Here is a 50,230-nt window from a genome sequence, read left to right as displayed (position 1 = left end):
GTGGGGTCGTGCACCGCCGTTTGACGACAGTCAAAGCGGCCGCTCACCAAGATTGCTCACTGTCGTCGGGTTAGGAACCTATACCGGTCGTTGACGCGTTGATGGACCAACGACCGCATTGGCCGAACTCCGGTCTCCCAATGCGCTTCGACGAGTGGCCGTTGCGCCCAGAAAACCGACCTAGATGTCGCACCGCGTCGGCGACCCGCAAAGGCTCGATCAGCGTCATTTACTTGGTTCGATCCACAATTGACATAAAACCTGATGGAGCTAACGTGCAGTCGGGCCCTATTTTTAGGTGAGTTTTGCCTGAAGACGGCATGCATGGTGCGCCGGCCGATCTCTAGAACCGATGCTGGATACCTAGTTGTATGCCTCTAGGGTTGGCACCGGGGTACGCAACCGGGATCCCCACCGGAGCACCGTTAATCGTGAAAGTTGCGTGATTGTGATTGTCCAAAAATGCTGCGCTTGCGTACAGGGTGGTACGCTTTGAGACGAAATACCAGTACATCAGCCCAACTTGGTCACCTCCATTGCCCATGCCAGACCTGTCGTGGGCGTGAGCGCCACCGAAGGAAAGCATTGTTGAAACGCTGAATTGATAGCTAGCTGATAGCGAATAAACGTCCCTATCAACTAGACCTGTGATTTTTGCGTTGTGATATGCAGCAAAAACTTTAAGCGGCCCGAATGCGTAGTTGGCTCCGGCGAACAGCGCGTTGAGGGTGGAACTACCTTTGAAGTTGGTAACCCGTTGATAACCTATTGCAGAATTTAACGGGCCGCGACTGTATTCAACGGCGAGGTTATAGGCGGCAATACCGTTGTCCGGTTTTGTACTTGAATCACGCAAACTTACCATGACCTGGCCGGATAGTCCGTGGAAGTCCGGACTCAGATACGTAATTGCATCATTTTGTCTTGGCGAGATACTTAAAAAACTGTCCAGGCCGGATGCCAACGTGTTGACGGTGAATGCATCAAGCACACCAGTCACCGTTACGTACACGGGCGAGTTCTGTAGTCCGACTCGTACCTCACCCCAAGGAGCAGCCATTCCGACCCAAGCCTGACGGCTGAATGCGAGCGCGGGATTAGATGCGGCGCCAGTGGTAGATGAAATCCCCTGTTCAAGGGTAAATTTTATTTTGTAACCAGCCCCGATGTCTTCCGTACCTTTCAAGCCATACCTAGACCCGTTCACTCCCCCGGAATCCATTCTTGCCGTCGCGCCATTTCCAACATTTGTGACTTCCAAGCTGGTATCGAGGATTCCATATAGAGTAAGGTCACTTTGTGCCCGAACCTGAGTAGAAGCTAGAGGCAGAGCAATCAACAAACCAGGTAAGTATCTCCTCACGGTCATCTCCTTAGTGTGTATTACTAATTATTTAATATTGTCTTAAAGTCGTAACGGACATCCAGCCACTGATGCAAGGGACAGGGCTAGGAAAGTTGTGACATCAATCGGTATCGTGATGCAGCGGAAGCATCGACCCACATGTTGTACGGCCGCACCGCTTGACAGCCATCCACGGCCATGAGCGCAAGACTAGCAACGCACAGCGACCCAAACGTACAGACAATTGCAAACGGATACGCAGAGGAGAAGCTCGTTTGGGTATTCACGTCTTATTATGGGAATAAAGTCTCACGAAGGCATATCGGTGGATACCCGCGGCTTGGCCGCATAGCCCTCGACATGTCTCCCACCGTCGAGAGTGACTACTTGAACGTCGCATAAAAAGGCAACGACGACTGCCCCGGAGACTCGACACGACTGCAATGTGATGATCACGTCGATCACTGCCGAGATGGGCTACGCCGGCTAGACGCGGCGCAACTGGATGCGTCAGGAAAAACGGAATCAGTGCCTACGGATCGAGGGCAACGCCTCGGAGCGGAACGCCTGAAAGGGCTGGAGCGAGGAAACCTTGAACTGCGCCAGGTCAATGCGATTCTGTGCAAGGCGTTGGTGTAGTTCGCACAGGCGAGGCTCGACCGTTATCACCGTTGATAGCGGCATACTTCGAACTGAGGTCGGTCGGAATGCGTGGACGCCGACGGGTTAAGCAGCGACCCGATTCAGATAGTATCGCTGCGTGAATGCTACAGGTGACCGGTAATTAAGACGAGCCTGCGTGCGTTGCCTGTTATAGCAGATCTCAATGTATTCGCTGATGGCTCGCCTGGCCTCTTCGCGTGTGGCAAAGCGTCGATGATAGACCAGCTCGCCTGTCGGAGTGCCCCAAAACGATTCGATCGGTGCGTTGTAAAAGCAGTTTTCTCGCCGGCTCATTGACGCCTGCACGCGGAACTTGTCGACGAGCTTCCGGTGCGCTTGAGCACAGTATTGAGATCCGCGATCCGTATGATGGATCAGACCAGGCGCTGGACGCTGTGATGCGACCGCACGGAACAGCGCTTGCATCACCAGATGCTTCGTCATGCGCTTGCTCATGGCGTAGCCGACCAGTTCGCCGCTGAACAAATCCGTCTCAGTCCGGCGACGTACAGCCAGCCATCGTCGGTCGCGATATGCGTGATATCGCCACACCGGGCCTAATTTGGCGCGGTTGCGCTGAAATCTTGGATCAGTAGGTTCGGTGCCACTGGCAGGTCGTGCTTCGAATTGGTCGTCGCCTTGAACTTGCGTTTCCGCCTGCAACGCAGACCAAGCTTTTGACGCGGCCTTTTTATACTATGAACGCCGAGCTGCACGCCATGCTCGCTGAGGTGCTTCTGCAAGCGTTCGGGCCCAAAGCTTTCACGCGTGCGCTGATGCGCAGCGAGCTCCTCGGCTTCCAGTCGGGCATCCTGCCGCGCGCGCAACGATGGCGAGCGCTTGCGCCACGCTTAATAGCCGCTCACGGAAACGCCCAGCAGCGGGCATATCGGCGGCACCGGATAGTCCTGTCGCATCTGCTCGATCACGCCGTACTTCACCGCGACTCCTTCGCAAAGTACGTCGGGGATTTTTTGCAAGTCGCGCTCCATCTTTACTTCGGCCAGTTCCCGCTTGACTCGCCCGAACTCAGCTTCGATCTCCGTCAACGGCTTTTGATGCTGACCCACACGCTCCAGCTTGCCGGTTTTCACAGGGCGCACCCAGTTTGCCACGGTCTTCATTGATATCGACAGCCGACGCGCAGCCCCGACACACCAACACCCACGGTCATCGCAAGCTTCACCGCCTCTTCACGGAATTGCTTCGTGTAGACAGCTTTGGGGATTCGGTTCATGTACGCCACCATTCCTAAATTTTGCGGAATCTTGGCTTCCACTTTTTCCGGCCGGCCTCACAGATTCGCGTTCAATTTGTGGTGTAACGCAATGGCGGCGAGCGACACCTCCGGCGCCTGGCAAGCCGCTACCACCTCGGCTTTGAACTCCACGCTATATCGCCGGCGTCGGCGCCGGCCAAGCAGCACTTCTTCTTCGATAGTATTCACGTGTCCACCTATTTAAGTGGACACGTTGTTTCCAAGTCGGTCAGCGCAATTCAAGACGGGATGGTCACGCGCTTACGAGAACTCGACGAACGCCAGTGTCGTAACGTTATGATTTCGTCCCTAATACCGCGACGCTAGGTGCCGCGATGTCAACCGACTCCACTTCATCAATTGAGTCGTCGGCAGCCGTAATCAACTTCGCATACCGGCGCCATGCGAGGCCAAGAATGATTGCGCCAGTCAACGCGGCTGTGGGTGTCACGATAGCCATCGCAATCCCGACTTTGGCGCGGTCATGAAATAGATGCTGTGTCAGCATCGCGACGATCAGCGGACCGAGGCCGGCCCCGAACATATTAGTGCAGAAAAGATACAGACCGGACAGACGCCCCCTCAAAGCAGGCGGAGTAAGCAACTGAAGTGAGGTGGCGCCCATGTTGAGTGCGACCGCTGCCGCAAAATACACCACGAAAATTCCCGCAAGGAAAATCCAGGGACTGGGTGAGAGAAAGGCGACGACGCCGAATGGAGAGGAGACGGATAAAGCTGATGCGGCGAGTATGTAATGGCTGCCCTTTATGCCGCGTGCCCACATGCGATCCGCGAGGCATCCACTGCCAAGAGTGGCGATAGCGCCACTTAGGCCGAGAGCAAGCGCGAGCGCTGGACCGATCTCACCCGGTCTCCAGCCGTAGCTCCGGCTCATGAATGCTGGTGCCCACGCCATCAGGGTGTATCCCATCAATGCATTCATAGAGAATCCCGCGAACTGGGCGGCCATGATGCCTCGACGCCGACGAAGCACGGTGAGTAGCGGAGTCGCAGCAGGCGGATGCCCGAAGGCCCGTTTTTTCCGAGTGGGTTCAGGCAATGTCAGCGCGAGCAGGCCGAAGACAAGTGGAGGACACCCCGCTATAACAAACGCTGCTTGCCACGGGTCAAGGTGGCCCAAGGGCGTTTCTATCCCACGAGAGCGAGCAAACAGCGCCAGTAGATAGCCACCGAGACCGAGAGAAATTGCGATACCAAACGTGGCGCCAAACGAAAAAACTCCCAGTGCAGTGGCTAGCCGCCGCCGTGGGAATGTGTCGCTCAGGAGAGCATATGCCGCCGGCATCAACGTTGCTTCGCCGATGCCAACACCCATGCGAGCGACGAAGAGCCATCCGAACGACGTGGTGAGGCCACAGCCGATGCAACTCAGGGCCCAGACAATTGTGCCGACGAAGATAATCAGCTTTCGTGGAAAGGTGTCGACGAACCATCCAAACGCTATTCCGCCAATGGCGTAAACCAGCGTGAACGAGAAGCCAATCAGGAGCCCGATCTGGACCTCGGTCAAGCCCAAGTCCTTCTCGAGGGGCTCCACCAAAAGCGAAATGATTTGTCGACCGAAGAAAGACAGGATGTATAGACATAGCAGCAGACCGACGGCATACCACGCACGTGCGCCTGCACGTGGCTCAGCGGATTGCTGTGTGTCGTTTAAGGAAGGGTGATGGGCCAAGGTAATGGACCTCGATCAGTTTGCAGGTTTGTGTTCTCATCTCGCGGCGCCGATATCGGCTAGTCGAGACTGTCTCCTATCCCACGTTGCGCTCGGTGCGCAATAAGGAAACCGAGTTCCGGAATGGGATTTGAGTACAATAAGCGTCGACTTCGATGTCGTCAAGGTAAAAGTGAGAACGTTCCGCACTTCGCTCCTTGGAGGCCGTCGATGGAGATCGGCGAAACGCATGGACAACCATGCAGCGCTAAAAAGTGGCTGATTCCCAGCGAATGAAACGAATACTTAGCGATTAAAACCGAGAGACGTTGAGCAAGTAATCGTCAGACGTGAGTGTGCCGCTGCAAACAACATGGGCGAATCCCTGCCCGAACCGACGACGCATTACGGGCAGTTCAGAGAAGGACGGCCTGGAGATGAATCGGACGTCCTCTTTTCATGCAACCGCACATACCCCGACACGGTCTTCGCCGTACCGCACCTATACATAGTCCTGCCTGCAATCGCATTGAGTGTTCGAATATTTTTATGGTGCTGTAGTACAACAACGGGTATCAATACCCAAAATGGGGGGATCGAATTGAGGGATGCGATCAACACCGCCTGAGGTCGCCCTTGATGTTGTGACATGAGGAGATGAGCATGGAGATAGCTGGACTCGCCGTGATAGTCACGGGCGGAGCTTCTGGTCTGGGTGGGGCAACCGCACGTCACTTGGCCGCGCTGGGGGCCAAGGTAACGATCTTCGATCTGAACGAAGAATCTGGCCGTGCACAGGCCCAAGCGATCGGAGGGCGGTTCGTAAAGGTAGATATTTCTCGAGAGGACAACGTTATAGCCGCTCTCGACGAGGCGGAGCGCTTTCACGGCGTTGCACGCGTATTCGTTGGCTGTGCCGGCGTGGCGCTTGGTGCAAAAACGGTAGGTCGCGATGCAGCGCCGCACAGTTTGCGTCAGTTCCGAGACACGATAGAGGTGAACCTGATCGGTAACTTCATTGTGAGTTCCCGATTCGCGGCACGGCTGAGCGAGATCGAGCCGCTTGCAGAAGAGCGCGGCGTGATCATCAATACAGCGAGCGTCGCTGCTTACGAAGGGCAGATCGGACAGGTCGCATACGCAGCGTCAAAAGGCGGCGTGGTCGCCATGACACTTCCGATGGCTCGAGACCTGGCGTCACTATCAATCCGGGTTGTGACGATTGCGCCGGGATTGTTCTGGACGCCGATGTTGGCTGCTTTGCCTCAAGAAGCTCAAGATTCACTCGGAAGTCAGGTCCCGTTTCCCGCGCGCTTAGGCAAACCGCAGGAGTATGCGCACCTAGTAGAAAGTATCGTGCGCAATCCAATGCTTAACGGCGAAACGATTCGACTGGATGGTGCGATCAGGATGGCGCCGCGATGAACGATTTTTCTACTACTCCAAATCTTGACCGAGGCCGTCGGCTAGCTGAGCTCGTCGAGATCTTTGTCCGCGAACACGTCGTGCCTTTTGAGCGTGATCCTCGCCAGGGTCCGCACGGTCCCAGTGACGACCTCGTACAGCAAATGAGGGACATGGCGCGCGCCGAAAGGCTGCTGACGCCCAATGTACTTCCTGATGGCAGTCATCTGACCCATGGAGAAACCGCTTTGGTTTTGCGTGCGGCGGGTTTATCACCCCTTGGACCGCTCGCGCTCAATGTCGCCGCACCCGACGAAGGGAACATGTACCTCTTGGGAAGAGTGGCGTCGCCCGCGCAAAAAGATCGATTTTTAACGCCGCTCATCGAAGGTCGGGTTCGATCCGCCTTTTTCATGACCGAGCCGGCCGAAGACAACGGTGCTGGCTCCGATCCGTCAATGATGCTGACTACCGCTCGACGGGATGGCGATTTTTGGGTGATCGACGGTCGCAAAGCATTTATCACGGGAGCTGACGGCGCCGGCATGGGCATCGTTATGGCTCGCTCCGAACAGGGCGCGACGATGTTCTTGGTTGCATTGCCGGATCCAGCGATTCGCATCGAGCGTGTTCTCGATACGCTTGACGATTCGATGCCTGGAGGTCACGCCATCGTGCGGATTGATGGTCTTCGTGTCCCGGAGAGCCAGATACTCGGAGCGAGTGGAGAAGGTTTCAAGTATGCCCAGATTCGGCTGGCACCTGCTCGACTCACTCACTGCATGCGTTGGCTTGGCGCGTGCATCCGGGCTCAAGAGATTGCAACCGCGTACGCAGTAAAGCGTCGTGCGTTTGGTCAACTACTCATTGAGCACGAGGGCGTAGGCTTCATGCTCGCGGAGAATCAAATTGACCTGAAGCAGGCCGAGTTGATGATCGACTGGTGCGCAGGGGTGCTGGACAGCGGCGCGAAGGGTATTGGCGAATCTTCCATGACTAAGGTTGCTGTATCCGAAGCACTATTCCGTGTCGCAGACCGTTGCGTTCAGGTAATGGGCGGGACAGGCTTGACGGGCGACACGATAGTCGAAAAAGTTTTCCGGGAGATACGCGCATTTCGAGTGTACGACGGGCCCACAGAAGTGCACAAATGGTCGCTCGCCAACAGGATCAGAAATAATGCTCTGGATAGGATGGCTCGATGAAAGAAGCTATTTCATTCAATGGGACTTCGGAGGTCCGAAGTGAACATCGCTTCGACATCGCCGGCCTGACGCAATGGATGTCTGAGAACGTTCGAGGATTTCGAGGACCAGTAACGGTCGAACAATTCAGGGGCGGACAGTCGAATCCCACCTACAAGGTGAACACGCCCGACAAGGCATACGTAGTGCGGCGCAAGCCACCGGGCGATCTTTTGCGCGGCGCGCACGCTGTGGAGCGCGAGGCGCGAGTGTTGCAGGCGCTTGAAAGGGTAGATTTCCCTGTCCCTCATCTGCACGGCATGTGCATGGACGATGCGGTGATTGGCACGTGGTTTTACGTGATGGACTTCGTACAGGGGCGAGTCCTCTGGGACGCGACGTTCCCGGATGTTATCCGTGACGAACGACCGCGCTACTTCTACGCGATCAACGAAACGCTCGCGAAGTTGCACAGCATCGACTACCGGTCGGTGGGCTTGACCGATTTCGGGCACCCCGGTAACTACTTCGAGCGGCAGATTGCGCGTTGGTCCAAACAATACACAGGTGACGTTGAGGCCGGTCGGGATCCGCATTTCGAGAAGTTGATGGAATGGCTACCCGCACACATTCCGGCTGGCGATGAAACTACTATCGTGCATGGTGACTTCCGCGTCGACAACATGATATTCCATCCTACGGAGCCCCGCGTTCTGGCCGTCCTGGACTGGGAATTGTCGACGTTAGGCCATCCACTTGCCGACTTTGCGTACAACGTGATGATGTACCGTATGCCACCGCTGATCATCGCGGGCCTTGAAGGCGCAAATCTAAGTGAGCTGAACATCCCAAGCGAAGATGAATACGTGGCTGCCTACTGTGCTCATACGGGACGTGACGGTATCGCGAACCTGAACTTCTACGTCGCCTTCAATATGTTTCGACTCGCAGCGATCTTTCATGGCATCAAAGCACGTTGGAAGCGTGGCTCGGCGGCTTCGCCCCATGCGAAGGAGTTGGTCGCCGCGTTGCCGCTTGTGGCACAGCGAGCCTGGGAACAGTCGCAAGGAGCACGCTCATGAACTCATCAGCTACTTTGCTCTTTGAGCGCGATGGGTCCATTGCGAAGTTGACACTGAACCGGCCCGACGTAGGCAATGCAATCGACCTCTCATTGGCGAAGGGGTTGATGAAGGCCGCTATCGATTGCGACGAAGATGATTCGATAGGCTGCGTCGTGCTCACGGGTGCAGGACGCTTCTTTTGTACAGGAGGCGATGTGGGAGGATTCGTGTCTGCGGGCGATGCGTTGCCTTCTTTGTTGAAAGAGCTGACTGCGTACTTGCATATGGCCATAGCGCGGCTCGCAAGGATGCAGAAGCCGTTGATTACCGCTATAAACGGTCCGGCGGCTGGCGCTGGGCTCAGCTTGGCGGTTCTCGGAGACATCGCTCTGTCCGCTAGTTCGGCGCACTTTACGCCGGCCTATACGGGCATTGGTCTTTCCCCGGATGGTGGTTCAACGTGGCTCCTTCCTCGTCTTGTCGGCCTGCGCCGGGCTCAAGAAATTATCTTGACGAACAAGCGGCTAGGTGCAGACGATGCGGCCGAGTTAGGTCTGGTTACACGCGCAGTGGATGACGAACTTCTGGCTGATGAGGTTAGGGCGATAGTTGCACAACTCGGGAAATCGACCACCGCCGCAATCGGAAGAACACGGAATCTGCTGCTTTCAAGTCTGGAGTCGAGTTTCGAGACGCAGATGGAAGACGAAGCGAGGGCGATCGCTGAACTCAGCCGAACGTCGCAAACTCGTGACCGTATCCAGGCATTTGTTTCTAAGCGCAACGCCAGTCCAAGTCATCGGGAAAGCACGGGTTGAACGCATACATTGTCGAGGCGGTCCGGACTGCCGGTGGTCGCCGCGCCGGCAAACTCGCCGATTGGCATCCGGCTGATATGGCAGGAGAAGTGCTGAATGCGCTGGTCGATCGTTGTGGAATTGATCCCGGCGCCATAGAAGACGTCATCTTTGGCTGCGTGAGCCAGGTTGGTGAGCAGAGCTTCCATATTGGGCGTAACGCCGTCTTGGCATCCAGGCTACCAGATAGCGTTCCGGCCGTTTCAATCGACCGGCAGTGCGGCTCATCCCAGCAGGCTCTCCATTTCGCAGCGCAGGCGGTCATGTCGGGCACACAAGACGTCGTGATTGCGGCTGGCGTCGAGAGCATGAGTCGCGTTCCAATGGGTACGCCGACAAGCCTCGCATTGAATGCAGGATTAGGTGGCCCCTGGACTGAACGAATCCGAAGACGCTACGGAGTGGATGGTTTTAGCCAGTTCACTGGAGCCCAATTAATTGCTGAGAAATACGGGTTTAGTCGTGAACAGCTCGACTGGTACGCCTTGAAGAGCCATCAGCGGGCCGCAGCTGCCACCAATGCAGGGGCCTTTCGAGCCGAGATTGTGCCACTTGAGGTGAATGGGGAGTCACACGTTGTCGACGAAGGTATCCGGTTCGATGCGACAGCAGAGTCGATTGGATCGGTAAAGCTATTGCGGGACGGCGGCGTATTAAGTGCAGCAAACGCAAGTCAGATCTGCGACGGTTCCGCCGGCGTTCTGGTGGCCAATGAGCATGGATTGAAGGCGCATGGACTGACGCCCCTTGCCAGGATTCACAATCTTACGGTTACTGCAGGGGACCCGATTGTCATGCTCGAAGAGCCAATTCCGGCCACGCGAAGAGCACTGAAGCGAGCAGGCCTATCAATCGATCAAATCGACCTCTACGAAGTCAATGAGGCGTTTGCGCCGATACCGCTCGCCTGGCTACAGGCCGTTGATGCGGATCCAGATCGCCTCAATGTGAATGGAGGGGGGATTGCCCTAGGGCATCCGCTCGGCGCCTCCGGGGCGAAGCTTACAGCAACGCTAGTACATGCGCTGCGAGCGCGTGGAAAGCGGTATGGCTTGCAGACAATGTGCGAAGGCGGCGGCATCGCGAATGTCACCATCATCGAAGCCATCTGATGCACGCTCAAGGCTTGCACCTCATCGCTAGTTGATCTAAAATGGTATTTAAATCCCATAAAGAAACACGACACCTATCTCAAGGCCGTGTATTGGAGAAGGCAACCAGACAACCCTTGCCAACTAGCGGACTCCGACGCAAAGGAAGTCTCATGCCGTCTGTCACCGATCAGGGCGTTAAGCGAAGCGACGCACTTTTCCTGCTGCGGTTTTCGTACGTCTTCTCATGGACCGGCAGATCATCGCGTTGATGGTCACCGACTGCGGCGCGGTTTGGGATTAGGCGATGTTCAGGTGGGCTTGCTCGAGGGTTCTGAAATAGGAGACAAACTCTTTAGCTCGTTGGTGAACTCGTGCAGTTTACGGGCACATTTCGTAAAGGCGTAGTTGAGCCGCAGGCTGAGGCGGCCGGTTCGCTGCAGCCTGGAAGGAGACGTCGATGAAAAGCGCAGAAATCTGTTTGCGGTCAGTTGTTGAGAAGTGGTTTGCAGCCGCACCCGTCCGGGTAACCCGATTCAAATGGAGCGGCGTAGGTCACAGCCGCTCTGTTCGAGTTGAGGCTCGCTCCTCAAGTAGGGCTCTTTCCATCTTCTTTTTCAAACACGAGGATGGTGCATGGCGAGTCTTTCCACCAGACGGGCGGCGTCCTGCCATGCGCTTTTACATGAATTTTGAATTACCCAAATCATAATCTCATTCGTGCAATTGATATCGATGATGACCGGGTCTTGAGATAAACAAAGTCAGTCTCCCGAGAAAGAGAGGTAACGGTTGGGCAAGCTGGTGACCCTCATGAAGATTCGAAAAGATACCTCCTTTACGGCACGCAGGATGTGCGAAGAGGAGCACGTCCCACTTGTCATGCAGCTCATGTCAATCATCAAGGACAACCGTCGTAGCGACCTCAGCGGATCAAGAGCGTAGATTCGAGGCGCCGTGGAGTTGCCCGATTTCAATGGCGTTACCGAGCTTTGGTTTGATAGCGAGCAGGAACTCGATGAGTTTCTCAGCCAGATGCTCAATGGGGTGCAGGGAGTTTCGCTTACGGGAAGACTCCAGCCGCTTTCTCGCCAAGGAAACCACTCGCATGTTTGCAGTTGATGAGGCGATCACGCTGTGTGTCGTTGATAAAGCCTAACGGTTCCAGCTGCATCGCTGCGAACCGCCAGCGCAATACATCTTACTTAGCTGCGGCCTCAAATCTTTGAAGAGATCGAACCATGACAGACGATAGCAGTACATTGCCCCTTGCGGTCATTACCGGCGGTGCCGGTCATATTGGACTCTCCTGTGCGCGGCGGTTTCGCGACCACCGAATTCTGGTTTCGGATCTTCGACCGGATGCGGTCAATTCGACAGTGAGTACGCTCCAGGCCGAAGGAGTGGATGCTGTTGCGATGCCCGCGGACATCACGCGTGAGGCAGACGCGCATGCTCTGGCGGCGGCCGCAAACGAAATGGGGGGATTTGCGGTACTGATTCATGCCGCTGGCGTCGCGCCACCTACGCCCCCCGAGATCATTTATGCAGTAAATCTGTATGGAACTATCAATATACTGGAAGCCTTCGAACCCCTGGTAAAACCCGGAGTGGTGGGGGTCTGTGTGGCCTCGGTGGCAGGACATAGAACGCTTGGGCATCGGTTCGACTCCTTATTGTTAGAACCCACACAGGGGCCGGCCGACCTGGCACGAGTCATCGAAGCCGAGGCTCCCACAGCGCCGAAACATCGCCTGGCCTATGCAACTTCCAAGCGTGGAACGATTCTGCAGGTGCAGCGTCGAGCTTACGCTTGGGGCCAGCGGCAGGGGAGATTGCTTTCAGTGTCTCCTGGTGTACTCGGCGACACAGCGATGGGGGCGCAAAGACAGGCCGGTCTTGACCATCGCGGGAACGATTTACCACTTGGAAGGCTCGGATCGTCGTCAGAGATTGCCGAGGTTATTAGATTCGTAACTTCTCCAGCCGCTAGTTTGATGACGGGTGTCGATATTTTGGTTGACGGCGGTTACCTTGCAACTGCAGATCACCAGTTCTCGGCCGATCGTCGTGAGAAGTGGCACGCCCTCGAATTTTAGAGGAAGCGGTGCCATCTGAGGTAACAGTGCGGGTGGTCCTTCGGGAGAAGGAAGGGCCCCTGGATAGTCCGCGTCGGATTGTCCTTGGCTACACGGCCTTGCATATCGGGCGGAGATATGGACTTGACCACTACAGGCATCAGCGAGGTGGCGACGGCATAAGCGCCGGCTCGATGGCACCCTCGCAAGGGAGCCATCGTGAAGTCGATGATCGTCGGTGTCACTGCGGCAGGCGGACTAGCTCTGTCGGCAAACTGTCGAGGATCCGGTCGCTAACAAAGTAGTCTGCGGTCAATGGTGCGAGTGGGTGCCGTGCGTAAGATGAGAAGTCGGTCACTCCCTCCTCGCGCAGCACCTGTTCATCCAAAAAGAAGTTGCCCGTCACTTCTGTTGCCTGCTTTGTAAGAATTGCGTACGCAGCATCGGCCATGATCTCGGGATTCCGACTGGAGTTGGCCATATCGCCGAGTTTGTTGCGGACGGCGGCTGTGTCGATAGTGGTAACGGGCCAGAGCGAGTTGACGGCGATGCCTAGTGACTTGAATTCACGTGCCTGTCCTAACGTGCAAAGGCTCATGCCGAATTTCGCAATACTGTAGGCGACATGTGGGCCGAACCACTTCGGATCGAGGTCCAGTGGAGGAGCGAGGTTCAATACATGTGGATTCGCTGCGCGGCTTAAATACGGTAGTGCCGTTCGAGTGCAGAGATAAGTGCCTCGGACGTTGATCTGCTGCATCAGGTCGTACCGTTTCATATCCGTCGACGGCGTGTCGGTGAGCGAAAGGGCGCTTGCATTGTTTACCAATATATCGATACCACCAAAACGCTGTACGGCCTCGTCAAATGCGCGGACAACGCTCCCTTCATCACGGACGTCCACGACAAGAGGAAGAGCCTTACCGCCGGCGCGCTCGATTTCTTCCGCGGCGGTATAAATCGTCCCAGGTAGGTTTGGGTGTGACTCGACAGTTTTGGCGGCGATAACGATGTTGGCGCCGTCTCGCGCCGCTCGGAGGGCGATTGCGAGACCAATACCGCGACTTGCACCAGTGATAAACAGAGTTTTCGATTGTAGGGTCATTGCCATGGCCAAGAAAAGAATGTTGGTTATGAGGCTGTCATATGTGGCCGGAACGTGACTCCGTTGTCCGGCGTTCAACATCAAGGATGTACATCTCCTTCATGGTGCGAATTTCCTTTGTGGGACTAAAGTACCATAAAAATGTGTAGGTGTCGATTTCATGGCGAGTAGAAACAAATAGCTCGTCAGAGTGCAATGCCTCAAAGGCCTAGAGGTCGGCGGCTGTTGCCGTCCAGGCGCGAACACATCGACGATGACCACCACGAAGCCTCGTTCCGTGCTTGACACGCGCTTTTTCTCAATGGTACAACAGTCCCATTATGAAAATTTGTCCCGAGGAAGGGGTTGGGTCCTGGGGCACGATAAACAGGAGCGAAAATGGGTTGTCCAGTGCATGGAAGGTTGAATGATGTTCCGGCGGACCGGGTTGTGTCCTTTAACTATCGGACTGGCGAAGCGATGGTCGCCGATCCGTGGACCGAGTTACACGACTTGGGAACCGGTCCGGGCTTTTTCTACTCGCCGGAGCTCGGCGGCCATTGGTGTGCCGCGAAGCGTGAGACTGTCATCGACATCCTGCGCAATTGCGAACTTTTCTCCAGCCGAAATATTCGGGTACCTCGTGTTGAACGTACGGTTCCGTCGATTCCGCACCACATGGACCCTCCTGAGCACGGTAAGTATCGGATTAGTGTCGTGGAACTTTTCGGCCATCGGATCCTGGACGAACTCACTCCAGCAATTCGCGCCACTGCCCGCGGGTTGGCGAACGAGTTGGCCACACGCAACGAAGCTGAGTTTGTACGCGACTTCGCCATGCGTATGCCGGTTGAGATTTTCATGCGAATGTGCGGTCTGCCGCTTGAACGACGCGACGAAATGATCGGCTGGGTGCAGAGCTATTTTCATGGCGCGTCGCAACAAGAATCTAACGACGCGCATGAGAAGTCGATTGCCTATCTCAGTGGTTGGCTCGATGAACAATTGGTAGATCCGGAAAAAAGCGGTGGTCACATCATGCCTTCGTTGCTGAGGACGCGAGTCGACGGAAGACCGCTTAGTCGCGAGGAGATGCTGTCGATCCTCATTACGCTTTTCAATGGAGGACTCGACACGGTGGCTGCTCAGATGACGCACATCATGCGTTATCTGGCCGAGCATGAGAATCAGCGTCAGAAGCTACTGAATAACCCCGACAAAATCCCTGACGCCGTCGAGGAGTTGCTCCGCCGTTTCAGCATCATAAGCATCGGTCGTGAAGTCACGCGTGACGCAACGTACGCAGGAGTAGAGCTTCGTAAAGGCGACATGGTGCTTTGCCTTATCTCTGCCGCAGGCTTGGACGAAGAGATATTCCCCCAGGCGCTTGAGGTTGATTTTGATCGCTCAAACCGGCGGCAGCATTGCGCGTTTGGTTCCGGACCGCACATGTGCGTTGGCGCTCCTCTTGCCCGGTTGGAGTTGCGCATCATGCTCGAAGAACTGCTCCCCAGATTACCAGAGCTGCGGGTAAGGCCTGGAGCATCGCTCTCCTACCACACGGGTGTAACGCTCGGTCTGGTTGAGTTGCCGTTGCAATGGGGTGAGTCAGTCAACGTCTCTTGAAGAGAGAACGCCATGTTGGAGACAAGTATCAACTCATTGCAGTCACCTGGCACGGTGATTATTGGTGCAGGCCATGCTGGGGGATCGGTCGCAGCGTTTCTACGCCAGAATGGTTTTGCCGGATCAATCACCTTGATTGGGGAGGAGCCGCTGGAGCCGTATCAGCGACCACCTCTCTCTAAGGCATGGCTCAAAGGCGAAGCAAACGAAGAAGGTCTTCGGTTGAGGCCCGCAGAGTTCTATCTCGAGAACTGCATACAGCTATACCTCAACACGCGTGTCGACGCCATCGACCGCTTGGCTCGGCTAGTATGTATGGCGGATGGCAAAACAGTGAATTACGACAATCTCATCCTGGCCACTGGAGCCCGAGCCCGTACTGCGCCTTTCGAAGGAACATCGCTGCCTGTCGTGCTTGAGCTACGCACTGCGGCCGATGCGGAAAAATTGAAGCTCGCACTTAAACCCGGCGCGCGAGTGGTGATTGTTGGTGGCGGGTATGTGGGTTTGGAGGTAGCTGCGTCGGCGCGTGCTCTCGGCGCCGAAGTCGTGGTAGTTGAGAGGGAGGCGCGTCCTTTGGCTCGGGTTGCTTGCTCGCAACTCTCGAGCTTCTTTCTTCGCTATCACAGTCAACGCGGCGTTACTTTTCGCTTGGGCCGGTCAGTTACATCCGTGCAGATGCTGGATGGAGCGGCAAGCGTGTGCTTGGACGACGGTGAGCAATTGCCGGCCGATCTGGTCCTCGTAGGAGTTGGTGCGGTTCCAAATGAGGAATTGGCGCGTCATGCTGGATTGCGATGCGATGACGGCGTGCTCGTCGATCTCTCAGCGCGCACAGACGATCCGAACATCTACGCAATTGGAGATTGCACGCGTAGACCGCTTCCACTGTACAACCGAAAGGTGCGTCTCGAGAGTGTGCCCAACGCGCTTGAACAGGCGAAGCAGGCGGCGGCCTCTATCTGCAACTTGCCGGCGCCAAAACCCGAGACTCCTTGGTTCTGGTCAGATCAGTTCGATGTGAAGTTGCAGATTGCCGGTTTGCCCATGGATGTTGCCGAGATAGTAATTCGGGGCGACCCCGACGAAGACAGGTTTGCGGTCTTTCACGTCAGCGCCGATCAACGCATCCAAGCGGTTGAAGCCGTAAACGCGGTGCCTGAATTCATGATGGGTCGTCAACTCATCGGTGCCAGGACCGAAATCAACATCGAGCGTCTGCGCAATCCAAATATTTCAATGAAGGAGGTCGCGATCTGATCGCGAAGAGTCTATGCCCCAGATCACTTTTATTACGGCTGATGGTACGCATCGAACCGTGGATGCTCGAAATGGCGACAGCGTGATGCAGACCGCCATCAAGAACGGGATACCTGGAATCGATGCGGATTGCGGTGGTGCATGTGCATGCGCAACGTGCCATGTCTATGTTGACGAGTCCTGGAAAGACAGGGTAAACAAGGTGGGCGACATGGAAGCCAGCATGCTGGATTTCGCGCAGGTTGTTCTCCCGAATTCCCGGCTTTCTTGCCAATTGCAGGTTGTTGAGGCGCTAGACGGTCTGGTCGTGGCCATTCCTGAGAGCCAACATTGACCAATGGACACAGATAACTCGGTTGAGTTAAATGATCCGGCTGGAACGGTCGCGCCACGGGAGGGTGTCGCAGGGGAGGATTGTCGGCACGAAGGTCTTCCCACCCCGCGGCGCCATCTTGCGCTAGCCGGGGTTTGGTTAGCCTTGATTGTCAGCATACTTGACAGCTCAATTGCTAACGTTGCGCTCCCGACGATTGCGCGTGATTTAGGGGCTTCGCCTGCTGATTCGATTGCGATCGTAAGCGCGTTTCAACTGGGTGTCGTGATCTCGCTGTTGCCGATGTCAGCGCTCGGGGAAATCATTACCTATCGTCGAGTCTTTATCGGCGGTCTGTGTATTTTTACGCTAGCCTCCCTGGGTTGCGTAACGTCGCACGATCTCACTGAACTGGTCGTCGCGCGGGCGATTCAGGGAATCGGCGGCGCGGGCATTATGAGTGTGAATGGTGCACTCGCTCGTTTTATGTATCCACCGCGGCTCCTCGGTGCGGCGCTCGGTGCGAACGCTTTAATCATCGCCGCGTTTGGCGCATTAGGGCCTACGATTGCCTCGGTCATGCTCGCGCTGGGTCCCTGGCAATGGCTATTCGCTATTAATCTTCCAGTTGGCGCACTGGCCTTAGCCTTGGCTTGGCGAACATTGCCAGAGAGCCCGAAGGCAGATAGGCAGCTGGATGTATTGAGCATTGTTTTGAACATCATCGCTTTTGCGATGATGTTGAGTGGGATCGATCTGGTCACGCGAAATCCTTCCGAGTTGCGGGGTGGCGCGGTCTTGATCGGTGGCGTCATTGTGGCGGTAGTGCTGGTGAATCGTTGTTTGTCTCAGAGTCGACCGCTTGTACCGATCGACCTTCTCAGGATACGCTTGGTACGTTTGGCTGCGCTAACGTCAGTGTCCACATTTACCGCACAGACGCTGACCCAGGTTGCTCTTCCTTTCTACCTTCAGGACGGTTTGCATTTCAATCTCGTGCAAATCGGTTTGCTTATGACGCCATGGCCTGCCGGCGTGGCGCTTGCCGCGCCCCTCGCTGGCAGGCTCGCGGATCGCGTGTCGGTCGAGGTGCTGATTGGGTGCGGCCTTTTCGTGATGGCAGCTGGGTTGAGCTCACTTCTGTGGCTTTCACCTGGAATGGAGTTGACCGCTATTGCCATTCGCATGGGCGTCTGCGGTATAGGCTTCGGCTTCTTCCAATCGCCGAACAATCGTACGCTATTGTCTTCCGCTCCAATGCACAGGAGTGGTGCGGCGGCTGGACTAATTGCGATTTCGCGTACCACGGGTCAGATCCTTGGCGCGATGCTGGTAGCGATATTTTTCCGATTGTTTGGTCACGTAGGCCAAGCCGCCATAGGTGTCTCAGCCATCATGGCAGTGCTAGCTGCTCTACTGGGTTTTGCACGCAAGTCCTCGGGGTCACGTACAGTCAACTGAGGGGCTTTCGCATCCTTCGATTTGCAGCTGCGCTTCACATCGACGTTCGGCTCCAGAAAGGCTCAACTCGGTTGTTCTGTCTCGCCATGGGGATGGTGTACCATTCAGCAGATATACGTTGAGGACTTCCTTGTCGGCGGGCCGTGCCCGATTGGAGAATCATGTCGAACCTTGTTGGTGGGAGAAGCAATCAGAAAATGCGCACGCATATGGCACTAGTCGAATGCGCCGCACAATTTGTACGTGAGGGCAAAACCTTCACCGTTGCCGAGGTGGCAGATAGCGCTAGAGTGGGTCGCACGACAGCGTATCGCTACTTTCCGTCCGTCGAGACGCTCGTGGTGCACGCCACGCTCTACGCGTCAACGGAGGTTGAGAAACGAAGTATTGACGCGGCGCTCGAGAGCAAGCAAACGGTCGAAGATCGTCTCCGCTCGGTGGTTGAGGCCAGTGACATTACGATTACCGACCACAATTACCTTTATCGCACGATGCTGAAGCTCTCGTTGAACAATGAGGGCTCAGATGACGAGTTGCTCCCGCATCGTAGAGGGGCACGGAAGGAAGTGCTTGAGTCGGCAATCGGTATGCTGCGTACTCAGCTTGGTACGAAGCGTTACGAGAAGTTAATCGGGGCGCTCAGCCTGTTTATCGGTATCGAGTCGGTCGTTGTATTGCATGACGTCTGCTTTCTCTCCACAGAAAAGGCTCGGGAAATCAAGATCTGGGGGGCTCTCGCCATTCTTAAGGCTGCGTTGGCCGAACTGGACCAAGCCGGTGGGTCAAAATCTGCCAAAAGCGAAGATGAACCCCGCGCCATCAAGCAAATCGTTCGGAAGCCGGCGCCTCGGAAGCCGGCTCAACGGTGATGAAATGCCGCATGAACGTCGTCAGTAATACGACACTACACCGCCCCCAAGCGGAATGACGAAACGCGATGTCGGGAAATCCTTGAACAGGACCGAGGACAGGCGCCCACGGACGCGGACGTATCCGCGTTCATTTTGTCCGCGCGCGTGTTATCGAAATACGCGCTGCGACTCGTGCTGATGTGCTATTCGTCGGAGTGTTGTACTCGGTGATCATTTCGTAGATCGGGTACCCGTCCAGCCATCACCGAGATCTTCATTGCCGGGAAAGCCGAGCTTGTTCGAACTGTAGTAGCCGTTCGAATTCATCGTGAACACGGTGCCGCCGTCGTTCGCCGCGTTGGTCTGATAACGGACCCCACCGTCCGCGCCTTCACCTCCCCCTCTCCCCTGTCAGTACCAAGTTGAGTTTGGTAGCACCGGTGTACGAGCGCCTCGGGCGCTCGGCTCTGGCACGCATAGACGCATTCCCGACAGTGAATCCAACGATTGCCGACAAAAGTTGCTTGACGCCTCACGGACAAGGTTATATTGTTTCTACATGGAACTTAAATCCCATAAAGGGTAACAGATTCCGAATGGTTTCCTGGTCCAATGAACGAATCGCAGCTTCGGAGCTATCGCATGATCATCGACAGTCACGCCCATGTTGTTATGACCGACGAACTGTATAGGTACATGAGCGAACTGGTAGCCAGCCGTGCCAATCCGGCCGCGCCGTTCTCCGGAATCAAGGAGGAGGCGCTGCATGCTGTTTCGAATCGACTGATCGAAATTATGGATGGCGTGGGAACTGACGTGCAGTTTCTCTCTCCGCGCCCGTACATGATGCTGCACTCGATCAAGCCGGCCAAAGTAACCGCGTTGTGGACTCGTGCAGTCAATGATGCCATCCATGCCCAATGCCAGTTGCACCCGGACCGTTTCAGGGCAGTCGCCGGCCTTCCGCAGTTTCGTGCGGAGAGCCCTGCAAACTGCTTGGCCGAGCTGGAGCGATGTGTGAAGGAGTTGGGCTTCGTCGGCTGCCTGTTGAATCCGGATCCCACGGAGGGTGAAGAAACAGCGCCGCCCGGCCTTGGCGATCGCTTCTGGTATCCCCTGTACGAAAAACTTGTCGAGCTCGATGTGCCGGCGCTCATTCACTCAGCGAGTTGCTGCAATCCGCGAGAATCCTACACGCTGAAATTCATCAACGAAGAGAGTATTTCGATCATCTCCTTGCTGGAGAGCCGCGTGTTCGAAGACTTCCCGACATTGAAGATTGTTGTCGCGCACGGCGGGGGGGCTATTCCGTATCAAATGGGGCGCTTTCGCGCATGGACCGAGCGACGGGGCGGTGAAACGTTCGACGAGAAGGTTCGCAAACTCTATTACGACACCTGCAACTATTCGCCCGAGGCGCTGGAATTTCAATTCCGGGTGCTTGGCGTAGACAACTGCCTTTTTGGCACGGAACGACCAGGGACGGGCACCATCGCGTGTAGGCATACGGGGCGCGACTTCGACGACCTAAAGCCTGCGATTGAAGCCATCCCATGGCTGACGGCTGAGGATAAGTACAAGATTTTCGAAGGGAACTGCCGAAAGGTTTACCCGCGCGCGTTCAAAGACTAGCGAGCGAACGATCTCGCAACCGGTCCCGCAGATCGGGCGGGACGGCTCGACTAACAATGGAGATACCCCATGCTGTCAAAGGCTGACAATGAATTGATGTGCCGTGTAGAGGGAGACCAGCCCATGGGCATCTTCCTGCGGCGGTTCTGGATGCCGGCATGTTTGCTGGATGAGATTCCGTCACCCGGCGAAGGGCCGGTTCGCGTCAATCTGGTGGGTGAGCGACTCGTGGCTTGGCGAAATGCCGAAGGCCGGGTAGGTTTGATGTCCGAGGTGTGTCCCCATCGCGGTGTATCGCTCATGCTAGCGCGTGATGAAGGTGACGGACTGCGCTGCATTTATCACGGCTGGAAGATTGATGTGGCCGGCCATGTATGTGAAATGCCTGGCGAGCCGAAAGATAGCCGGATGTGCGGACGGGTGAATAACACGACCTACCCGTGTGTCGAAGCGGGCGGACTGTTGTGGGCTTACTTGGGACCCGGAGAGCCACCCCCACTTCCACGCTTTCCATGGATGGACTTGCCGCCGACTCATTACGTTGTGAGAAAAACGCTCTATAACGTCAACTTTGTGCAGTCGCTCGAGGGTTCACTCGATTCGGCACACAGTGATTTTCTGCATAGCGCAGAGACAAGTGCGTCGGGCGATTACGATCAGGATCAAGTTCACAGCGATGGCCGACGTTCGCGGCCTTCAACCGATACTTCACCCGAGATCGACGTCAGAGAGACCGAGTTCGGCTTTATCTATGGCGCAATCCGCAAGGCAGTGGCCGATCCGGAGAAACTCGCATACGTGAGGGCTACGGCTTATGCCTTGCCGTTCTACAGCATGATCCCTCCCGTGTACATGCAAGCGTCAGTGCCGCTAGATAGCGAAAACACGGCAATGTACCTTGTCTGGTACGACAACGAGCATCCACTCTCGCCGGTCGAAGTGAAGGCGCATGAAACTTTCCTCGGCTTGCGGATGGGTGAGGATCTGCTGCCCGACTATCGCCGTCCAGGACGTGCCGACAACCGATGGTTCCAGGATCGCGAAGGCATCAAGGCGGGAAAGACCTACACCGGACTGTATGGCACGACCATGCAAGATATTGCTGTGCAGGAGTCGATGGGGCCCATCCAGGATCGCACCATCGAGCATCTGGGGATGACCGACAAGGCAATTGTTCACATGCGACGCATGCTCCTCGCAACAGCTCGTCAGATTAGAGACGGCAAGGAACCTGAAATTCCTGCACTTAATAGCGACTACAGCCAGGTACGAAGCGCTGCGGCGACGATCAATCGCGACGACGATTGGTGGGAAAAGCTTTACGGCGCCGCGGCAACGGCGTCACTGGGAAAGGCTGTTTGATGCGAGGCCTCGTTCACGTCGGAGACGGCAAGCTGGAGTTGCGCGATCTCCCAGTGGTATCAGCGGGTGAGAGTGGAGCGGTTCTCCGGGTGGAAGGGAGTGCTGTTTGTATCGGAGATGCCGAAACACTCCATGGATATGGTCCGGTGATGACTACGCCTTTGGTACTCGGGCACGAGATCGTGGGGCGCGTCGAGGATGTTGGGCCCACCGCCCCGCGTGCGCTACAGGAGTTGCTCGGTGCAAGGGTCATGATCGATGACGCACGGCCTTGCGGGAAGTGCGATTGGTGTTTGCGCGATCAAAAGCGATTCTGCAAATCACCGCGATATGGACACATTGTTCAAGACTCATCTTCCAGTAACTGGGGAGGATATGCGGAGACTGTGACGCTCGACGAACAATCAGTACTTGTCCCGATACCTGAAGATTTGCCCATCGAGCTCGCGACCTTCGCGTTTCCCGTAGCTTCGGGCGTTGAATGGCTCCACCTTGGCGCAGAGATCAAGGCAGGGGAATCAGTGGCGATCCTCGGCACGAGCCGGATGGGCGCGGCAACAGCTTTGGTGGCTCTACACGCGGGAGCGTCGAAAGTCGTTGTGTACGGCGATTCACGTGGTGTAGACGCGATCAAAACCTGTTGGGCAATGGGAGCCAACGTGCGCAGCTTTCCCGCTGCACCGAAAATCGAAGGACCCTACGACGTGATCGTGGTCGTGACAGAGGCTCCGGTGGAGTACGTTGCGGCTTCGGTTGAAATGGCTGGTCCACTTGGGCGAGTGATATTGGCATGCACTTCAACCAAACCGTCCGGGATGGAGCCGGAGACGATTCGTCGCAAGGGACTCACCCTTAAAGGCGGACGTGGTGCATCGGCTCAGTCTCTGAAAAAGGCGGTAGAGATTGTCTCGGCCGAGCGAAAGAGGCTTCGAGGGTTTGCAGGGGAGGTCCACGGATTTGAGGCTGCGGAAGCTGTTCTCAAAGGATTGCTCGATGGTGGTGTAGTTCGTGGAGCTCATGTCGTCATTCAGGATGCAGCCTCGTCAAGGAGCAACGTCGATGCGTAAGCGCCGTTTAGGACGTACCGGGTTTGAAGTTTCTGAGATTTCATTCGGCTGTGGCGGGACCGCGGGGCTCATGGTCCGCGGCAGCGAGCACGAACAGTGCGCTGTCATCGGCAACGCGCTGGAGCGAGGGATTAATATCTTCGACACGTCTCCGACGTACGGCGGCGGCCACTCGGAAGTTAATCTGGGAAAAACGCTCAAGACCCTCGGCGCATCGCCGATCATCAGTACCAAGATCGACATTGCCCCTGGCGACCTTGATGACCTGGAAGGTGCAATCGTCCGTTCCGTCCAGCGCAGCCAGGAACGGCTGAACCGAGAACGCCTGGACATCCTGTACCTGCATAGTCGTGTGGGACGTCAACGGGATCTGGCCGGTCGCGTTCTCTCCGTAGACGACATATTGCAGCCCGGCGGGGTAGCTGACGTCATGGAAGGATTGAAAAGCAGAGGCATCGTCGGTGCCATTGGTTTCACAGGTCTAGGTCATACCGACTCGATTCTTGACGTCATCGAAGCCGACCGCTTCGACCTTTTTCAAGCCTACTACAACCTCATCAACCCGAGCGCGGTCGTTCCGACCGTTGCAGCGTGGCGTGCTCAGGACTACGGAGAGATAATCTCGAAGGCGTCGAACCGCGATGTTGGCGTGGTCGGTATTCGCGTTCTCGCGGCGGGTGCGCTTAGCGAAAGCGGTGAGCTTCATCGTTTTGCGAAGTCCTATTCGTCACTGTCTCGAGCCGAAGTGGATGCGGACCGCGTGAAGGCGGATGCATTTCGCGCCTTCGTGCCAGAAGGCGCGTCAATGACCCGTCTCGCGCTGCGTTTCGCCTTGAGTGAACCTATGATCGACACAGTTCTGGTGGGTATCTCCGAGCGTTCACATCTCGACGAAGCAATCGCTGCCGCACAGGCGGGACCCCTGGAGCTCGAACGGCTCCAGCAGATCGCCGCCCGTTTTCGTGAACTATATGAAATGGCATGACTATGTCTGAGATCCGCCTCTCCGATGGAGTCTCGAGTGATGAAGGGTCAACCGACGATCGCCGGTGGGTCCGCCTCTACGCTCCCGGTATCGGCCCGCACGCCGCTATCGAGCCAGCATTGCCACTTGACGCTTTTGAGGTCAACGTGGCGACGCGCCCCGATGCGATTGCACTCTGGTATTTCGATACCGCGCTTAGCTTCCGTCAGCTCGGCCAAAAGGTCGACGCCCTGGTTACAGCGTGGGCCGACCGGGTAAAGAAGGGCGACCGGGTCGTAATCTTGAATCAAAACACTCCGGCAACGGTAATCGGAGTGCTGGCGGTCTGGCGTCTGGGTGCAATCGTTGTGCCGCTCAATCCCATGCTCAAACGGCGAGAACTGGTTCACTATCTGCACGACGCTGAACCGTGTGCTGCGATCGTCGGGGCAGAGCAGGCCATGGCACTTCATGGTGCGACTTTGGACTGGGGAGGAAGCCTTTCCGTCGCGGTCTCGTTTGCCAATGAGTTTCTTCGTGAGGGCGACACGCCCAACCTTCTCGGGAAAGTCAGTGAGGACATTGAGATGCCCGATGGATGGAGCCATCTGTCGACGCTTCTCGACAAGCCAGGCACATCGTCTGGATGGTCGATTGATCGGAGTGATATCGCCTTCCTGACATACACGTCAGGAACCACGGGTGAGCCCAAGGCTGCACTTATCTCTCACGCAAATGTGGCGTCCAGCGCGGAGGTCTATCGTCAATGGCTGGAACTTACCTCCGATGATGTCCTCTTTGCGGCCGCGCCTTTTTCGCACGTAACAGGGTTGGTCGCCCATATCGCGGCAGGGTTGGTCGCGGGAGCTGCCGTAGTCATGTGCTATCGGTTCGAAGCAGCCACCGTACTCGATTTGTTGGCGCGCCATCGCTGCACGACGACGGTGGCGGCCATTACTGCTTACATCGCGCTTCTTGACCAGCCCGCGTTCGACCCCTCGCGCCTATCCCATTTTCGCAAGTTGTTTAGCGGGGGCGCACCCGTGGCGCCGGCGACCGTCGAGCGATGGGAGGCAGCGACGGGCGTGTATATCCACAACGCCTATGGTCTGACGGAGACGACGTCGCCCTCGCACCTGGTGCCTTTGGGACGCCGAGCTCCGGTGGATGAATTGACTGGCTCGCTGTCGATAGGTGTACCAGTCCCCGGAACACGTTGCCGGATAGTCGATTTGCAGTCGCGTGCGACGTTGCCCTTCGGCGGAGACGTTGGCGAGGTGATGACCTTGGGTCCGCAGGTCGTCGCGGGGTATTGGCGGAAGCCGGACGCATCAGCGGCTGCATTTGAAGACGGCTGGTTGCGCACGGGGGACATCGGGCGTGCCGACACAGAAGGCTGGTTTTATGTCGTAGACCGGTCAAAGGACATGATCGTCGCATCCGGTTTCAAGGTGTGGCCACGCGAGGTCGAGGACGTGTTGCTGGAGCATCCAGCGATTAGCGAGGCCGCGGTGATAGGAGTGCCTGATAGTTACCGTGGCGAAGCACCGAAAGCGTTCGTCGTCTTGCGTCCATCGGCGACGATTACGCAAGAGGAGTTGACGCTGTTTTGCCGGGAGCGACTGGCGTCGTACAAGGTGCCGCGCCTGATCGAGGTCCTCGACGAGTTGCCTAAGAACAATTCGGGCAAGGTGCTACGACGTGTTCTGCGGGAGAAAGCGGTATGAGCAATGGCGCAGGCGTGCCATTTGATTTATCCGGACGGGTCGCCGTTGTGACCGGGGGATCGAGAGGACTGGGCGCAGCGGCAGCTGCCGCCTTGGCCAATGCAGGAGCTCATGTGGTGTTGGTAGCACGTAACCAACAATCGCTTGATGAACGGGCCGAAATTCTGGCAGGCGCTGGTGCGAAGGTTTCCTGCGTCGTCGGAGATTTGTCGCAACCGGGAACGGCGGACAAGGTGGTGGAAGCGACGATCAGATACGCCGGGAGCGTCGATATTCTCGTGAATTCTGCTGGCGCGATTGCTCGTGGAACGTTGCAGGCCACGTCGGATGCCGACTTCGAGCAGGTCATGCGTGCTAACGCATACGGCGTATGGTCGGTTTGTCGCGCCGCTGTTGCGCACATGAAACCCGGCAGTGCGATCGTAAATGTTGCATCCACTGCAGGGCTGATCGGAATGAGCGAGCGCTCGGCATATGCGGCCTCCAAGGGCGCAGTGGTGCAGATGACAAAAGCGCTTGCTGTCGAACTGGCGCCACGTGGTATTCGCGTCAATGCGGTTGCACCCGGTCCATTTGCTACAGACATGTCGCAACAGAGCCAGGTAAGCGAGCGCTGGCGCATGCTCATCCAGCACAGGGTGCCGCTCGGTCGCGCCGCCCATCCAGACGAGATAGGTCCGCCGATTCTATTTCTGGCGTCTCCGGGCGCGAGCTTCATAACCGGCGTGATTCTCCCGGTGGACGGCGGATGGACCGCGAGCTGACTTTCACGAGCACGCGTACACATTGATGCGCACAGCGCGCATCTTCAAACGAGGAATGAGGAGTTTTATGGCCGAGATCGTGCTGGGACTGGCTATGTCGCACAGTCCTCAAGTTAGCCAGGAGCCGGAGTGGTGGAGCGAGCAGGCGCGGATTGACCAGAATCGCACACCCTATGAAGAGCTCCTGAAGCGCAAGCCTGACTGGATTGCCCAGGAACTCAGTCCAGAGGTTTGGGAAAAAAAGCATAGCGCGGTCCAGAGCGCAATCGCCGATCTCGCTCAGACACTCAACGATGTCGCCCCCGACGTCGTCGTGTTGATCGGTGATGACCAGGAGGAACTATTTCTCGACGACTGCATGCCGACGTTCTCAGTCTTCTGGGGGGACAAGAGCTGGGACAGACCGGAATTTATCCATGGTGATATGAGCGTTCCTTCCAGAGCGTCAGTGCTGTGGGCATTTCATGGTGAGAGGCAGGAAGGCTATCCGGGTCATCCGGAGTTCGGTCGCCACATCATTGAAAATCTGATGGAGCAAAACTTTGATGTGGCTCAGTACTCACGCCAGCACGAACAACGCTCTCTGGGACATGCCTTTACGTTCGTGCGTCGCCGCATCATGCGCGAGGACAAGATCATCCCGATGATCCCCGTGCTTATCAACACCTATGTTCCTCCGAACCAACCCACTGCGGCGCGTTGCTACGCGTTTGGACAGGCAATCCGCAAGGCGATCGAATCGTGGCCCGGCGCGGAACGCGTAGCGGTGATTGCCTCTGGTGGGCTCAGTCACTTCGTTATCGACAGCGAGTTTGATCGCCAGATACTGGAGGGGCTCGCCAAGGGCGATGGCGAGGCGCTCTCCTCAGTCCCGAGAAGTAAGTTGCAGTCCGGATCTTCGGAGGTTCTGAACTGGATTGCGGCGGGCGGGGCGCTCGAGGGATTGCGCATGAAGCTCGTTGACTACATCCCCGGATATCGCTCGGAAGCTGGGACCGGCGTAGGCATGGCGTTCGCAAAATGGCTATGAACCCAGACCGACCACACCGCGAATCTTTTGATCTAGAAGGGATTTCGCATGCCGTGCCGATTCCTTTTGGCACCCGAGTCGGAGACATGCTGTTCTCCTCCGGAATCATGGGAGTAGACCCATCGACTGGTAGTCTGGCCGAGGGTCTCTCTGCGCAGGTCCGATTCGCTTTCGCAAACATGGAAAGGTTGTTGAAAGAGGCTGGAGGCGATTTGGGTGATGTCGGCCATGTCCGAGTGCTCGTTAGCGAGGAGGGATATCGCGCTGCTGTTAACGAAGAATGGCTGCGCGCTTTCCCTGATGCGCATGACCGTCCCGCTCGCCATACAGTCGTGTCCGCGCTCCGAGGCGGCATGCTTGTTCAACTCGAAATCATAGCCGTACTGAAATGACCAACGTGAACGATTCAACGATCCTGGAGCGGCTTGGCCGGCTCGACACCTGTGCCGTTTCTGACAGCCTGGACAAGCTCTCTCTCAAAGGCACAGTCACAGGACTCTCACCGCTATCGTGTCTGGCGAAAGTATACGGACGCGTTATGACCGTGAAACTGGTGAAGGCCGATGAGGTTTCGAGCAGAGGAACGCCCGCTCCGCACCTCGGTGCGCGGGCCATCGAAATGGCGCAGAAGGGAGACGTCATCGTAGTCGAACAGCGTACCGGAATCGTCGCTGGATCCTGGGGCGGAATTCTGTCGACTGGCGCAAAAGTTCGCGGGATCGCAGGTGTTATCTCTGACGGGCTAGTGCGTGACGTTGACGAGGCGCGTGGATTGGGATTCCCGATCTATGCGCGTGGCTCGACAGCCCTCACAGCGCGTGGCCGAGTTGCGGAACTAGAGACGGGCGGAACAGTTCAGATCGCGGACGCGACTGTGCAAACGGGCGATTACGTGATTGCAGATGGAACCGCCGTCGTGTTCGTTTCAGCCTCACGCATCGCCGCTGTCCTCGATACCGCGGAACAGATAGCAGCTCGCGAAAGCATCATGAGCAAGGCTTTGATGGAGGGGATGTCGATTACGCATGTCATGGGTGCCGACTACGAGGAGATGCTGAAGCGATGAATCAGGACCGAAATGTTGAACGTGCAGCCTCGCTCGACTGCGCAACTTTGAGCGATGCATTGGATCGCCTTGGAATCCACGGGCAATGTGCCTGGATCAAGGCTCGTGCTGACGAGTTCCGGTTGACGGGACGAGCCTTCACGCTTCTTTACGGGCCGGCCTCCAAGCCCGCTGGTACGGTAGGCGACTATATCGATGACGTTCCTCCCGGATCGGTTGTCGTCCTCGACAACGGGGGCCGTGAAGATGTAACAGTGTGGGGAGACATCTTGACGGAGATCGCTCATCGTAGAGGGATTGCCGGAACAGTCATAGACGGAATCTGTCGCGACGTCGCGCTCTGTCGCAAGCTCGGATACCCGGTGTTTTCTCGCGGACATTGGATGCGAACTGGCAAGGATCGTGTGCAGGTGGAGGCCACTGGAGTCGTGGTTTCAATTGGATCGGTTCGCGTCGCGCCAGGTGACCTCGTGCGCGGCGATGCGGACGGTGTAGTGGTCCTACCCAGCGCCCATGAGGACGCCATCCTTGATGCGGCTGAGGAGATTTCGCGTGCCGAAGACGCAATTCGCGCTCTCGCACGAGAGGGTACTCGGCTAGACGAGGCTCGCCGTCAGTTTGGGTACCACCGCCTTCAATCTTTGAAGGACTCAGCATGAGTGGCGAACACGATCCGTTCGCCGATACGTCAATCTCGGTGCGCAAAACGGTAGCGCTACCTGCAGACCAGATCAAACGAGCCGCCAGGCTCGGCTCGGCGACACTTCACGAAGCTGGAGGCCGGATCGGGGCGTTACCGTCGTCGATCAAGCCGACAGCCGCCAGTTTCAGGCTGGCAGGGCCGGCTTTTACTGTGCACTGCCCGCCGAACGACAATCTGTGGATTCATCGAGCCATCAAGGCGGCCAGCCCGGGCGATATCCTGGTCGTCTATGCAAGCGGCCACTATGAAGCAGGATATTGGGGCGAGGTCATGTCGACTGCAGGAATGGTCGCCCGACTGGGTGGCCTGGTCATAGATGCGGGCGTGAGAGATGGCGCTCTGCTTGAGGAAGTTGGGTTTCCTGTTTTCTCAAGAGGCTTATGCATCCGCGGTACCGGGAAAGATTTTGGTGCGACGGGATGGCTTAACAAGCCTGTGCTGATGGGTGACATCTTCGTGAGTCCTGGCGACCTGATCGTGGGTGACATTGACGGAGTGGTCTCTATCCCCAATGAGCGGATTGGTGAGGTGCTTCTCGCCGCCGAGAAACGTGAGGCGGCGGAGAGGGAAATTCTGACGAGGCTGCGCGCTGGAGAGTCGACCTTGCAAGTATTTGGTCTAGACCGTTGAGGAGGAGCGCGAAATGACGGTTAAACCGCTTCGTGTGGGCGTGACTGGTGCTAACTGAGCCCAGCGACGAAGGAGATTGGCATTGATGCCGTTGGCCATCGCGACGGAGGCCATCGAAACCCCAGGCTGTCTGCACGCCTCGACGGCCTGGGCCCTGAACTTCTCGCAGGGGAATCGCCCCCCGCGCCCTGGCGTTGCCTGATCCATAGTGCCTACGTACCTACCAATCACTGATGGATACGAGCATCCTGGGCTGTGCTCCGGGGATCAACATGACTTGCTTGGACGCTTACTTCGCTGCGGCATATCGCGCTAGACGTTCGACAAACGTAGCGATGTCGCCATCGCTGGCGTCACCTTTACCGGCGCGTCGTTCGAGGCGCGTAGAGCCGACGACGGTTGCGATCTCGACGGCCAGCAGTGAGGCCGCTTGCGAGCGTGAAGCCGCCCGCGACCACGGCTCTTCGCCATGGCTTCACGACACCCCCAGCAACGTCTTTGCCTCCAGGTACGATTCCAGACCAAGCACGCCGTACTCGCGCCCGACGCCCGACTGCTTAAATCCGCCGAACGGCGCCAAAGGATCGTGCTGTAGCGTGTTGATCATCACTCGACCGGCCTCCAGCCTTGTCGCCACAGCCTTTGCCCGTGCCGGATCGGACGACATGACGTAGGCGTGCAGGCCAAACACCGTATCGTTGGCCATGTCGATCGCTTCCTCCTCGCTGCCATATGTCAGGATGGATAGAACGGGGCCGAAGATTTCCTCACGTGCGATGATCATCTCGCTGCGCACATCGGCAAATACCGTCGGCTTGACGAAATAGCCTTGCTCTAGCCCCGCCGGACGCCCCTCGCCACCCGTGATAAGCGTTGCGCCCTCGGCGAGACCGAGCCTGATGTAGTTCTGAATGCGTTCGTACTGGTTGCGATTGGCCAGGGGGCCAATGACGGTCGTTGGGTCGGCCGGGGCGCCCACCTTCATCTGCGCCACCGTCTCTTTCACCACCATGATCGCTTCTGCCAAGCGCCGCTCAGGTACCAGCAATCGGCTCCCCGAGATGCATGCCTGCCCGTTGTTCATGAACGCCGCATTGAGCGCGAGCGGAACCGCCTTCGTCAGGTCCGCATCGTCAAGGATGATGGACGGGGATTTCCCGCCCAAGGCGAGGTGGACACGCTTCATGGTGTCGGTCGCCGCGCGCTGGATGATCTTGCCCACCGCAGTGGAGCCAGTAAAGGAAATCTTGGCGACATCCGGGTGCGTGCTCAATTCTGCGCCCACGACGTCGCCGCGTCCGGTGACGATATTGACGATGCCTGCCGGCAACCCTGCCGCATGAATTGCTTCCGTCACGATCCTGTTTTGTATCGGGCTCAGCTCGCTTGGCTTGATCACGGACGTGCAACCTGCGGCGATGGCCATCGCCAATTTGCTACAGATCGAACCGGCAGTGCTGTTCCACGGAGTGATGAGGGCAGCAACGCCCACAGGTTCCATCACTACGGTTGAGGTACCCATCACGCGGGTGAAGTCATAGGCCTCCAGCGTCACTGCGGCGTCAAGAAATGATTGCGCCGCGAAGTGGGAGATCCAGGTGGCCCGTGAAACAGGCGCGCCATATTCTTCAATCGTCGCATCGCGCAGTGCATCGCTGCATTCCAGGACGGCAGCGTGCAGCCGCTTCAGCATGGCGACGCGCTCGCCGACTGTTGTTTGCGCAAATGCCGGCAACGCCCTTTTTGCCGCAGCGATGGCGCGACGCGTGTCCTGGGCATCGGCGAGGGTCGCGCGTGCGAGAGGCCTTTCGGTGGTCGGGTTGATGATTTCAACGGTCTCGGTGCCGTGCGGTGTCACGAAGGTGCCGTCGATGTAGGTCTGGTGGATGGTTTGCATGATCGCTCCTGTGTTTCCCCGGACTATCGGGAGGTGGTGCACGCAGCATACGCCGGCCCAATTATTCTGATAAGATGGATAAAGTTTGATATCTTGGTTCGAAAATCGGGATAATGCAGAAATCTGGCTTAGTCGGCCTGGAGGCCGCACTTGCTGTTGCCCGCTGCCAGAGCTTTCGCCGCGCAGCGAATGAACTCGGCATCTCGACCACGGCCTTGAGCAACGCTGTTGCGGGACTGGAAACGCGACTCGGCGTTCGCCTGTTTCATCGGACCACCCGTAGTGTCTCGCTGACCGAGGCTGGCGAGCACTTCGTCGCCCGGATCGGGCCGGCCTTGTCGGAGATTCGCGGCGCCATGGAGGAAACTACCCTCCATCGCCTTTCGCCTATTGGCACGCTCCGCATCAACGCCTCGCTGGGCGCAGTCCGCATGGTGTTTGCGCCCATCGTACTGGTGTACCTGAGCCGCTACCCCGATATGAAGGTGGAGATCGTGACCGAGGGGCAAATGGTCGACATCGTGGCCGAGGGCTTCGATGCCGGGATTCGCCTGAGTGAGACGGTGCCGCAAAACATGGTCCGCATCCCGATCGACGGTGATCTCCGGATGGCGGTGGTGGGTTCGCCTGAGCACTTCTCACGGTTCCCGACCCCAACTTCACCGGCCGAGCTTGCCGGGCACCCCTGTGTACGGGCCAGGTTTCCCAGTGGTGCGCCGTCGCGCTGGGAGTTCTCCCGTCATGGCGAACCAATGAATATCGAAGTAAGCGGACCACTCACGCTCGACGACCCGGGCCTCATGCGTGAAGCCGCCTTGGCCGGTACGGGCCTGGCCTATCTGGCCGATTGGTATGTGCGTGACGACCTGGCGGCTGGACGGCTTGTGCGCGTGCTGCAGGACTGGATGCCCAGCTACCGTGGTCTGGCGCTCTACTATCCCCCTGGGCGGCAGCTACCAGCGGGACTCCGCGCTTTTGTTGATCTCATTCATGAACTTGGCCAACGATAGTGCGCTTGGCATTGTTCGCGTTCTTCCCGCCACCCGGCATGAAATGAAGTACGGCGACGCCCGGTCGGTCGCGGTAGGGACGGGAATTGCTCCTCGCTCCCCGCAGAAATCCGTACGTGCAGAATTACTCAACGCTTGATGTGTGGTAACGGCGAGGGTCATTGGAGATCGGCCGTCAACTTCTGCCCTTAACGCACGGACTATGCCTAATCGCGACAACTGGAATGCGCTCTTCGAGCGCTTGGGCTGTCACGCCTCCAGCGTGAACTTTCTATTCGATTCGGCATAGCGTGGGATTCGGCATAAACCTGCAGGGCCAACGGCATCGATCCGTACCGCTAACTGAACTGGCTGTTCCAGCGTCTCCCGCGTGCGAACACCGTAGATGACTACGACGCGCTGCGGTGATCCACTCTCCGACTTGCTGTGCGTGCAACAACGATTCGTCGGCCTGCTTACGTAGTCAGGATCTGATCGGAATCCGCCGAATCCGAAGACGAGGAACGAATAGTGCGTATACACGAGTGCCTACTTTGAAGTGTGAGGCATGTACGACGAAATCCGCCGTTTGAAATTGGATCGTGAGCCCTTTGGATCACTGAAGCGGGTCGAGAGTACGCATCCGCTGAGGATCCGGTCTTCGCCGGCGCGATGCTCCGAACGACAGGAAAGGAAAATTAAGCTGCCTCGTGAACCGCGACACCTGAACGTCAGCAATGGCCGAACTGCTGTCTGCGAGAGGTCAGCTTGAGTGACCGGACCACTCGGTTTACCGCCGTTGAATCCCTGACATCACGACCGGCGGCAATGGGCCAATCTGCGACCTTAATGGATGGGAGGAGGCAGGTCCGAGTCGTCAGGTCATCGCGGCAAAGCATGTCGTCGCATAATTGCCGCGATAACACCGGTTATCGCGGCTACCGGCGTCGTGTTTGACGAGGTCATCGACCGACATTGGCTCGTAGGGCCCGACGTTCGCACAGGGTTATCGCTCCTGTCGTCATCGGGACATCTTAGCTTTAGCTTCGGTTGAAATGTTCGGAGATAAAAAGCGTAGCCGCGTGCGTTGTTGCGGATGGGCGTGAATGCAGGTGGGCGGCCTGCGTCAAGGCTCGGGTGGCTGTCCTCGCCTTTGGCGGGTGCAAATCCATGCAATACGTGTCGGCTACATATCCAATTCGCAATGGTGCGTCCCTATTTGATGCGGCGCAGCATGATTTTGATGCATCCCTTTTTTGTCGTTGTTTCGTAAGCGTTATTGGTGGGCGATCCTGCAAACTTTGCGGAGCTGGAATCGATGCAGCCTCAGAGATCGCAATTGCTGCTGCGAACTTTGACCCTGTCTCATGCCTGAAACTTCAACAGTGGTACCGGCCTTCCAATCAAATTTCCCCGCAGACTTTGATGTTTCTCCATAGCGCCGCAGGTCGCCGGGAGAGACTTTGCATGTCACTAAGTCATTAACCGAATGGCATTCATGCTCCCGTGAAATTGCTGGGAAGCACCGAGAATCTTGCTCGGCGAGGCACCGGCCGTATTCAAGGAGCGACGAGCTTGTATGCAATTACCGGTGTGACAGGGCAGGTGGGTGGTGCGGACGCGCACGCAGCGGTGGCGGTGTTGAAAGAGGCACTGATGAAGGCGAGGCCGGAGCGCGTCGCGGCGCTCTCGTCGCTAGTGCGCTAGGCGCATATTCCTACCGATTGCCAACTCGTACCAATTTTGGTACGATCGAGGTATTCAATTGATGTCAATTTTTCCGCCCAGTCGCGATGTCAAAGACGGTTCAAGTTGTACTTGCTGTTAAATTTTTTCGAACGGATGCCGGTAACGAGCCAGTTCGGGAATGGCTTAAAAGCCTCGGCGCAGAGGATCGCAGGACCGTTGGCGAAGACATAAAAACCGTACAGATCGGCTGGCCTATTGGGACGCCGCTGGTGCGCAAGATGGGCAAGGATCTCTGGGAAATTCGTATTCACCTTCACCGGCGGATTGCCCGAGTGCTGTTCACTGTGGTGGGTGGCGATATTGCCTTGCTGCATGGATTCATCAAAAAAGTTTCAGGCTATGCCTCAGGAAGATCTGGATTTGGCAAAGGATCGATTGCGCCAGTTGAGGAACGTCAGGTAAATTTTAGGATGGATCATGGCCAAGGAATTGAACATGGCAAACAGGCATATCGGCAGTGATTTTGATGACTTCCTGGCCGAAGAGGCGATGCTGGAAGAAGCCACTGCTACGGCGATGAAGCGTGTCATTGCCTGGCAGATCGAGCAGGAAATGAAAGCTCAGCATCTGTCAAAGACGGCAATGGCAGCGAAGATGAAGACGAGTCGTGCGGCACTCAATCGATTGCTGGATGAAACTGATACGAGCCTGACGCTGACTACGTTGGCGAGTGCGGCCGCGGCGCTCGGGAAAAAATTTCGATTCGAACTTGCAGCTTAAACGAACGGCACTCGAGAGTGCCGTTCAGCTAGTTTCTTGATGTGCAAGGCGGCGCCGAGTGCTCGTTCCTCGATTCTCTTGAACTCGCCCGGGAGAAACTGATCCCTCACTGAATCGACTTCGTTACTTCGCTTTCCGACTACCTGTCAGATCAAGTCCAGGCTAATACAGTTGACATTCAGGGCGGAGTCTCCGCTGTTTCCCTTCTTTCTAACTAGCCACCTTCAGCAGGACTTTTCCGCCCTTCTCGGCATGGACGATCGCAGCACCGATTTCCTCGAGTCCATATTCCGCCGCGATGGGAATCGATATCTCGCCCGATGCCACCATCTCCGCCGCCGACACAATGGCACCGGCGATCTGATTGGCGAAGTGTGGGTTTCCTATCGAGAAACCACGAATAGTCAGGTCGTTGAAGATGACGTCGAAAGGGCTCGTCACCATCGACGAGAAGCTCTGGCCAGCGTAAGACACGAGCGTGCCTGCAGGTCCCAGCAACCTGACGAGACGCCCCGAAGATTCGCCGCCGATGGCATCCAGTGCGAGACGAATGCGTGCCGGCCGCTGTTTATCGGCAAACTGTTCGGGTGCACTGTCCACGTCCAGCAAAACGAGGTCACAACCCGCTTCCATTGCGGCGCTTACCGCTTCCGCACGACGGACGAGCCCGAGCACGTTGGCTCCCTTGCGCTTTGCGAATCCGACGAGCCAGCGGGAGATGGCCGAGTTTGCCGCGTTCAGCGCGATCCAGTCTCCACGCTTCAGATCGACATACGCATTGATGAGCAGATAGGCTGACGGTGCGTTAATGGCAAGCATTGCCGCTTGTCTGGGATCGATCGCCTGGGGCACTGCGATCAGGTCATGCGCGCGGGCGATCATCCGTTCGCGCCAGGTAAAGCTGCCCATCGGAAGAATCACGCGATCGCCCACCCGCAGGTTCGTGACGCCCTCGCCGAGTTCGAGCACGCGACCCACTCCTTCATTTCCAATAACGGAAGGCAACTCGGGACGAATCGCGTAGCGTCCCCGGGCAACGAGCATGTCGCTGAAATTGATCGGGGCATAGTCGACTGCTACAAGCGCCTCGCCAGCACCCGGCTTTTCAGGTTCTGGAAGTTCGCGGAATTCAAGAACCGTTGACGGTTCACCTAATGCTTTAAGAACAACGGCTTTCATCGCCGGGACTCCTATTAATGGTGCATGGACGTTTCAGCCAGAGCAAACCACTCGTGCCTTTGGGATTCGAAGGGGTAGTACGCGCCACAATGCGACAAGACTGTTCAGAACACCGGCTCAGTCCGTGCGCCATGCAATCGAACGAAAATCGATGGACACGAGGAGCGGGTCATCGATCTTTTGTCCTGCAGTGTCGTAGGCATAGACGCGACGCGACATCGGGACCATGATGCCGCCAACGTTCTGATAGTTCGATGCGTAGTTGGCGCCGGGTGCGCCGCCCATCACATCCACCGTGTAATCGTGGCGGCGCAGCAGGCCATCTTCGCCGAAATAGGAGATCTGCTCCCGGCTATGGCTCGCAATCGAGTCCGGAAACGTCACCTTCAGCCGTTGCCACACCTCTCCGTTTTCTTCCCATTCCGGTAACGCCTCCGTATGGAAGCCGGGGTACGTATAGAGAAACGGTATGGTCAGGTAGCTCCAGAGGGCATAGCTGCAAAAGTACAACGCATGCAAGCGGTCCCATTGGGTCTGCTGGGTATGGTCTTCATACGACGCCCGTGGCGCGTGGCGCTCTTCGACGGAATCTCCATCCAACGATTCGATCCGCACGAGGTCCGGCGTGAAATGGCCTTTCCAACCTGCAGTCTGCGACGTCATCTCAAGACGTTGCGTTCGTAGGTCCGCCTGCAGTTCGACCTCTCTGAACATATCGGGTTGGCCCTTGACGTGCCATATGGCGCCGCCGATATCGAGTCTGGCGGAAACGGCACGAAGCTTTTTCCAGTTTGCGATCCCTCCGTGGGCCTCGACTGCTTGCTCAAGTAATGCGCTCATCATCTACTCTCCTGCTGCTGATATTCCTTGCCGCCATGTCACACGGCTCACCCTGTCCGGCGGAGCTATAATGTGCCGGTCAACTGTGCTGCAGAAACAGTATTACGACCGTACTGCAGATTGTCAAGTAACTGTTTGTTGGAACTATTGAAACAATGGGACATTCACGGGCAGAAAAGGCGGCCAGCCGCGAGCGCATCCTGGAAGCGGCCGCACGTCAGATAGGCGAGCGAGGGCTTGATAGCGTTGCTGTCGCGGAGTTGATGCAGAACGCCGGCCTCACTAAAGGCGCCTTCTACGGACATTTTGAGTCGCGCGACGCGATGGTTGCCGAGGCGGCCAGGCGCACCATGGAAAAAGGTCAGGCGAAGCTCGACGCGCTTTTCTCGCGCAAGAAGAAACCCACTCTTGAGCAAGTGGTGGACGCGTGGCTCGACCCAGCGCATGTAGCCGATCCGACGAGCGGCTGCGGCATTTGCACGCTCGCCGGAGAAGCCCGCTACGCAGGCCCGCAGGTCCAGCAGGTCATTGCCGAACAGTTCAACAGGAACGTGCAGCAGATCGCGCAGACCATCGGTACCGGCGAGGCGGCGACCGCCCGCGCAACGGCAATTCTCACCGCCATCGTCGGCGCAGTGAGTATGTCGCGCGCGGTGGGTGACGCCGGCCTTGCACAGCAGATTCTCGCAAACGCGAAGGCGTTGGTGATGCAGGTCAGCCCTGCTGCGATTTGAAGCAAGCGCATCGTTGCGAATGCTTGGGCGGCGACCGTCTCGTTCAAGCCAACAGAAGCCGCCGCAGCCACGTCGTGCGTGACTATTTTGTGTGGGTTGTGTGATCTTCGAACGCGGAGACGATGCCGTCAATCATTGCTGCGATGCGCGCGGTATGCCGAAGGTCTTGATGCGTGACGAGCCAGATTTCGTAGACCGCCCCACGTGCGGGTTCCGGCCATATCTGCACGAGGCCGTCGTGTTCAGCCAGATGTATCGGAAGCTCACCGATGCCAATGCCAGCCTTTACCGCGGTACGCAGCATGAGACTGGAATTGAAGGTCGATACGATGCGCCCCGCGTGTATCGGTTCGCCAGCAAGAGTCGGTGATCGATTGCCGGTCCAGTTTCCCTGATAGACGACAAGATCGTGGCCCGCGAATGCGGAGCCAGCGGCGGGCTTGCCGTGCTGCTCAAGATAAGCATTCGATGCAAAGAGCGCCATGGGCCAGCGAGCCAAGCGCCGCGCGACAAGATCGGGATTATCCGGCCTGACTGACCGGACCGCGATATCCGCTTCACGCTTTGCCAGATTTAGCATGCGCGTCGACGTGTCCAGCAGGACGCGCACTTCGGGATGCGCAGCATGCAGGCGTTCGATGGCGGGAAGCAGGAAGTCGAGCGCGATCGAGTCGGTGCTGGTGACTCTAACGTCCCCCGCAAGCCGTGTATCCGTGCCTTGAGTTCGTCTGACGAGTTCGTGTGCGGAGTGTTCCATTTTCTCCGCCGATCTCAGCGCGGCCTCGCCTGCGGCAGTCAACGCGTAACCCTCAGAGGTGCGCAGGAAGAGCGTTGCACGTAGGGCGTGCTCTAGCGCCGCAATCCGTCTGCCGACCGTCGCCTGATCGAGATTGAGCGTTCTGGCCGCTCCACGGAGCGTTTTTTCGCGCTCCACCGCGAGAAACACTCGCGCGTCGTCCCAGTTCATCGTGCCGCCCTCCTGATGCAAATTTGCATCTCACCACGTGAATAATGCTGCGCTTATTCATCAATGTCGATGCCTATACTGAACGCAAGAGTTCCTCGTTCAACGATCCGCCCGGATCAATCGAGCCTCATCAATAGAAGGAGTGGTATCCATGTCTGCTTCAACTTATCGTGTGCCGTCGTCCATGGTGGCCATTGAGATCAAACAGCCCGGCGGTCCTGAGGTCCTGGTGCCGACTACGCGCCCTGTGCCGATGCCGGCCGCCGATCAGGTTCTGATCCGCATCCACGCGGCTGCCGTGAACGGTCCAGACGTTTTCCAGCGCAAAGGACTATATGATCCGCCCCCCGGCGCTTCGGACATTCCAGGGCTGGAAGTGGCAGGTCAAGTGGTTGCCGTCGGCTCCGACGTGTCCCAATTCCGGATCGGCGAACTGGTGTGTGCATTGATTCCCGGCGGTGGCTACGCAGAATATGCAGTCGCGCATGCCTGCAACACGATGCATATCCCCAAAGGCCTGACGTTGGTGGAAGCGGGGGCGATGCCCGAAACGTTTATGACGGTATGGCTGAACCTGTTCCAGCGCGGCAAGCTGGTTGCCGGCGAATCGGTGTTGATCCATGGCGGCGCGTCAGGTATCGGTACCACGGCGACCATGCTGGCGAAGGCATTCGGCGCTGCGAAAATCATCACGACCGTTGGCTCGCAGGCACACCGGGAGGCCAGCCTGGCGCTAGGCGCAGACCTCGCGATAGATTACCGCGAGGAAGATTTCGTCGTCGAAACGAAGCGGTCCACCGATGGAAGAGGCGTCGACGTGATCCTCGACATTATTGCCGGCGACTACGTGGCTAGAAACTATGACGCCGCAGCCATGGATGGACGGATCCTCCAGGTGGGCGTAATCAAGGGGCCGGCGAAGGATCTCAACGTCTTGCCGATGCTGACGAAACGTCTAACGCATATGGGCTCAACATTGCGATCGCGCACATCCGCGGACAAGGCGACCATCGTCAATGAACTGGAGCGGCAGGTCTGGCCGCACATCGAGAGCGGCAAAGTCAAGCCGGTTGTCTACAAGACCTTTGCGCTTGCCGACGCTCGCGGCGCTCACGAGCTGATCGATTCCGGCACACACTTTGGAAAGATTGTCCTTACGACAGGTGCCGATCTCATTGGCTGAAGCCAGGCTTGCCGCCAAAGCGGAGGTGGCAAGCCTCTTGCCGCTTTCGTGATGGACGTCAAGAAAAAGCGTTACTTTTAAAGGTCACGGTCTGTCTCACGATCTGCTCGACGATCGGCCGAAGTCGGTTCGAAAGCGGACGGAGGTGGATCGAGCCTGAATGACTCCGATGGGTCGCCTACTGCCGAAGGAAAAATTCGGCATCAGCCACGCTTCTGCTCGATAGAAATACGCCCTGAAATTATCCGCACCGGCGGCGTCAAAAGATCGACTGCCCGGTAAGTGTGGTCAGCCATTCCAATGCCTTCACCCCCGCCAGCGAATTGCCATTGCTGTCGAGCCCTGGCGACCACACGCACACGGCCATCTCGCCCGGCAGCACCGCAACAATCCCGCCGCCCACGCCGCTTTTCGCCGGCAAGCCGACCCGGTAGACGAAATCGCCCGCCGCGTCATAAGTGCCGCAGGTCAGCATCAGCGCGGAAAGCCGCTTGGCGGAACTCGTGTCGAGAATCCGCTCGCCAGTGGCGGGCACCCCCCCCCGATTTGCCAGAAACAGCGCCGCCTTCGCCAGCTCGACACAGCTCATCGAAATCGCGCACTGCCGGCAATAAGCGTCGACGACCACTTCCGGCGGCATCTCCAGGTTGCCGAAGCTCGCCATGAAATGCGCCATCGCGCGGTTGCGGTGGGCGTGCTGCAACTCCGACAGCGCGACGCGCGAATCGTAGTCGATGCTGGGTTCGCCCGTCAGCCGCCGCATGAATTCGACCAGCGCGGTTTCGGCCTGCACGAAACGGCGGCACAACACGTCGGTGACGACCAGCGCGCCCGCGTTGATGAACGGATTGCGCGGCTTGCCGTGTTCGGCCTCGAGCTGGACCAGCGAATTGAAGGCATTGCCGGACGGCTCGCGCCCCACGCGCTGCCAGAGCTCGTCGCCGAGCAGCCGGAACGCCATGGTGCAGGCGAACAGCTTGGAGATACTCTGAATGGAAAAGCGCGTGTCGGCGGCGCCGGTGCGGAACACTTCGCCCGAGGCCGTGACGATTGCCATGCCGAAACTGTCGGCAGGGACTTTCGCGAGTTCGGGAATGTAGTCGGCGACCTTGCCGGTGCCCAGATAAGGCTGAAGATCGCGATGAATCTGTTCGAGGATGGATGCGTAGTTCATTGGGCTCGGACCGTTGAAGTCGCGATTCTACTGGCAACCTGGCGCGAATTGTTTATGCGGAGAGGCACGGCGGGGTTCGAGCAGCGTTTCGCAAAGGCTATGCTAATCTTGCTGTGTTTATTAAGGCGACCGGGCAAAACGGACATTCATGATGCAAGCCTTCGATCCGGACGGCGTCGCGCGTCCGGTATTCGTGGTCGAAGAGCGTTACAACGCGTTGGACGAGCCGTGGCGCGCCTATCGCCGCGCGCGGTTGATTCACGTGAGCGTAGGCGTGCTGACCGTGCGCACTGAAACTGGACGATGGGTCGTGCCGCCGGGTCACGCGCTCTGGCTGATGGCGAACGTGCAGCATTACCTGTCGGCCGCCGAGCCGGTGAGATTCCATTCGCTGTATGCCGATGTGGATGCCGCGCCGTTACCGGCGCAAAACGTTGCGCTGGCGCTCGACCGTCTGGGGGAAGCTTTGCTGAGCGCCGCGGCCGATCTGCCGCACGACAAACCGTTCGACGAACCCGCCGAACGCCTCCTGCAAGTCTTGCTGGACCGCCTGTCCGGGTTGCCCACCGCGCCTCTCGCGCTGCACTGGCCGCGCGATCCACGGATCCAGCGGATCGCCGAAGCGCTGAACGCCAACCCGGCGGAACCGGCGGTGCTCGACGATCTGGCCGCAGCCGCCGGCGTGACCGCTCGCACGGCGGCGCGCCTTTTCGTCAAGGAGACCGGGCAGACCTTCGGCCAGTGGCGGCAGCAACTGCGGCTGCTAGTTGCACTGGAGCGCCTCGGCGCCGGGGCTAGCGTCACGCAGGTGGCGCTCGAAGTGGGTTACAACGACGTGTCGTCGTTTATCGCGGTGTTTCGCGACGCGTTCGGCGACACGCCCGCTCGCTATTTCCGCTGACGCAGCGCCCCAAAAAACACCGCGAACACCGCGATCAGTGCGCGCCCGCCGCACTCGCTCCGCCGCCACCCTTGGCCGGCTTCGTAATCCAGATCAGCGGAATGATCAGAATGAAAATGATCGCCGATACATAGAAGATGTCGTTCAGGCCCATCATCGCGGCCTGCGTGTTCACCGTGAAATCGAACAGCGCTTGCGCCGAATTTGTATTCAGGTGCAGCAGCGATTGGGTCGAATCGATCTGCTGGCTGAACAGCGGGTTGTTGACGGTGGCCTGCTCGGTGAGCCGTTCGTGGTGCAGCACCGTGCGGTTATTCCACTCGTTGCCGGCGATCGACGTGCCCACCGCGCCGCAAAACACCCGCACGAAATTCGACAAGCCAGCGGCCGCCGGAATCTTGTTCGGCGGCTGACCGGACAGAATGATCGCCGTCAGCGGCACGAAGAACAGCGCCATCGGAATGCCTTGCAGCAGCGTGGGGAGCACGAGGTGCCACGTGTCGATTTCGATCAAGTACTTCGAGCGCATATAAAACACGATCGCGAAGCCGATAAACGCGAGGGTCGCAATGATGCGTGCGTCCGAACGCGGCAGCACGCGGCCCATCACCGGCGCGAGCAGTACCGCGAAGACGCCGAGCGGCGCGGTAACGAGACCGGCATCCACGGAGCGGTAGTTCAGATACTCCTGCATCCATTGCGGCAGCAGCACCAGGTTGCCGAAGAACACGCCGTACGCCACCGAAATCGCAATCGTGCCGCCGAGAAAATTGCGTTGCTGGAAGAGCCGCAAATCGACGATCGGATTCTCCTCGGACAGCTCCCACACGAGGAAAAACGCGAAACTGATCAGCGCTGTGACGCCGAGAATCACGATCACCGGCGACGAGAACCAGTCGAGGTCCTTACCCTTGTCGAGCATGATCTGCAGCGAGGCGACCCAAGTAACCAGCAGGCCCAGCCCGACCACGTCGATGGGTGGCTTGCGGGTTGCCGACTCACGGGTGCGATAGATCATCCACGTGACGCCGGCCGCGAAAATGCCGACCGGAATGTTGATGTAGAAGATCCACGACCAGCTATAACTATCCGTGATCCAGCCGCCGAGCGCGGGGCCCGCAATTGGGCCGACGGTCGCCGTCATGGCCCATAGCGAGAGTGCGGTCGACGACTTCTCCTTGGGATACGAGCCGAGCAGAATCGCTTGCGAGAGCGGAATCAGCGGACCGGCCACCGCGCCCTGGAACACCCGCGCGACCAGCAGGATCGGCAGCGTGGGCGCAATGCCGCATAACCACGAAGCCAGCACGAACATCAGAATCGCACCGACGAACAGCTTGACCTGGCCGATGCGTTGCGTGAGCCAGCCGGTCAGGGGAATCGAGACGGCATTGGCCGCGGCGAACACCGTGATGACCCACGTGCCTTCATCGACCGAGACGCCGAGGTTGCCCGAAATGGTTGGGATCGCAACGTTCGCGATCGACGTGTCGAGCACGTTCATGAAGGTGGCGAGCGCGACGGCGATGGTCGCCAGAACCAGTTTGCCGCCTTGCAATGGCGGCGGTGGTGCGGGCGGCGTGGCAGCAGGCGCGGAAGACGGCTGGCTCAAACGATTCTCCGGATTGCGATGCTACGGGTGTTCTGCACGGCGTGTTATTCACTGCCCGGGCAATGAGCCGGGCGGCCGGTCGAGTGCTCGCAAAAGCATACCTGTATTCACGTTTTGACGTCGTCGGCCCACGCAGATTCGACGACAGAAACCAGTCCGGCAGCGTATGCTCCCGGCTTAGGCTGCATGGCGCTTCGCGAAGCGATGTGCGGCCACCTGAGGCCACGTGCAGCCACTTGAGGCATCGCGAGAGTTACGCGAGCGAAGCCAAGTAAGGCGCTACGGAGGGCAGCGCATTGCCAGCGTGGCTGGCGGCGCGTGCGGAAACAAGAACCGAGAATACAAGCGAGTACAGAGAGAGGAGTTGAATATGGCCTGGGAACAATTCGAACACGGCTGGCGGCGCGCGCCGGCGACAACGCCGGCCAAGGCATTGGTGGTGCTGATGCACGGCGTGGGCAGCAATGCGCGCGATCTGATGCCGCTCGCGGACATCTGGAGCGAGAACCTCCCGGACGTGGCGTTCACCTCGCTCGACGGCACCGAGCCCTTCGACGGCGGCTTCGGCGGACGCCAGTGGTTCAGCCTGCGCGATGTCAACGAGGGCAATCGCGAGGTGCGTGTCGCTGCCGCCTATCCGGCGTTGCGACGCATGCTCGAGGCGGAACTTGCGCACTGGCAGCTTCCTTTCGACCGCCTTGCATTGGTCGGCTTCTCGCAGGGATCGATCATGGCGATGCATCACGTGGCGACGAGCGCGGAAGGCGCTGCCGCTGTTGTCGCGTATTCGGGGCGGCTCGGCTCGGTGATCGTCGCGCAGAACGGCACACCGCTTACGCTCGTGCATGGCGAAGAGGACGAAGTGATCCCGGTACAGGAACTGGAATACGCTGCGGACGCATTCAGCAACGCCGGCTACACGGTCGATGCCTACGCGTTGCCCGGCATTGGTCACACGATTAACGCGGACGGTGTCGAGCTCGGCAAGCAGGCGTTGGAGCACGCGCTCGGCGCTTTGTCGCGCGACTGACACGGTCCTGATTGAAAAGTGGCCCTAAAGATTCTGATCTGCTTGCCGTTAACTGCTCATTAGCATGAAAATCACCCCCGCCGCGCGGACCGCGCAACGCCCATCTGGGCGTGCCAAGCGGCTCGGGTGACCGGGGGCGCATTTTCCAGACTGCCCGACAAGGGCGGATAACGACACATCAGAGCCTTCCTATGGCCAGACCAACGCCGCATTACCCGCTTTTCGATCGACTGTTCCGTCATTCTGTCGCGGTGGACCTCGGCACGGCCAATACCCTTATCTATACCGACAACGGCGGCATCGTGCTGAACGAGCCGTCCGTCGTGGCGTTCCAGAAAGAGTCCGCCGCCGGGCAAAAACGCGTGGCGGCAGTGGGCGCCGAAGCGCGCCAGCTGCTCGGCCGCGCGCCGAGCAACGTCGAAGCCATACGGCCGATGCGGCACGGCGTCATCGCCAATTTTTCCGCTGCCGAACAGATGATCCGGCAATTCGTCGACATGGCTCGCCCGCGCCCGCTGTTCAGCCGACGCGCCGCGTTCACCCTGTGCGTGCCGGCGGGCGCCACCCAGGTCGAGCGTCGCGCGATCAAGGAAGCCGCGGTGGCGGCCGGCGCGTGGAAGGTCAGTCTGATCGGCGAATCGCTGGCGTCGGCGGTCGGTGCGGGCCTGCCGGTATCGGCGGCGACCGGCTCGATGGTGGTCGACATTGGCGGCGGCACGACCGAAGTCGGCGTGATCTCGCTCGGCGGCCTCGCGTATAGCGGCTCGGTTCGCGTGGGCGGTGACAGTTTCGACCTGGCGATCGTCAGTTACGTGCGCAACCTGTATGGCGTGCTGCTTGGCGAGCAAACCGCCGAACACGTCAAGAAGGGCATCGGTTCGGCCGTGCGCGACGTGCCGGTCGAACATATGAACGCGACGGGGCGCAGCGTCGACGACGGCTTGCCGCGCACCGTTCAGTTGAGCAACCACGACATCGCCGATGCGATCGAGGGCCCGCTGCGTCAGGTGATCGGCGCCGTGAAACGCGCGCTTGAAACGGCACCGGCCGAACTGGTCACCGATATCGCGCACAGCGGCATCGTGCTGACCGGCGGCGGCGCGCTGCTCGGCAATCTGGGCCGTCGCCTGACCAACGAACTCGGGCTCGAGGTCCGCGTCGCTGATGAACCGTTGACTTGCGCAGTGCGTGGCGCGGGCGCGGCGGCTGGCGCCGGTTTGCTCGACGACAGCGCTTACGAATGATTTGATGCGGGACGTCCCGCGTTGCAGCCTCGGCGCATATTGAATGGCTGTGTGACAATACGCTCCGCGTCCCAATTTCAGGGACGCCAACACGCTTTCTTCTTCGAATCCATTTCTAGCCGGCGCCGCTGATCTATTCAGCAGTCGCCGCGCCGTCCGTGAACCCCCTGTGAATCAATCCGTTTCCGCTTCGTCCTCTGCCGCATCCCCGTCATTTATCGCGCTGCACAGCGGCTTACGCATGCCCTATGTGGAAGCCGGGGAGGGTGAACTGCTGTTGTTCGTGCATGGATCGCTGTGCGACTACCGCTATTGGCAGCCGCAACTCACGGGTCTGTCGAAGCAATACCGCTGCGTCACGGTGAGTCTCACGCATTACTGGCCGGTGACGGATACCGAGCCGGACCTGCCGTTCAGCTGGAGCGAACATGCGGACGACGTGGCCGAATTCATCGGTCGTTTCGGCGCCGGGCCGGCGCACGTGGTGGGTCATTCGCGCGGCGGCTGCGTGACATTCCATTTTGCGCGGCGCCATCCGCAGTATGTGCGCACGTTGACGCTTGCTGACCCGGGCGGCTCGTTGCAGATTGCCGGGCGACCGCCCGCGACTTTGCCGGAGACTGTCAACGCATTGCGCGCGAAAGCCGCGCAGCTGATCGAAACCGGCGAGGTGGAAGCGGGCTTGCAGCTCTTCGTCGATTCGGTGAGCCGCCCCGGATTCTGGGCGATGAGCACGCCGGGATTTCGCAGGATGGCGACCGACAACGCACACACGCTCGCGCGTCAATTCCGTGACCCGTTACCCGCTTACGTACCCGAGCAGGCGGCCGAGGTGCGCTGCCCGGTGCTACTGATCGACGGCGAAAAGAGTCCCGACATGTTTCGCCGCACTGCGACAGCGCTGCAAACATGGCTGGCGGATTCACGCCGTGAAACGGTGCGCGGCGCCTCGCACGGGATGAATCTCGCGCATCCTGCAGCGTTCAATCGCTACGTCGACGAGTTCATTCGCTCAGTGGACGTTTGAATCACCCGCGTGGTTCAGGCCTTGCGATGCGCGTCTTTATCGAGCGCGCGTTCCGCGGCTTCGCCGACGAGGCCGTGGTAATACAGATGCACGCCGATCGCGAGCGAGTCGTTGCGAATTTCGTGGAAGGCTTTCCATGCCTTCACGGGGTCTTTGAACAGCAGATAGTGCGCTTCTTGCGCGATCAGATCCGCGACTTCATGCAGGCCATGGCCGTGCAGGACATCCACGAGGGTATCGAGACTGCGATGGGTGCGCGCGTCGGTACGCGGGTAAAGCATATGCAGCACCGCCACGTCTTGCGTCTTTAGCGCCGCCGACAACGCCACGACGATGTCCTGGTGATTCAGTGCGGTGACGATGTTGTCTTCGTTGTGGACGTGATCCGGAAACAGCGTTTCGAGAGATGCGTTCATGTGGTCCTTCCTGTTCTTCTGGCTGATTAAAAAGGCCCGCCGTTGGACGGCGGGCCAAAGACAGCGATGTGTTCGCAGGGGAAGCAAAACACGGATTCAGTATCGCAGAGCGGCGCTGCTTGTGCAGCTTGACTGCCGCAAAACATTGTTGCAGTAAGCGCGCTAACTTTCATTTGGCCGGTAATGCCGCTCTGCGGGCACGGCGCTTTTCCGTGCTGCGTACTTCCGCTTGCATCCACGTGTTTCAGGCGATGACGTCCATCTTTCAGACAACGAATGTTGCGCCAGTCGAGATGGATTGTTGCGATCAATCGCCCCAATCGAAGCCCCTGCGGACCGTAGAATGCGAAGCGGAGCCTGAGCATGCCAAGCGGTGATCCGACGATCGAGCATGCCGGCACGTGTGCGATGTGAAAGTAAAAGGAACGTGTAGATGAACTCGAAGACACACGCGACGCTGAGCTTTTCCGACAGCGATCAGACGATTGATTTGCCCATTTATCAGGGCACGCTCGGTCCGGATGTCATCGACATTCGCAAGCTGTACGGGCAGACCGGCAAGTTCACGTACGACCCGGGTTTCATGTCCACGGCGGCATGCAATTCCGAAATCACGTATATCGACGGTGACAAAGGCGAGCTGCTGTATCGCGGTTATCCGATCGACAATCTGGCGCAAAACGCCGACTTCCTTGAAACGTGCTACCTGCTGCTGAAGGGCGAGTTGCCGAATGCGCAGCAGAAGGAAGAGTTCGTCACCACGGTTACGCAGCATACGATGGTGCATGAACAGATGCATTTCTTCTTCCGCGGTTTCCGCCGTGACGCGCATCCGATGGCGATTCTGGTGGCGGCGGTCGGTGCGCTATCGGCGTTCTATCACGACTCGCTTGACATCAGCAATCCGCAGCACCGCGACGTATCCGCGATTCGCATGATCGCGAAGCTGCCGACTCTGGTCGCGATGGCGTACAAGTACACCGTCGGCCAGCCGTTCGTTTATCCGAAGAACGACCTGTCGTACAGCGCGAATTTCATGCGGATGATGTTCGCCAATCCGGCGGAAGAGTACGAGGTCAACGACGTGCTGGTGCGCGCGCTGGACCGCATTCTGATTTTGCATGCGGATCACGAGCAGAATGCGTCGACGTCGACGGTGCGTCTGGCGGGTTCGTCGGGCGCTAATCCGTTCGCGTGTATTGCGGCGGGCATTGCTTGTTTGTGGGGTCCGGCTCATGGCGGCGCGAATGAAGCTGCACTCAACATGCTGGAGGAGATCGGCTCGGTCGACAATATCCCTGAGTTCATCGCGAAGGTGAAGGATAAGAACTCCGGCGTGAAGTTGATGGGTTTTGGTCACCGTGTGTACAAGAATTACGATCCGCGCGCGAAGCTGATGCGTGAGACTTGTCATGAAGTGCTGGAAGAGCTGGGGCTGCATGATGATCCGCTGTTCAAGCTCGCTATGGCGCTCGAGAAGATTGCCCTTGAGGACGAATACTTCGTTTCGCGAAAGCTCTATCCGAATGTCGATTTTTATTCGGGGATCGTGCAGCGTGCGTTGGGTATTCCGACGGCGATGTTCACGTGTATCTTCGCGATGGCTCGGACGGTCGGCTGGATTGCGCAGTGGAACGAAATGATCGCCGATCCGGAACAGAAGATTGGGCGGCCGCGGCAATTGTTCGTGGGGGAGACTCAGCGTGAGGCTCGGCCGCTTGCCAAGCGGTAAAGGTTTGGGTTTTTGCCTGCTCGGCGGTTGTTCTTCTGTATGCCTGCGGCGTTGGCCTTTCCTTGATCTGGCTTTTTGGCCTTTCCTTGATTTGATATTGGATTATTAGCGTCGCCCCTGTGCGGGGCGGGCACCTACTTTTCTTTGCCTGCCGCAAAGAAAAGTAGGCAAAAGAAAGCGGCTCGAACCCCCTGCTAAGCGGGCCCCTCGCGCAGTTGCGGTAGTGGAGCATCTGGAATCTGTGTTTTCGCACACTCGGCCCTGGTGACAAGGCAGTCATTCTTCCGGCGGCGCTACGCGCGCCGACGCGCACTTCTTAAGCCCGCCCGCTGCGTTTCGTACTTACGCTTCATTCGGCGCCTCGCCGAGGCGAAGCCGACGGCCCCAACCACGCCGAAACGAAGCCCCTGGTTTCCCATGCATACCCATCCGCGACGCACGCAGTGCGGAGTGGGAGCTGATGAGCCCTTTGTCACTCACGCCGAATGTGCGATAGCACGGATTCCAGATGCACCACTACCCACTCCAAGCCAGGGGACCCACTTAAGAATTAGCCCGACTTTCGCTATTCGCGCCTGAAAGCCACCGTTTTTCGCCATTTTCTGACCCGACCGCAGTCGTAAGTCCTTGATTTGTTGTGTGGTGGTGCGCGGGGGACGGCGAAAATCGCTTGTAGT

46 protein-coding genes and 2 pseudogenes are annotated in these 50,230 nt (G+C 58.1%); 33 read left to right on the top strand and 15 right to left on the bottom strand.

Annotated features, from left to right (window positions below; translation table 11 throughout):
- Nucleotides 1–343: 343 nt before the first annotated feature.
- The 4 genes and pseudogenes from GNZ13_RS48440 to GNZ13_RS48425 all read right to left on the bottom strand — a co-directional run bounded on the left by GNZ13_RS48440 (nucleotide 344) and on the right by GNZ13_RS48425 (nucleotide 4,962).
- The gene (locus GNZ13_RS48440; RefSeq protein WP_236002528.1) at nucleotides 344–1,369 is read right to left on the bottom strand and encodes a porin; all 1,026 of its coding nucleotides are present in this window, start codon (nucleotides 1,367–1,369) and stop codon (nucleotides 344–346) included.
- 702 nt (nucleotides 1,370–2,071) lie between these two features.
- Nucleotides 2,072–3,245: pseudogene (locus tag GNZ13_RS48435) on the bottom strand (IS3 family transposase).
- 57 nt (nucleotides 3,246–3,302) lie between these two features.
- Nucleotides 3,303–3,455: a hypothetical protein gene (locus tag GNZ13_RS48430; protein WP_236002527.1), complete on the bottom strand. Its 153-nt coding sequence runs from the start codon at nucleotides 3,453–3,455 to the stop codon at nucleotides 3,303–3,305.
- A 106-nt stretch (nucleotides 3,456–3,561) separates the two neighbouring features.
- On the bottom strand, nucleotides 3,562–4,962 hold the full coding sequence (locus GNZ13_RS48425) for an MFS transporter (protein WP_172178382.1): 1,401 nt from the start codon (nucleotides 4,960–4,962) through the stop codon (nucleotides 3,562–3,564).
- 642 nt (nucleotides 4,963–5,604) lie between these two features.
- Here GNZ13_RS48425 and GNZ13_RS48420 point away from each other — a divergent pair.
- The 6 genes from GNZ13_RS48420 (at nucleotide 5,605) to GNZ13_RS48395 (ending at nucleotide 12,640) form a co-directional block, all read left to right on the top strand.
- Entirely contained in the window at nucleotides 5,605–6,366 is a 762-nt protein-coding gene (locus GNZ13_RS48420) for an SDR family NAD(P)-dependent oxidoreductase (RefSeq protein ID WP_172178380.1), read from the top strand.
- Nucleotides 6,363–7,550, top strand: coding sequence for an acyl-CoA dehydrogenase family protein (locus tag GNZ13_RS48415; protein ID WP_172178378.1), 1,188 nt, complete (start codon nucleotides 6,363–6,365; stop codon nucleotides 7,548–7,550). Before GNZ13_RS48420 ends, GNZ13_RS48415 begins: the two co-directional genes overlap by 4 nt.
- A complete protein-coding gene (locus GNZ13_RS48410) occupies nucleotides 7,547–8,611 on the top strand; it encodes a phosphotransferase (RefSeq protein WP_172178376.1) in 1,065 nt (354 codons plus the stop codon). Before GNZ13_RS48415 ends, GNZ13_RS48410 begins: the two co-directional genes overlap by 4 nt.
- The gene (locus tag GNZ13_RS48405) at nucleotides 8,608–9,411 is read left to right on the top strand and encodes an enoyl-CoA hydratase/isomerase family protein (protein WP_172178374.1); all 804 of its coding nucleotides are present in this window, start codon (nucleotides 8,608–8,610) and stop codon (nucleotides 9,409–9,411) included. The genes GNZ13_RS48410 and GNZ13_RS48405 overlap by 4 nt, the downstream gene beginning before the upstream one ends.
- Complete coding sequence (locus GNZ13_RS48400) at nucleotides 9,408–10,562, top strand: acetyl-CoA C-acetyltransferase (RefSeq protein ID WP_172178372.1); 1,155 nt, start codon at nucleotides 9,408–9,410, stop codon at nucleotides 10,560–10,562. The genes GNZ13_RS48405 and GNZ13_RS48400 overlap by 4 nt, the downstream gene beginning before the upstream one ends.
- Nucleotides 10,563–11,782: 1,220 nt before the next feature.
- The gene (locus tag GNZ13_RS48395; protein ID WP_172178370.1) at nucleotides 11,783–12,640 is read left to right on the top strand and encodes an SDR family oxidoreductase; all 858 of its coding nucleotides are present in this window, start codon (nucleotides 11,783–11,785) and stop codon (nucleotides 12,638–12,640) included.
- Nucleotides 12,641–12,860: 220 nt separating this feature from the next.
- Here GNZ13_RS48395 and GNZ13_RS48390 read toward each other — a convergent pair whose 3' ends face one another.
- Nucleotides 12,861–13,724: an SDR family oxidoreductase gene (locus GNZ13_RS48390; protein ID WP_172178390.1), complete on the bottom strand. Its 864-nt coding sequence runs from the start codon at nucleotides 13,722–13,724 to the stop codon at nucleotides 12,861–12,863.
- Nucleotides 13,725–14,102: 378 nt separating this feature from the next.
- Here GNZ13_RS48390 and GNZ13_RS48385 point away from each other — a divergent pair, with 378 nt between their 5' ends.
- The 16 genes from GNZ13_RS48385 to GNZ13_RS48305 all read left to right on the top strand — a co-directional run bounded on the left by GNZ13_RS48385 (nucleotide 14,103) and on the right by GNZ13_RS48305 (nucleotide 30,159).
- The gene (locus GNZ13_RS48385; RefSeq protein WP_172178368.1) at nucleotides 14,103–15,329 is read left to right on the top strand and encodes a cytochrome P450; all 1,227 of its coding nucleotides are present in this window, start codon (nucleotides 14,103–14,105) and stop codon (nucleotides 15,327–15,329) included.
- A 12-nt stretch (nucleotides 15,330–15,341) separates the two neighbouring features.
- Nucleotides 15,342–16,589, top strand: coding sequence for an NAD(P)/FAD-dependent oxidoreductase (locus tag GNZ13_RS48380; protein ID WP_172178366.1), 1,248 nt, complete (start codon nucleotides 15,342–15,344; stop codon nucleotides 16,587–16,589).
- Between the two features lie 13 nt (nucleotides 16,590–16,602).
- Entirely contained in the window at nucleotides 16,603–16,923 is a 321-nt protein-coding gene (locus tag GNZ13_RS48375; RefSeq protein WP_097395543.1) for a 2Fe-2S iron-sulfur cluster-binding protein, read from the top strand.
- A gap of 3 nt (nucleotides 16,924–16,926) precedes the next feature.
- Nucleotides 16,927–18,363: an MFS transporter gene (locus GNZ13_RS48370; RefSeq protein ID WP_172178364.1), complete on the top strand. Its 1,437-nt coding sequence runs from the start codon at nucleotides 16,927–16,929 to the stop codon at nucleotides 18,361–18,363.
- A 161-nt stretch (nucleotides 18,364–18,524) separates the two neighbouring features.
- Nucleotides 18,525–19,232, top strand: a complete 708-nt coding sequence (locus tag GNZ13_RS48365; protein WP_172178362.1) for a TetR/AcrR family transcriptional regulator — start codon at nucleotides 18,525–18,527, stop codon at nucleotides 19,230–19,232.
- A gap of 624 nt (nucleotides 19,233–19,856) precedes the next feature.
- On the top strand, nucleotides 19,857–20,846 hold the full coding sequence (locus tag GNZ13_RS48355; protein WP_172178360.1) for an amidohydrolase family protein: 990 nt from the start codon (nucleotides 19,857–19,859) through the stop codon (nucleotides 20,844–20,846).
- Nucleotides 20,847–20,915: 69 nt separating this feature from the next.
- A complete protein-coding gene (locus tag GNZ13_RS48350) occupies nucleotides 20,916–22,208 on the top strand; it encodes a Rieske 2Fe-2S domain-containing protein (protein WP_172178358.1) in 1,293 nt (430 codons plus the stop codon).
- Entirely contained in the window at nucleotides 22,208–23,275 is a 1,068-nt protein-coding gene (locus GNZ13_RS48345; protein ID WP_236002526.1) for an MDR/zinc-dependent alcohol dehydrogenase-like family protein, read from the top strand. The genes GNZ13_RS48350 and GNZ13_RS48345 overlap by 1 nt, the downstream gene beginning before the upstream one ends.
- A complete protein-coding gene (locus GNZ13_RS48340) occupies nucleotides 23,268–24,260 on the top strand; it encodes an aldo/keto reductase (RefSeq protein WP_172178346.1) in 993 nt (330 codons plus the stop codon). Before GNZ13_RS48345 ends, GNZ13_RS48340 begins: the two co-directional genes overlap by 8 nt.
- 2 nt (nucleotides 24,261–24,262) lie before the next feature.
- The gene (locus tag GNZ13_RS48335) at nucleotides 24,263–25,966 is read left to right on the top strand and encodes an AMP-binding protein (RefSeq protein ID WP_172178344.1); all 1,704 of its coding nucleotides are present in this window, start codon (nucleotides 24,263–24,265) and stop codon (nucleotides 25,964–25,966) included.
- A complete protein-coding gene (locus tag GNZ13_RS48330; protein ID WP_172178342.1) occupies nucleotides 25,963–26,730 on the top strand; it encodes an SDR family NAD(P)-dependent oxidoreductase in 768 nt (255 codons plus the stop codon). Before GNZ13_RS48335 ends, GNZ13_RS48330 begins: the two co-directional genes overlap by 4 nt.
- A 67-nt stretch (nucleotides 26,731–26,797) precedes the next feature.
- The gene (locus GNZ13_RS48325) at nucleotides 26,798–27,760 is read left to right on the top strand and encodes a DODA-type extradiol aromatic ring-opening family dioxygenase (RefSeq protein ID WP_172178340.1); all 963 of its coding nucleotides are present in this window, start codon (nucleotides 26,798–26,800) and stop codon (nucleotides 27,758–27,760) included.
- Nucleotides 27,751–28,152 (top strand): RidA family protein, encoded by a 402-nt coding sequence (locus GNZ13_RS48320; RefSeq protein WP_172178329.1) that lies wholly within the window; start codon nucleotides 27,751–27,753, stop codon nucleotides 28,150–28,152. The genes GNZ13_RS48325 and GNZ13_RS48320 overlap by 10 nt, the downstream gene beginning before the upstream one ends.
- A complete protein-coding gene (locus GNZ13_RS48315; RefSeq protein WP_172178327.1) occupies nucleotides 28,149–28,826 on the top strand; it encodes an RraA family protein in 678 nt (225 codons plus the stop codon). Before GNZ13_RS48320 ends, GNZ13_RS48315 begins: the two co-directional genes overlap by 4 nt.
- Nucleotides 28,823–29,485 (top strand): RraA family protein, encoded by a 663-nt coding sequence (locus GNZ13_RS48310; RefSeq protein WP_172178325.1) that lies wholly within the window; start codon nucleotides 28,823–28,825, stop codon nucleotides 29,483–29,485. Before GNZ13_RS48315 ends, GNZ13_RS48310 begins: the two co-directional genes overlap by 4 nt.
- Entirely contained in the window at nucleotides 29,482–30,159 is a 678-nt protein-coding gene (locus tag GNZ13_RS48305; protein WP_172178323.1) for an RraA family protein, read from the top strand. Before GNZ13_RS48310 ends, GNZ13_RS48305 begins: the two co-directional genes overlap by 4 nt.
- Here the strand turns inward: GNZ13_RS48305 and GNZ13_RS54540 are convergent.
- Together GNZ13_RS54540 and GNZ13_RS48295 are read right to left on the bottom strand one after the other, a co-directional pair.
- Nucleotides 30,148–30,366: a transposase gene (locus GNZ13_RS54540; protein WP_172178321.1), complete on the bottom strand. Its 219-nt coding sequence runs from the start codon at nucleotides 30,364–30,366 to the stop codon at nucleotides 30,148–30,150. The genes GNZ13_RS48305 and GNZ13_RS54540 overlap by 12 nt on opposite strands.
- A gap of 268 nt (nucleotides 30,367–30,634) precedes the next feature.
- Entirely contained in the window at nucleotides 30,635–32,056 is a 1,422-nt protein-coding gene (locus tag GNZ13_RS48295; RefSeq protein WP_172178319.1) for an aldehyde dehydrogenase family protein, read from the bottom strand.
- 113 nt (nucleotides 32,057–32,169) lie between these two features.
- Here GNZ13_RS48295 and GNZ13_RS48290 point away from each other — a divergent pair, with 113 nt between their 5' ends.
- Nucleotides 32,170–33,066, top strand: coding sequence for a LysR family transcriptional regulator (locus tag GNZ13_RS48290; RefSeq protein ID WP_172178317.1), 897 nt, complete (start codon nucleotides 32,170–32,172; stop codon nucleotides 33,064–33,066).
- Between the two features lie 403 nt (nucleotides 33,067–33,469).
- Here the strand turns inward: GNZ13_RS48290 and GNZ13_RS53295 are convergent.
- Nucleotides 33,470–33,585, bottom strand: a pseudogene (locus GNZ13_RS53295) (ferritin-like domain-containing protein); the annotation flags it as partial.
- A 1,035-nt stretch (nucleotides 33,586–34,620) separates the two neighbouring features.
- Here GNZ13_RS53295 and GNZ13_RS53705 point away from each other — a divergent pair.
- From GNZ13_RS53705 to GNZ13_RS48280, 3 genes are all read left to right on the top strand, one after another.
- Nucleotides 34,621–34,752 (top strand): hypothetical protein, encoded by a 132-nt coding sequence (locus GNZ13_RS53705; protein ID WP_268959251.1) that lies wholly within the window; start codon nucleotides 34,621–34,623, stop codon nucleotides 34,750–34,752.
- 86 nt (nucleotides 34,753–34,838) lie between these two features.
- Entirely contained in the window at nucleotides 34,839–35,255 is a 417-nt protein-coding gene (locus GNZ13_RS48285) for a type II toxin-antitoxin system RelE/ParE family toxin (protein WP_328807417.1), read from the top strand.
- Nucleotides 35,230–35,514 carry an XRE family transcriptional regulator gene (locus GNZ13_RS48280; protein ID WP_172178388.1) on the top strand — a complete coding sequence of 95 codons (285 nt, stop codon included), beginning with the start codon at nucleotides 35,230–35,232 and terminating at the stop codon, nucleotides 35,512–35,514. Before GNZ13_RS48285 ends, GNZ13_RS48280 begins: the two co-directional genes overlap by 26 nt.
- A 210-nt stretch (nucleotides 35,515–35,724) precedes the next feature.
- Here GNZ13_RS48280 and GNZ13_RS48275 read toward each other — a convergent pair whose 3' ends face one another.
- Nucleotides 35,725–36,693 carry a zinc-dependent alcohol dehydrogenase family protein gene (locus GNZ13_RS48275; protein ID WP_172178315.1) on the bottom strand — a complete coding sequence of 323 codons (969 nt, stop codon included), beginning with the start codon at nucleotides 36,691–36,693 and terminating at the stop codon, nucleotides 35,725–35,727.
- A gap of 117 nt (nucleotides 36,694–36,810) precedes the next feature.
- The gene (locus GNZ13_RS48270) at nucleotides 36,811–37,533 is read right to left on the bottom strand and encodes a hypothetical protein (RefSeq protein ID WP_172178313.1); all 723 of its coding nucleotides are present in this window, start codon (nucleotides 37,531–37,533) and stop codon (nucleotides 36,811–36,813) included.
- A 155-nt stretch (nucleotides 37,534–37,688) separates the two neighbouring features.
- Between GNZ13_RS48270 and GNZ13_RS48265 the strand changes: the two genes are divergently transcribed.
- Nucleotides 37,689–38,267, top strand: a complete 579-nt coding sequence (locus tag GNZ13_RS48265) for a TetR/AcrR family transcriptional regulator (RefSeq protein WP_172178311.1) — start codon at nucleotides 37,689–37,691, stop codon at nucleotides 38,265–38,267.
- Nucleotides 38,268–38,349: 82 nt separating this feature from the next.
- Here the strand turns inward: GNZ13_RS48265 and GNZ13_RS48260 are convergent, their stop codons facing one another.
- Nucleotides 38,350–39,234 (bottom strand): LysR family transcriptional regulator, encoded by an 885-nt coding sequence (locus GNZ13_RS48260; RefSeq protein WP_172178309.1) that lies wholly within the window; start codon nucleotides 39,232–39,234, stop codon nucleotides 38,350–38,352.
- A gap of 151 nt (nucleotides 39,235–39,385) precedes the next feature.
- Between GNZ13_RS48260 and GNZ13_RS48255 the strand changes: the two genes are divergently transcribed.
- The gene (locus tag GNZ13_RS48255) at nucleotides 39,386–40,417 is read left to right on the top strand and encodes an NAD(P)H-quinone oxidoreductase (protein WP_172178307.1); all 1,032 of its coding nucleotides are present in this window, start codon (nucleotides 39,386–39,388) and stop codon (nucleotides 40,415–40,417) included.
- A 259-nt stretch (nucleotides 40,418–40,676) separates the two neighbouring features.
- On the opposite strand, the gene GNZ13_RS48250 is transcribed toward GNZ13_RS48255, so the two are convergent.
- Nucleotides 40,677–41,591, bottom strand: coding sequence for a glutaminase (locus tag GNZ13_RS48250; protein ID WP_172178305.1), 915 nt, complete (start codon nucleotides 41,589–41,591; stop codon nucleotides 40,677–40,679).
- Nucleotides 41,592–41,739: 148 nt separating this feature from the next.
- Here GNZ13_RS48250 and GNZ13_RS48245 point away from each other — a divergent pair, with 148 nt between their 5' ends.
- On the top strand, nucleotides 41,740–42,492 hold the full coding sequence (locus GNZ13_RS48245) for an AraC family transcriptional regulator (RefSeq protein WP_172178303.1): 753 nt from the start codon (nucleotides 41,740–41,742) through the stop codon (nucleotides 42,490–42,492).
- A 34-nt stretch (nucleotides 42,493–42,526) separates the two neighbouring features.
- Here GNZ13_RS48245 and GNZ13_RS48240 read toward each other — a convergent pair whose 3' ends face one another.
- Nucleotides 42,527–44,104: a DHA2 family efflux MFS transporter permease subunit gene (locus GNZ13_RS48240; RefSeq protein WP_172178301.1), complete on the bottom strand. Its 1,578-nt coding sequence runs from the start codon at nucleotides 44,102–44,104 to the stop codon at nucleotides 42,527–42,529.
- A 370-nt stretch (nucleotides 44,105–44,474) separates the two neighbouring features.
- Between GNZ13_RS48240 and GNZ13_RS48235 the strand changes: the two genes are divergently transcribed.
- From GNZ13_RS48235 to GNZ13_RS48225, 3 genes are all read left to right on the top strand, one after another.
- Nucleotides 44,475–45,134, top strand: coding sequence for an alpha/beta hydrolase (locus tag GNZ13_RS48235; RefSeq protein WP_172178299.1), 660 nt, complete (start codon nucleotides 44,475–44,477; stop codon nucleotides 45,132–45,134).
- 191 nt (nucleotides 45,135–45,325) lie between these two features.
- Nucleotides 45,326–46,378, top strand: a complete 1,053-nt coding sequence (mreB, locus tag GNZ13_RS48230; protein WP_172178297.1) for a rod shape-determining protein — start codon at nucleotides 45,326–45,328, stop codon at nucleotides 46,376–46,378.
- A 241-nt stretch (nucleotides 46,379–46,619) separates the two neighbouring features.
- Nucleotides 46,620–47,405 carry an alpha/beta fold hydrolase gene (locus GNZ13_RS48225; protein WP_172178386.1) on the top strand — a complete coding sequence of 262 codons (786 nt, stop codon included), beginning with the start codon at nucleotides 46,620–46,622 and terminating at the stop codon, nucleotides 47,403–47,405.
- 14 nt (nucleotides 47,406–47,419) lie between these two features.
- Here the strand turns inward: GNZ13_RS48225 and GNZ13_RS48220 are convergent, their stop codons facing one another.
- Together GNZ13_RS48220 and GNZ13_RS48215 are read right to left on the bottom strand one after the other, a co-directional pair.
- Nucleotides 47,420–47,821: a hypothetical protein gene (locus tag GNZ13_RS48220; protein WP_172178295.1), complete on the bottom strand. Its 402-nt coding sequence runs from the start codon at nucleotides 47,819–47,821 to the stop codon at nucleotides 47,420–47,422.
- 26 nt (nucleotides 47,822–47,847) lie between these two features.
- Nucleotides 47,848–48,132, bottom strand: a complete 285-nt coding sequence (locus tag GNZ13_RS48215) for a hypothetical protein (protein WP_172178293.1) — start codon at nucleotides 48,130–48,132, stop codon at nucleotides 47,848–47,850.
- A 122-nt stretch (nucleotides 48,133–48,254) separates the two neighbouring features.
- Here GNZ13_RS48215 and gltA point away from each other — a divergent pair, with 122 nt between their 5' ends.
- Nucleotides 48,255–49,553 (top strand): citrate synthase, encoded by a 1,299-nt coding sequence (gene gltA, locus GNZ13_RS48210; protein ID WP_172178291.1) that lies wholly within the window; start codon nucleotides 48,255–48,257, stop codon nucleotides 49,551–49,553.
- Nucleotides 49,554–50,230: the final 677 nt, after the last annotated feature.

The organism is Paraburkholderia elongata (genome assembly GCF_013177735.1).
GTDB lineage: Bacteria > Pseudomonadota > Gammaproteobacteria > Burkholderiales > Burkholderiaceae > Paraburkholderia > Paraburkholderia elongata.
The sequence above is the reverse complement of the archived record's forward strand: the minus strand, read 5'-3'. Positions and strand labels throughout refer to the sequence as shown.

Excerpts from the sequence above, each read along its gene's own strand:
- GNZ13_RS48395 (WP_172178370.1), top strand. The coding sequence starts at position 11,783 with ATGACAGACGATAGCAGTACATTGCCCCTTGCGGTCATTACCGGCGGT.
- GNZ13_RS48365 (WP_172178362.1), top strand. The coding sequence starts at position 18,525 with ATGTCGAACCTTGTTGGTGGGAGAAGCAATCAGAAAATGCGCACGCAT.
- GNZ13_RS48250 (WP_172178305.1), bottom strand. The coding sequence starts at position 41,591 with ATGAACTACGCATCCATCCTCGAACAGATTCATCGCGATCTTCAGCCT.
- GNZ13_RS48390 (WP_172178390.1), bottom strand. The coding sequence starts at position 13,724 with ATGACCCTACAATCGAAAACTCTGTTTATCACTGGTGCAAGTCGCGGT.
- GNZ13_RS48320 (WP_172178329.1), top strand. The coding sequence starts at position 27,751 with ATGGCTATGAACCCAGACCGACCACACCGCGAATCTTTTGATCTAGAA.
- GNZ13_RS48225 (WP_172178386.1), top strand. The coding sequence starts at position 46,620 with ATGCCCTATGTGGAAGCCGGGGAGGGTGAACTGCTGTTGTTCGTGCAT.
- GNZ13_RS48305 (WP_172178323.1), top strand. The coding sequence starts at position 29,482 with ATGAGTGGCGAACACGATCCGTTCGCCGATACGTCAATCTCGGTGCGC.
- GNZ13_RS48280 (WP_172178388.1), top strand. The coding sequence starts at position 35,230 with ATGGCAAACAGGCATATCGGCAGTGATTTTGATGACTTCCTGGCCGAA.
- GNZ13_RS48385 (WP_172178368.1), top strand. The coding sequence starts at position 14,103 with ATGGGTTGTCCAGTGCATGGAAGGTTGAATGATGTTCCGGCGGACCGG.
- GNZ13_RS48270 (WP_172178313.1), bottom strand. The coding sequence starts at position 37,533 with ATGAGCGCATTACTTGAGCAAGCAGTCGAGGCCCACGGAGGGATCGCA.
- GNZ13_RS48255 (WP_172178307.1), top strand. The coding sequence starts at position 39,386 with ATGTCTGCTTCAACTTATCGTGTGCCGTCGTCCATGGTGGCCATTGAG.
- GNZ13_RS48290 (WP_172178317.1), top strand. The coding sequence starts at position 32,170 with ATGCAGAAATCTGGCTTAGTCGGCCTGGAGGCCGCACTTGCTGTTGCC.
- GNZ13_RS48335 (WP_172178344.1), top strand. The coding sequence starts at position 24,263 with ATGTCTGAGATCCGCCTCTCCGATGGAGTCTCGAGTGATGAAGGGTCA.
- mreB (WP_172178297.1), top strand. The coding sequence starts at position 45,326 with ATGGCCAGACCAACGCCGCATTACCCGCTTTTCGATCGACTGTTCCGT.
- GNZ13_RS48265 (WP_172178311.1), top strand. The coding sequence starts at position 37,689 with ATGGGACATTCACGGGCAGAAAAGGCGGCCAGCCGCGAGCGCATCCTG.
- GNZ13_RS48355 (WP_172178360.1), top strand. The coding sequence starts at position 19,857 with ATGATCATCGACAGTCACGCCCATGTTGTTATGACCGACGAACTGTAT.
- GNZ13_RS48340 (WP_172178346.1), top strand. The coding sequence starts at position 23,268 with ATGCGTAAGCGCCGTTTAGGACGTACCGGGTTTGAAGTTTCTGAGATT.
- GNZ13_RS48420 (WP_172178380.1), top strand. The coding sequence starts at position 5,605 with ATGGAGATAGCTGGACTCGCCGTGATAGTCACGGGCGGAGCTTCTGGT.
- GNZ13_RS48260 (WP_172178309.1), bottom strand. The coding sequence starts at position 39,234 with ATGAACTGGGACGACGCGCGAGTGTTTCTCGCGGTGGAGCGCGAAAAA.
- gltA (WP_172178291.1), top strand. The coding sequence starts at position 48,255 with ATGAACTCGAAGACACACGCGACGCTGAGCTTTTCCGACAGCGATCAG.
- GNZ13_RS48245 (WP_172178303.1), top strand. The coding sequence starts at position 41,740 with ATGATGCAAGCCTTCGATCCGGACGGCGTCGCGCGTCCGGTATTCGTG.
- GNZ13_RS48325 (WP_172178340.1), top strand. The coding sequence starts at position 26,798 with ATGGCCGAGATCGTGCTGGGACTGGCTATGTCGCACAGTCCTCAAGTT.
- GNZ13_RS48440 (WP_236002528.1), bottom strand. The coding sequence starts at position 1,369 with ATGACCGTGAGGAGATACTTACCTGGTTTGTTGATTGCTCTGCCTCTA.
- GNZ13_RS48220 (WP_172178295.1), bottom strand. The coding sequence starts at position 47,821 with ATGAACGCATCTCTCGAAACGCTGTTTCCGGATCACGTCCACAACGAA.
- GNZ13_RS48315 (WP_172178327.1), top strand. The coding sequence starts at position 28,149 with ATGACCAACGTGAACGATTCAACGATCCTGGAGCGGCTTGGCCGGCTC.
- GNZ13_RS48295 (WP_172178319.1), bottom strand. The coding sequence starts at position 32,056 with ATGCAAACCATCCACCAGACCTACATCGACGGCACCTTCGTGACACCG.
- GNZ13_RS48405 (WP_172178374.1), top strand. The coding sequence starts at position 8,608 with ATGAACTCATCAGCTACTTTGCTCTTTGAGCGCGATGGGTCCATTGCG.
- GNZ13_RS48350 (WP_172178358.1), top strand. The coding sequence starts at position 20,916 with ATGCTGTCAAAGGCTGACAATGAATTGATGTGCCGTGTAGAGGGAGAC.
- GNZ13_RS48345 (WP_236002526.1), top strand. The coding sequence starts at position 22,208 with ATGCGAGGCCTCGTTCACGTCGGAGACGGCAAGCTGGAGTTGCGCGAT.
- GNZ13_RS48275 (WP_172178315.1), bottom strand. The coding sequence starts at position 36,693 with ATGAAAGCCGTTGTTCTTAAAGCATTAGGTGAACCGTCAACGGTTCTT.
- GNZ13_RS48410 (WP_172178376.1), top strand. The coding sequence starts at position 7,547 with ATGAAAGAAGCTATTTCATTCAATGGGACTTCGGAGGTCCGAAGTGAA.
- GNZ13_RS48310 (WP_172178325.1), top strand. The coding sequence starts at position 28,823 with ATGAATCAGGACCGAAATGTTGAACGTGCAGCCTCGCTCGACTGCGCA.
- GNZ13_RS48330 (WP_172178342.1), top strand. The coding sequence starts at position 25,963 with ATGAGCAATGGCGCAGGCGTGCCATTTGATTTATCCGGACGGGTCGCC.
- GNZ13_RS54540 (WP_172178321.1), bottom strand. The coding sequence starts at position 30,366 with ATGGATCAGGCAACGCCAGGGCGCGGGGGGCGATTCCCCTGCGAGAAG.
- GNZ13_RS48415 (WP_172178378.1), top strand. The coding sequence starts at position 6,363 with ATGAACGATTTTTCTACTACTCCAAATCTTGACCGAGGCCGTCGGCTA.
- GNZ13_RS48375 (WP_097395543.1), top strand. The coding sequence starts at position 16,603 with ATGCCCCAGATCACTTTTATTACGGCTGATGGTACGCATCGAACCGTG.
- GNZ13_RS48285 (WP_328807417.1), top strand. The coding sequence starts at position 34,839 with ATGTCAAAGACGGTTCAAGTTGTACTTGCTGTTAAATTTTTTCGAACG.
- GNZ13_RS48235 (WP_172178299.1), top strand. The coding sequence starts at position 44,475 with ATGGCCTGGGAACAATTCGAACACGGCTGGCGGCGCGCGCCGGCGACA.
- GNZ13_RS48380 (WP_172178366.1), top strand. The coding sequence starts at position 15,342 with ATGTTGGAGACAAGTATCAACTCATTGCAGTCACCTGGCACGGTGATT.
- GNZ13_RS48370 (WP_172178364.1), top strand. The coding sequence starts at position 16,927 with ATGGACACAGATAACTCGGTTGAGTTAAATGATCCGGCTGGAACGGTC.